Genomic DNA, 57,671 nt, shown 5'->3' with positions numbered 1-57,671 from the left:
ACTCTGCACGCTTTACTTTACGTACTTTGGCAGCTTGTTGCTCGATAGTCATGTTTTTATGTAGAACACCTATTCCTCCTTCTTGAGCGATAGCAATTGCCATAGCACTTTCAGTAACGGTATCCATAGCAGCTGATACTATAGGAACGTTAAGCGTTATATTTCTTGAAAATTTTGATTGGATACTCACTTCGCGAGGAAGCACATTCGAGTAGTTAGGAACTAATAATACATCATCGTAAGTTAAACCTTCACCGATAATCTTTGAGTTGTGTGCTATCATGTTGCAATTTGTAGTTGAATTGCGTGCAAATATAGCAAATTATTTTGATTTATTTTTGAAAAATAGATAGGAATAAAAATTAACCCCTGCTGTAAACTATTTCTTAAATTCTTTAATAGGATAAATATTAATTTTAAAGCAGCTGTATGATAACTTAAAACTACTGCCCTAGCCCAGAGAGCAGTGGAAAGCCACGCAAAATAAAACAACTCTTTTTATCAGTTTTAAAAAGCGACCAAAGGAAGCTCTTTTAAAACTTTATAAAAATGTTGCTTTTATGAAGTGCTTGAAACGAATCGCTGGATTAGCTCCTGAAAAAAAAACTTAATTAAAAAGGTTCATTATTATCTTCAAAAATAAAATTCAGCCCGAACTGAAAGGAAAGACTGTTGGCTTTTGAAATATCCCGATATTCGAGAAGATTATCAGCTAAAACATACATATTAAACTTCCCGATATTAGTAGATAATCCCAAACCAATATTGGTGAAGGAATAAGAATCTACCGTATAAGTCGCTTTCAGCTGTAAATTGTCAAGGACATTTCTTCTATAATAGCCAGTCAAAGCCATGATGGGTGCTCTTGGCGCAGTCATCACAAACAATTGCGCTCCTACTGCATTTTTATAAGCCGCATCGTTATTTATGCAGTTGCAGTCAGCACCACGGGAATCATTGAATGAATACTGATAGGAAGCATTGAATTTAGCGGGTCTCCAAGTAGTGTACTTAGTATATATCGTGTCTAATGGAATGGCATCTTTAAATTCTTGATAGATACTTCTAGGGTCATCAACGCCATTAAAGCTAGGATTTACCCCTTCGTATTTATAAAGTCCTTTATAGGTAAAACGCTCTACTTCTTTAGAATGCTTTATAAAGCCAACATCCAAAACACTGGCTGTAATTTGAATATTTTTTTTAGGATAATAGGTAAAACCCAAATCAAAACCTAGCCCTAAGTTCCCTCCCAACAAGGTCTTTTTCTGTATATCACTAACAGTATCTACATCACTATCCTCATCAATATAGGCCGAAATCCCTGAGGTATTAAGCTGTGAATTAGAATAGATTACTTGTTCATAGGCCGTGGATGTTCCAAGATTTGTATAAATATATCCCGAATTGTTAGTTGAAGTCGCATTAAAAATACTGCTGTAAATCTTTCCTCTCGCGCCAACAATAAGGTTCTCCCTAATGTTTTTATTATAACCAATGTGCAACACCGAAAGCATTTCTGTTTTTAGGTTTAAATCTGCAAAATTGAATACTTTACCTATGTGATCTTTGTTACCATCGAGAGCGAGTATTGCTAAGTCCTTAGGCATATAAGAAAGGAAATCAAATTCCTGATACATTCCAAAAGAAACATACGCATGGTCTTGCCAATCTCCTACCTTAAAACCTCCTGTGAACAATTCAATTTGTTCGTTTATGGACACTTTATCTTTTCTAGAAGTAGAAGCTAGCACATTGCGCATTTTTAAATTAAAATCGACGCCGTCATTTGCAAAAAGGTCATAGGTAGAAAAACCCGTTGATCCCACATTTAATGAAATTCCCGAAAGTAAAGGAACGCCAAAATAATAGTTATATTTAAAATCAGCTCCAGGATTAGTTGACAAAGACTGAGGAACTGAGGTGAAATTATATAAAATTTGTTTGTTTTGAGACAAGCCACTAATCGATATTAATAGCAGCAAAATTAAGTACGCTTTTCTCATTCTATCACTAAATAAACGGTTGCATGTGATTTCAATTTCAAGCTTCCTAAGCTATTCTCACTTAATGCTGGGCCAGCAGCCATGACAAGTACGAATTCCAATCGTCTGGAGGCTTTTAGCAATTCAAGTTTAGCATTTTCGAAAATCTCAGTTTTATCTATAATAACGGCAGTACCATTAGAAGCCGGTACATCCATACGAATCGTATATATAACAGCATCATTCTGATCAATCAGATTTAGATCAAAAGAGTATGATCTGTTTATGGTGTTGGTAATTTCAAAGGAGAAATCAGCTCTTTTTAAATTCTGACGCAAAAATGAATCCCGAAAAACATCAAAATCCTGCGCATCAAAGAGTAAGTTTTTCTCCACTCCATTTTCTACAAATTGGTGGGCTGCAATATCAAAATAAGTAAGATTACCTACAATTACAGGTTCTAATCGTAAGTCATTTGCCTGATTAAAATCTAAATCACTAGAGCAAGAAAATAAAAAAAACGGAAGTAGGATTGTTCCTAAAATCGTATACAAGTGGTATTTAATCATTCTCAAAATTAAAATATAAAAGTAAATCTATTTGTAATATTACTAACGCTTTCTATGTTTACTTATTATTAACTTTTACATATTTATGAAAATATAATACAATATTGTCTAGTGAAATTCCCCAAATAATTTAGAGGCTTCGTTATAAGCACTTTCGAAACTCAAGGGATTGAGGCTTGTATTTTCCTTGTTAGCTGTAAAGTAGGACAACAATTTCTCTGTAGGCATATTACCTGTCAAGTCATCTTTAGCCATTGGACATCCACCAAATCCCTGAATAGCGCCATCATAACGACGACAGCCAGCTTTGTAGGCAGCATCAATTTTCTCGAACCATTTATCTGGTGTTGTGTGCAAATGGGCTCCAAACTCAATTTTGGGATACTGTGGAATTAGATTCGAAAATAAATAACTAATCACATCGGGCGTTGAGCTTCCTACGGTATCAGAGAGTGACAAAATTTTCACTCCCATTTTAGATAATCTCTCAGTCCAATCACCCACGATCTCAACGTTCCATGGATCTCCGTAAGGATTTCCAAAACCCATTGACAAATAGGCAACCACTTCTTTATTGCTTTTATCTGCCACTTCAAGAATCTCCTGCAAGCTAACTAAGGATTCCGCTATGGTTTTATGGGTATTCCGCATCTGAAAATTTTCTGAAATCGAAAAAGGGAAGCCTAAATATTGAATTTCAGCATGCTTAGAAGCCATTTCAGCTCCTCTTGTATTGGCAATAATCGCTAATAATTTACTAGTTGTTTGTGACAAGTCCAGTTGTTCCAAAACAGCTGCCGTGTCCTGCATTTGCGGAATTGCTTTAGGCGAAACAAAACTCCCAAAGTCAATTGAATCAAAACCTACTCTCAATAAAGATTGAATGTAAGCCACCTTTCTTTCGGTAGGAATGAATGGTTTTATGCCTTGCATGGCATCACGAGGACATTCGATAATTTTTATTGGTTCCATAGATTTCAAAGATAATAAAACTTGCAAAGTGGCAAAGAGTAGCTGCTATAAAGTTTGTTAAAAAAAACGGTGCTTTTTTACAACAAATTAGGTTTTATAGTCGTAAACATAAATATTACATAATTTGGCAGTAGATTATTATAGGTATTCACAAGTTTCATTTGTATATAAAAAAGAGTTCCCACAAAAAAACGGCAGCTAGAATTTCATTTCTTACTACCGTTTTTAAGTATGTGACGTTTCTCAATGAATAATGAAAAACTTAGTTATTTCAATCGCTCTAAAATCTTTTTATTAATGGCTTTCACCAAAGCAGGACCTTCGTAGATAAACCCAGTATACAATTGCACTAAACTAGCTCCAGCATCTAATTTTTCGATAGCATCCTCAGCAGAATGGATTCCTCCCACTCCAATGATTGGAAATGCTTTATTGCTTTTTTCAGATAAAAACCGAATTACTTCAGTAGAACGTTTTGTCAAAGGTTTCCCTGACAAACCACCCATTTCAGTTTTATTTTCGGATTGTAAGCCTTCTCTTGAAATAGTTGTATTTGTGGCAATCACTCCCGCAATTTTGGTTTCTTTCACAATATCAATAATATCTAATAATTGATCATCAGTCAAATCAGGTGCAATTTTTAAAAGTATTGGCTTTTGTTTTGGTTTAGCCAAATTTTTATTTTGCAGTGTTTGCAATAATTGCGTTAATGGCTCTTTGTCTTGCAGTGCACGAAGATTAGGTGTATTTGGTGAGCTTACATTCACCACAAAGTAATCAACATAATCATACAAAGCGTCAAAACAGATTTCGTAATCTGAAGTCGCTTCTTCATTTGGCGTAAGTTTATTTTTACCAATATTTCCACCTATAAGCACCCCATCGTTTGTTTTTAATCTTCCTACTGCTTCAAGAACACCACCATTATTAAACCCCATTCGATTTATAATTGCCGAATCTTCTTTTAAACGGAAAAGGCGTTTTTTCGGATTACCCTCCTGCCCTTTTGGCGTTAAAGTTCCGATTTCTATAAATCCAAAACCAAAATTTGACAGTTCCTTATATAACTTAGCGTCCTTATCGAAACCAGCGGCAAGACCTACAGGGTTTTTAAATTTCAAACCGAACACCTCAGTTTCTAAACGTTTGTCCTCTATCAAATAAAGTGAACGATAAATAGCTGAAAATCCAGGTAATTTAGAAGTAAAACGAATTAAAGAAAACGTAAAATGATGTATTTTTTCCGGATCAAAAAAGAAAAATAACGGACGAATAAGTAGTTTGTACATATAGAATTTGTTGTGTCCTGCAAAAATAGAATTATCTAGCCGATAATTAAATGTTTAACCGCTAATTTTACATAGCCTTGTGCAATACAGACCCAATAATTATCAAATAATGAGAACTATTACTAAAAAAAATACTTCTAGACATTAGATTTATCTATAAATTAGCAGCCTAAGAACGAATGAATATTAATCAAAGTCCACTTATCCTTTATTTCAGTATTGATTGAAAAAACCAACTATTAAAAGAAAACATTCCATGAAAAACATATTATTCCTCTTATTACTAATTTGCCTAAGCGCTACAGCGCAAAGTAATTTGCCTACTACAATTTATTTAGTCCGACATGCAGAAAAAGTTACTGATGATCCAACCAATAAGGATCCGATGCTTACTGAAAATGGCGAAAACAGAGCAATTGCTTTGGCAAAATCCTTTAATAAAATCGCAATAAACAACATTTACAGTACTAATTATAAGCGTACTATTGCTACAGCAACGCCATTAGCCAAAAAGCACAAAAAGGAAATAAAAATCTATGATTTGAAGCAATTAAAAACAGAAGCCGAGACCATTTTGAAAGACAACAAAGGTGAAAATGCCTTAATTGTAGGACATTCAAATACGGTCTTAGAAATGATTGAAGCTCTGGGTGGGAAACGGCCAATTCCTGTTGTTTCTGACCAAGAATATGACTATTTATTTCAACTTTTCATCGCAGCTGATGGATCGTCTGAGGTCAAAGTGATGCATTACGGAGCAATCAACTCCAATTCAGAGGGAATACAAATGATGCGAGCAAAATAATGATTTACATTCTTTTTTAGAAAGGAAAACAATTATCATAAATCTCAAAACCGAATCCATTATTACGATGGATTCGGTTTTTTTTGTTACAACTATAAAATGTGGCAGGCATAAGAATCTAAAAAATCAACCTTCAAGACCAACTTCACCTCAATTCTGTTTTAATTTTTCTATTCTACTTCCTTAGCTATCCTTCTAGTCCTTTTTTTAATAGAAATAAAAAAAGACAAATCCCGTACTTAAATAACCAGCCTTACAATATATAAACGTTTTATTAACAGCTAATTACAAAAATGATAACTAACTTTAATCAAACGAAAATTATTTCACTTAAAATAAATCTAAAATGGAAAAGCAAATTCAATCAAAAACGAAGGAAAAACAGAACGAGCAAGAACTGCGTCTTACATGGACATTTGATGCCGCTCGAGAACATGTTTGGAAAGCTTGGACAGACTCTGAAAGCTTCATAAAATGGTGGGGACCCAAACATTTTAGCTGCCCATTTTGCAGTATAGATTTTAAGGTTGGTGGTAAATATTTAAATTGTATGCTTTCGCGTGACGGAAGAGATTTTTGGAGCAGTGGCACGTATATAGAAATTATTCCCATGATGCGGATCGTATACACCGATTCCTTTTCGGATGAAAAAGGAAATATACTTCCTGCAACACATTACGGTATAGAAGGATTGCCATTAGAATTACTAGTAACAGTCACATTTGAAGAGTCTGAAGGCGGAACAAAAATGTCACTTTCACATGTAGGTATTCCGGCAGGCGAAATGCAAGATAGAATAAAAATGGGATGGAACGAATCCTTTGACAAACTCGAAAAAATGCTAATTACCACTAGGCTCGAAGTAAATCCAAAAATGAAAGTCATAGCGACGCCAGGTATGCAGGAGCTATTCATCATAAGAGAATTTGATGCTCCACAGGAAGTCGTTTTTAATGCGCACATAGATCCTGAACTTTACATCCAATGGCTTGGACCACGAGATCTCAAAACAACTTTGAAAACATTTGAGCCTAGAAGCGGTGGTAAATGGCGGTATGTCTCTAAAGACAATCTCGGAAATAAATATTCTTTTCACGGCTACTTTCATGAAGTTGCAAATCCAGCACTAATTATTTCTACTTTTGAATATGACCGGTTTCCTGAAAGTGGTCACGTATTTCTAAAAAGAATCACATTTGGCGCCTTGCCCAACAAAAGAACCAAACTAACTTACCAAGTTATATCCTTCACAGTATTTGATCGCGATTTTATGTTGCAATCTGGTATGGAAAAGGATTTTGAGGAAAGTTACGAGCGCCTAGATGAGCTATTGTCCAGAAAATAAATGGAGAAAATATGCTAAGACTGAGTACAACCAACCTTCAATAGTTAAGATTAGACTACATTATATGTTACTCGTTAAAACGAGGTCTTTTTTCAAATAAACAGTATCTTTGCTCTTCATTATAAAAAAAATTTATGCAACATATAATCGACCGTTTCATCAGCTATGTAACTATTGATACGGAATCTGACGCAAACTCTGAGACTACACCAAGTACAGCAAAACAATGGGATCTTGCCAATAAATTAGTTGAGGAACTAAAAGCCATCGGGATGCAAGACGTAACGATAGATGACAAATCATACATCATGGCTACTTTACCTAGTAATGTGGATCATGAAGTGCCCACAATAGGTTTTGTTTCTCATTTTGACACCACTCCTGACTTTACGGGAGCAAATGTAAAACCACAAATCATCCCTAATTACGACGGGAAAGACATTATACTGAACGCAGAGCAAAACATCATATTATCACCAAGCTATTTCAAAGATTTATTGCTATACAAAGGGCAAACTTTGATTACGACTGATGGTACAACCTTACTTGGCGCAGATGACAAGGCAGGAATTACCGAAATTATGACCGCAATGGAATTCTTGATTAACAATCCTGAAATCAAACACGGAAAAATTAGAGTGGGTTTTACACCTGATGAAGAAATTGGTCGCGGAGCACACCACTTTGACGTAGATAAATTTGGTGCTGATTGGGCTTACACCATGGACGGAAGCCAGGTAGGTGAACTAGAATATGAGAATTTTAATGCGGCTGGAGCCAAAATTACTTTCAAAGGTAAAAGTGTACATCCTGGATATGCCAAAGGTAAAATGATCAATTCTATTTTGATTGCCAATAATTTTATCAATGCTTTACCTAAAGATGAAACACCGCAAGAAACTAGAGGTTACGAAGGTTTCTTTCATGTAAACCATCTAAGCGGAAGTATTGAAGAAACAGTTGTAGAGTTAATTATCAGAGACCACAACAAGAAAAAATTTGAAAAGCGCAAGGAACTAATTGAGAAAATCACCAAGAAAATCAATAAGAAATTTGCGAAACAATTTGGAGAAGATATCGTAATTACTGAAATTAAAGACCAGTATTACAATATGAAGGAAAAAGTAGTTCCAGTAAAACATATTGTAGATATTGCTGAAAAAGCGATGAAAGAGGTTGACGTAAAGCCATTAATAAAACCAATCCGTGGCGGAACAGATGGTTGCCAATTATCATATAAAGGATTACCCTGCCCGAATATTTTTGCCGGTGGACATAATTTTCATGGAAAATATGAATATGTTCCTGTAGAAAGCATGCAAAAAGCAGTTGAAGTAATTGTGAAAATTGCTGAGCTGACTTCAATGCCTAATTTTGGACTAGAAGCACCAAAAACTAAAAAGAAGAAATAATTGGAATCATCCAAACCAAAAAAACATATTTGGCACAAAAATAATAACTGGACAGAAGAGTTAAATCTCTTAAAAGAAATTATTGCCCAGACTGAGCTTGTAGAAACTACAAAATGGGGTGGCCCAGTTTATGTTTTAGATGGAAAAAATGTTTTGGGTATTGGAGGATTTAAAAGTTATTTCGGAATCTGGTTCTTTAACGGTATTTTCCTTGAAGACAAAAAAAATGTATTAATTAATGCTCAAGAAGGAGTTACCAAATCCTTGCGGCAATGGCGCTTTTCTTCAAAAGAAGAAGTCAGTGAAAGTGAAATACTAGCATACATTCATGAAGCCATCGCCAATGAAAAAACTGGAAAAGTAATTAAGCCCGCTAAAAAAGAAGCTCTTGTTTCAGTACTACTGCAACAGGAATTAGACAACGATCCTGCTTTGGCGAAAGCCTTTCAGCAGTTCTCAGCGTCGAAGCAAAGAGAATTTCAGGAATACATTGAAGAAGCTAAAAGGGAACCAACTAAACTTTCTCGAATGGAAAAAATAAAGCCAATGATTATGCAAAATATTGGTTTGAATGATAAATACAAATGATAAAAGTCCCATGAAAATGGGACTTTTTACGTTTCAGAACGTTTCTGAATTCATTTTTCTTACACTTTACAGCTTCAGATCTATAGGCAAAAACTTAACATTGTCGTGTTTCTTTATTCACTATATTTACTATTAACCTTATTATCAGTTCCTTTACCTTAGAACAAAAAAGGCAATACTATTATAACTAAACCGACTACTCAATCATGGATGAAAAAAAAGAAGAGTTAAAAACTCCAGTAACTCCAGCAGCTTCGGCTACCAATAAAAAGGTAGCGCCTGCTAGAACTAGAAAGCCAGCCGTTAAAAAACCAACAACTGATACTGCACCGAAACCCGTCAAAGAAGCAGCTGTAGAGAAAAAACCAATTGAAATTCAGAAAGACTCTATTTCGCAAGACAAAAATGACGAAAAGAAAAAGAAAAAAAGTCAGCTGAAGAAATTGAAGGATAAAGAGAAAGGGAAATTAAAAAAAATGATTGTTAAAGAAATAGCCAAACAAAAAGCGAAAGCTAAAAAGGCAAAAGCTAAGAAAGCAAAAAAAGATAAAGCGAAGAAAGCAAAATTAAAATCGAAGCTTAAAGCTAAAAAAGCCAAGGCTAAATCAAAAAAGGCTAAGAAAAAATCAAAAAGCAAAAAGTGATTTCTTTTTACTTTTTACCAAAAAAAAAGTCCCATTCAGAACTATTTTCCGAATGGGACTTTTTTATATGCTTAAAAAAAATATTATTTTTTTGCTACAGCAGCACTCATTTCCATAGAAATTGCAGAACGCTCCATTTTTAATTTTCCAGCCATTGTTTCGATAACAACAGTAGTATCAGCAAGCTCAGAAACTTTTCCATGAAGACCACTTTTAGTTACGATCTTATCACCCACTTTTAAAGCAGTTTCAAATTCTTTTTCACTTTTTGCTTTTTTCTGTTGTGGTCTAATCATAAAGAAATAGATTACTACAAACATTAATAGGAAAGGGGCAAATTGAGTTAATTGTTCCATAATTTTTTATTCTTTTTTTATTTATTACTATTACATTAATCCGCGACCGGTCTTAATCATTTTTTTATTGGCTTCCAGCTCTTTAACTAAATTATCTAAAATACCGTTGATAAAAATACTACTTTTTGGAGTAGAATACTCTTTGGCAAGTTCTAAATATTCGTTTAAAGTTACTTTAACAGGAATTGACGGGAATTTCAAAAGCTCACAAATAGCCATTTTTAAAATAATGGTATCTACCTCAGCAATTCGATCGCTATCCCAATTTGGAGTTTTATCAACAAATTCCTTTGCTAATTCAGGTTCGTTCAAAACTGTTTTTCTAAACAATTCTTTAACGAAAGCCTTGTCTTCGCTATCCTTGTACACTTTAGGAACAGTGAAATCATCATCCATGATAGGTTTCATTGCCTTCAACTGCTTAATGATATGCGTATTTACCAATGGAATATCATCAATCCAAGTAAGTTTATCGTCTTCTAAAAATTCGTACAGCTTTTCGTTTGGCACGATTACTTCTACAAACAAATCGGCAATAAGCTTTCTGTCTTCTTCAAAAGAACTTACTGGATTACTCATGTAATCAGTATACAACGTACTCGCTTTTATAGCATTCAATAACAACGAAATATAATCATCATTCAAGGTCCAAGCATCCATTTTACGAGTCTCCATAGCAATGCTTAGAGAATTGTTTTCAGCTAGAATTTGAAAAATACTGTTTTTAATAAACTTTTCGTTGGGTTTGCGTTCTTCAGGAGTTGCAAGATGCTTAAGACTTGATTTATGAAGAAAGACTGTTTCTTTTTTACAAATTTCCATCAGAGAGGAAATCATTGTAAGGTATAAATCTTGAATATTGTCGATACTATAAAAAAGAAATTTTTCTTCTTTCTCTAAGTTATCAGAACCGTTTTGATGCATCGCATAAATGGATTGCATGACTTTAACGCGTATGTGTCTTCTATTTACCACCTTGTAAGAACTTTTGTTAAATTATTTTGCAAAAATAAGAATTTCATCCTTGAAAATAAAATATATAATTGCTTATTTTGAAAGTATTCAATGATCCCCATTCAGTGGTCGCAATAAAACAACTACTGAATGGGGATTCATGAATTCTGAATACTATTTTTTACTGTTCTCGATTCTTCTTTGATCGATTCTGTTTTGAGCAATAGTAAGCGCTGCTTGATGCGTCGTTATTCCTTTTGCAACTGCATAATCGATGATTTCTAAAGTCGTATTATAAATATTTTCTGTTTTACTCATTATCTCCTCTTTTCCATAATGTGCTAATTCAGCATAAACATTGATAATACCACCAGCGTTAATCAAGAAATCAGGCGCATAAAGAATACCACGTTCCTGTAAAATAGCACCGTGAATATCTTCGTTTGCCAATTGGTTATTAGCTGCACCCGCAATCACTTTTGCTTTTATTTTATGAACCGTATTGTCATTAAGAGTCGCTCCCATTGCACAAGGCGCATAAATATCTACATCAGCAGTATATAAATCTTCACCCGTGAATATTTGAGCATTATATTTAGAACCTACTTCATACAATTTTTCTTCATTGATATCAGCAATGGTAACAATAGCTCCTTCTTTAGTTAAATAATCTACTAAAGTTTCCCCAACGTGACCAATCCCTTGAACCAAGACTTTTTTACCCGTAAGCACGTCAGAGCCAAATTGATGTTTTGCTGCTGCCTTCATCCCCATATATACTCCATAAGCAGTAACAGGTGATGGATTTCCAGCTCCACCTCTTGATTCAGAAATCCCCGTAACGTATGGCGTTACATCTCTCACGATATCCATATCACTAGTTTCCATTCCTACATCTTCAGCAGTAATGTATCTTCCGCTTAAAGAATGTACAAATTCACCAAACTTGCGCATCAATTCAGGTGTTTTTTGAGTTTTGGCATCGCCCCAAATTACGGCTTTCCCACCACCAATATTTAATCCCGTAATCGCTGCTTTATAGGTCATTCCGCGTGAAAGACGCAATACATCATTTAACGCATCCCATTCAGTTGCATAATTAAACATCCTTGTTCCTCCCAAAGCAGGTCCCATAACCGAATTATGAATACCAATAATTGCTTTTAAACCCGTATCTTTGTCGTTGCAAAAAACAATCTGTTCATGATCATCAAATGATAATTGTCCAAATACGGGATCCATTTTTTGAAGTTCCTTTGCTGTTGTGAAAGCTGCATTCATATCGTTAATTTTTATAATGGTGAAATTATGAATTTGTCAAAAAGACAAATCAAAATTACATAAAAAATACAGATATGTCAATATTTTTAATGAAAATCAGCAATTTGACAGCATTTGTACCAAAAATAAAATTTACAATTATTAAAAATTGATTAAAAGTCAATAAAAAAACCCATTTCAATACAGAATATCTTAAAAAAATGAAAGAATTACTTTATTTAAACAAATATTTCGTTAAATATAAATACCGCTTTTTACTCGGAATACTATTTACCATAATTGCTCAAATCTTTATGCTGTTCACCCCAAAACTGATCAGCAAATCTTTCAAGGTTATTGAATCTTTTTCAAAAGACAAAACCATTGCCACCTCAGTAATTCGTCAAGAGCTGACTTCAAATATCTTACTAATAATTGCCACCACAATTATTGCTGGATTTCTTACCTTTTTGATGAGACAAACCCTAATTGTAATGTCGCGACACATTGAATTTGATTTAAAAAACGAGGTGTTTAGACAGTATGAAAACTTATCCCAAAATTTCTATAAAAAGAACCGTACAGGTGATTTGATGAACCGTATAAGTGAAGATGTTTCGAAGGTGAGAATGTACGTAGGACCAGCGGTTATGTACACCATAAATACCATTATTCGTTTTACAATTGTTATTATGTACATGTATAATGTTTCTCCCAGATTAACTTTATACACGATTCTTCCCTTGCCTTTGTTGTCTTATGGAATTTTTAAATTGAGTTCAGAAATCAATAAGAGGAGCACTATTTTCCAACAATACCTATCAAAAGTATCTAGTTTTACACAAGAAATATTTTCTGGAATCCGTGTAATTAAGGCCTACTCACTAGAAGACCAACATCAAAACAACATGGTGAATCTGGCAAACGAAAGCAAACAAAAAAGTTTAAACTTAGCCAAAGTACAATCATTGTTTGGGCCGCTTATGTTGGCTCTTATCGGTATTAGTAACCTTGTAGTGATTTATTTTGGAGGTTTAATGTATATTGACGGAACGATTAAAAGTATTGGTACAATCGCCGAATTTATTTTATATGTCAACATGCTTACCTGGCCAGTAGCATCATTAGGTTGGGTTTCCTCTATGGTTCAAGAGGCAGAAGCATCACAAAAAAGATTGAATGAATTCCTTAAAATTGAGCCAGAAATAACAAATAAGAACCCAGAGAAATCCATCATAAACGGCTCGATTTCATTCGAAAACGTAAGCTACACATATGAAGACACCAATATAAAAGCAATAAAAAATATTTCATTTACAGTCAAAAAAGGAGAAACCTTAGCCATACTTGGTAAAACGGGTTCTGGAAAATCAACTGTTCTGTCTTTAATTTCACGAATGTATGATGTTACTGAAGGTAAAGTCACAATTGACAATAAAGAGATTAGCTCTTTAAACCTTTTTGATCTTAGAAACAGCATTGGAATTGTGCCACAAGATGCATTTCTATTTTCTGATTCGATTAAGAATAATATCAAGTTTGGTAAGGAAGACGCAAGCATGGACGAAGTAATTGCAGCGGCAAAAAATTCAGTTGTACATGACAACATTATTGGATTTAACAAGCAATACGACACCGTTCTGGGCGAAAGAGGAATAACATTATCAGGAGGACAAAAGCAACGGGTTTCCATAGCTAGAGCTATTATTAAAAACCCACCTATTTTACTCTTTGATGACTGTTTATCAGCAGTTGACACTGAAACTGAAGAAGCTATATTAAATAACCTAAATGAAATTTGCAAAGACAAAACAACCATTATTGTTAGTCATAGAGTATCATCAGCTAAGAATGCAGATAAGATCATGATTCTTGAAGACGGAAAAATCATCCAACAAGGATCTCATAACCAGTTGATAAATGAAGAAGGCTATTATGCTTCCTTGTATTTAAAACAACTTTCCGAAAAAGAATTGCTGTAATTGTTGTTTAATACATATATTTTTAGGATTTTTGGTTACGATTTAATAACCATAAATTGACTGAAAAGATTATGAGAGAAAATGACATGTTAGAAAAAGAGGAGATTTTTTCTAAAGTTTTGCGTGCAGGAAGAAGAACATACTTCTTTGATGTAAGAGCTACAAAAGCGGATGATTATTATATTACGATTACTGAAAGTAAAAAATTCACCGAAGAGGATGGATCATTTCACTTCAAAAAGCATAAAATATATTTATATAAAGAAGATTTTGCAGCTTTCTCAGAAATTCTTAACGAAATGACTTCCTACGTCTTGAACCACAAAGGCGAAGAAGTAATATCCGAAAGACATCAGAAAGATTTTAAAAAAGAATATACTACTGAAAAAGTATTGGCTGAAGAAACAGTTCCCGAAACATCAAGTTTTATCGATATTGATTTTGATGACATTTAATATTTATTTTTAAATTAAATGTTTTGCACCACAAGCAAAAAGTCCAAAAATCATATGGTTTTTGGGCTTTTTGTTTATTAAATAATTACGAATTAAATTACATTATTCATGAAGGAAATTGCATTGAAATATACAGAAAAATATGCGGAGCTGATAATTCCATGGCTTATGACAAGTGGACTTAAAATCGTATTTCTCATCATAGGAGCTTTAATCCTTAATAAAGTAATCACTACTTTCATCGAAAAAGCAGTTCGTATCGCCGTTAGACCAGACGGAATTTCCTCTAAAGAAGCTGAAGAAAAAAGAGAAAACACCTTGATCCAAATATTTACCACTACGGCAAACATTTCATTGCTGACTATTACCGGTTTAATGGTGCTTCAAGAATTTGGTGTAGAAATCGCTCCAATCTTGGCTGCTGCAGGAATTGTAGGATTGGCATTTGGTTTTGGAGGACAGTACCTGATTCGAGATATTATTTCAGGTCTTTTTATCATTCTTGAAAACCAATACCGTATAGGCGATGTAGTGAGCTTTGATAATGCAAGTGGAACTGTTCAAGAAATCAGTTTAAGAAAAACAATGTTAAGAGATCTTGACGGAACTGTTCACCATATTCCTCATGGGGAGATAAAAAAAGTATCCAATTTCTCAAAAGATTTTTCACGAATCAATCTTGATGTAGGTGTAGGATACAGTTCTAATTTAGAACATGTGATAGCGGTTATAAACAGAACTGGAACTGAGCTAGCTCACGATCCTATTTGGAAAGACTCCATTATCCTTGTTCCTCAGTTTTTAAGAGTGAATGATTTTGCCGATTCTGCCATAATGTTAAAAATATTAGGTGAAACTTTACCAAGCAAACAATGGGAGATTACCGGAGAACTTCGCAAAAGGCTAAAAGTAGCTTTCGACAAAGAAGGAATTGAAATTCCATTTCCACAGATGGTTGTGCACCAAACTAAAGAACCGGAGAAAGAGACCGATAAAAAGGAAGATGTAGAACTAGATTAGTTTTTCATAGCTTAATCCGTTCAAATTTAAAAGGTCTGAAAATCAATTGGTTTTCAGACCTTTTTATTTACATTTATAGGAACATTAACAAACAATCTCAAATTTTGAAAAACATCAGCCGGACCGTCTGGATTTTATCATTAATCAGTTTGTTTACTGATACCGCAAGCGAAATGCTGTATCCTATAATGCCTATATATTTAAAATCTATCGGTTTTTCAATCATTCTTATCGGAGTTCTTGAAGGTGTTGCCGAAGCGACTGCCGGACTCAGTAAAGGGTATTTTGGAAAACGCTCTGATGTAACCGGCAAAAGAGTTCCTTTTGTACAAATGGGCTATGCCTTAAGCGCTATTTCAAAACCCATGATGGCCGCCTTTATTTACCCCCTATGGATTTTCTTTGCTCGCACAATTGACCGTTTCGGAAAAGGTATCAGAACAGGCGCTAGAGATGCAATACTGTCTAATGAAGCTACTCCTGCAACCAAAGGAAAAGTTTTTGGGTTTCATCGTTCTATGGATACTTTAGGAGCAGTACTAGGCCCTTTATTGGCTTTACAATACCTCTACTTCTACCCCGAAGATTATAAAACCCTATTCTATCTTGCTTTTATTCCAGGCTTATTGGCAGTAGGCGCCTCCTTTTTTTTGAAAGAGAAAAAGAGAAAAAATAGTATCGAACTGAAACCAACTCCTTTTTTTTCCTTTCTAAATTACTGGAAAACTAGTCCAGCCCTATATCGAAAAGTGGTAACTGGACTTTTAGCTTTCACCTTATTCAATAGCTCCGATGTTTTCCTTTTGCTTCAAGCCAAACAATCAGGCTTAAGTGATACTGCAGTAATTGGTATTTATATTTTCTACAATCTTGTTTACTCACTGTTTGCGCTTCCCTTAGGAATATTGGCAGATCGAATTGGATTAAAGAAAATGTTGATTTACGGAATTGGAGTTTTTGCCATTGTCTATTTCGGAATGGGCTTCAATCACAATACTTATATTTTCATTGGACTGTTTGCCCTATATGGAATTTACGCTGCAGCAACAGAAGGCGTTTCAAAAGCATGGATTAGCAACATTACAAACAAAGAAGATACTGCAACAGCCATAGGTACTTTTTCAGCTTTCCAAAGTCTCTGCACCATGTTAGCAAGTTCTTTCGCAGGACTCATTTGGTATAATTTCGGATCTAACACCACTTTTATCGTAACTGGAACGGCAAGTATTCTAATATTGCTTTATTTTATTTTCATGACCTCAGAAAAGAAATAAAAGAACATTAAATCTAATAATCAAATTTATAAAACACTGCAAAACAACTCTTTTAATAAAACTAAAAATCTTATATTTGAGTATCATAATTCATCCTGATTTCAATGTCAAAAAAAATAAATATTCCAGACAGCATTATTGGCCTGACCGATATTGAAGTACAAGTCTCAAGAGAACAGTTTGGTAACAACGAACAAATACACAAGCAAAAATACAGATGGTGGTTAGCCCTTTTTGATCTCTTCAAAGAACCAATGCTTATATTATTGATAGCGGTTTCCATCATTTATTTTATTTTGGGCCAAAACAATGAAGCCTACTTTATGCTTGCTGCTATAATCGCCGTTTCTGGAATTTCTTTTTACCAAGACAACCGCAGCCGAATTGCATTGGAAGCTTTAGAAAAACTGAATGAACCATTAAGTACCGTTCTTAGAAGCGGATTAGAACAAAGCATTCCTACCAAAGAGATTGTTATCAATGATCTTGTCATTGCCAAGGAAGGCAATACTATTAATGCTGATGGAGAAATAGTTCACAGTAATGATTTCTCAGTAAATGAATCAGCGCTTACAGGAGAAGCCTATGCTGTTTTTAAATCAGAAAAAACAGATAACAAGACCATTTACAGCGGCACCTTGGTTGCATCAGGACTAGCTGTTTACAGAGTAAATAAAATTGGAACTAAAACTGAAATAGGAAAACTAGGAAGCTCTTTACTTAACATCAAAGAAGAACCGACACCGTTACAAGTACAAATTGAAAAATTTGTAAAGGGTATGGCTATTATTGGTATTATTATTTTCTTATTGGTTTGGGGCGTCTATTTCTGGAAAACTCATGATTTACTCAACAGTTTATTGAAAGGATTGACATTAGCCATGTCCATTCTTCCAGAAGAAATCCCTGTAGCCTTTACCACCTTTATGGCATTGGGATCGTGGAGATTAATGAAAGAAGGCGTAATTGTCAAAAAAATCAGAACAGTAGAAACCTTAGGAAGTGCGACGATTATCTGCACCGACAAAACGGGAACCATAACCCAAAACAAAATGAGCTTACAATCCGTCTATGCTTTCAATAGTGATAAACTATATGAAAAGGAAGATTGGAAAAATGAAAACGCAGAAAAAGTAATTGAAACGGCCATGTGGGCAAGCGAGCCCGTTCCTTTTGACCCAATGGAAAAAAGTTTGCACCGTGAATACGCAAAAACAACAACTGCTGACAGCAGACGCGATTTTTCAATGGTACATGAATATCCTCTTGACGGGAAACCTCCCATGATGACCCATTTATTTCAAAATAAAGAAGGAAAGCGAATCATTGCAGCCAAAGGTGCTCCTGAAACCATTATAAAAGTAGCTAACCTCAACACTGAAGAGAAAGCCAGAATACATAAAACTATAGACACTTTGGCATCCAAAGGCTACCGTATCTTGGGCGTTGGCTATTCTGAGTTCAAAGGAACAGATTATCCAAAAAACCAACAAGATCTCCCGTTCATTTTTGTAGGGTTGGTGGTGTTTTATGACCCACCAAAAGCCAATATTCAACAAGTTATCCAGCAATTTTATGATGCCGGAATTCAGGTAAAAGTAATAACAGGAGACAATAGCGTTACCACAAAAGCGATTGCAGAAATGGCTGGTATCAAAAACCCTGATTCTGTGATGGAGGGCGAAGAAATTATGCAACTCGATAATGGCGAAATGCTAAAAGCCATTCACGACTCTACGCTTCTGACCCGTATGTTCCCTGAGGCCAAATTAGCCGTGGTGAATGCACTCAAAAAAGACAATCAAGTAGTAGCCATGATTGGTGACGGTGTAAATGATGGGCCTGCGTTAAAAGCTTCTCACATTGGAATTGCCATGGGAAAGAAAGGAACTGAAATCGCAAAAACTGCTGCCGACTTAATTTTGGTCGATGATGATTTATCAAAAATGGTTGTCGCCGTTGCTGCAGGACGTCGTATCTATACTAATCTCAAAAAAGCAGTACAATATATTGTTTCCATACACATTCCTATTATCCTTACGGTTTCATTACCGCTGTTTTTAGGATGGATTTATCCGGATATTTTCACCCCAGTTCACGTTATTTTTTTAGAATTAGTCATGGGCCCCATGTGTTCCATTGTGTATGAAAATGAACCTGAAGAAAAAAATAGTATGTTACAAAAGCCTCGACAGTTAGGTAGCACTTTTTTATCATTGAAAGAAATGGGGATAAGCATCATACAAGGAATTGTGATTACGATAGGAATATTATTTGTGTATCAGTTAACGGCGCAAAGTGGTGGAGGCGAAAATTTAACGCGAACGATGGTTTTTACCACTTTAGTATTTTCAAACATAATTTTGTCATTAGTCAATCGCTCGTTTTATTATTCCGTTTTTACTTCATTGAAGAACAAGAATAACATGATGGTATTCGCTAATTCAGCAACACTCCTAATGCTAGTACTGATTATTTACGTTACTCCTATTGCCGAATTTTTCTCGGTTTTACCTCTACAAATCCACCAAATTGGGATTTGCATTTTGGTAAGCGCTGTTTCTGTGGGTTGGATCGAAATCTGGAAATGGCACAAACGCAATACAACAACATCTACAAAATAAATATACAATGAAAAAACCTATAGTATCCGTAGAATGGCTTCATGAGCATCTTGATGATTCCGATTTAATTATACTCGACGCAAGCCAACAAGTAAACCAAGCAAAAGTAGAATCACAATATCAGGATATCCAAATTGTAGGTGCCCGCTATTTTGATATTAAAAATGAATTCAGCGATACCGATAGCCCTTTACCCAACACACTTCCCACTGCAGAAGCATTTTCAAAAGCAGCTAGAAATCTAGGAATCAACAAAGACAGTAAAATTGTCGTTTATGACAGTTTAGGAGTTTATTCGAGTCCAAGAGCTTGGTGGTTGTTTAAAATCATGGGACATTCAAATGTTTGGGTGTTAGATGGCGGCCTGCCTGAATGGGTTAGCCAAGGTTATGAAGTTGAAAAAACACAAAAACACGACTATGCCTTAGGGAATTTTGTATCGAATTTCAAACCAGAGATGTTTAAAACCAAAGAGCAGATTTTAGAAAATATAGCAACTAAAGATGCCGTATTGATTGATGCACGATCTCAAGATCGTTTTCTGGGTGAGACACCGGAACCTAGGGAAGGATTGCGAAGCGGACATATTCCAGGATCCATTAACATTCCATACACCAGACTTTTGAATGACGGCAAATTTTTACCCAAAGAAGAATTGGAAAAAATATTACCGCAAGACAACAAGCCCTTATTGTTTAGTTGTGGCTCTGGAGTGACGGCTTGCATTGATTTGATTGCATACGAACTAATTGAAAATAAGAACCCAAAAGCAATTTATGACGGTTCCTGGACAGAATGGGGACAGATTGACAGTTTACCAATTGAGTGATTTTTAGTTCAGTCAATCATTTAAACTTATGATTACCTTATTAAGCAAATCTAGAAACTAACGCAAAATCATTCGGCCATCATGAAACCATATAGCCTTTGTCATTCAATTGATATTATCTTACACTAAAAATTGATCCAAAACATTAAAATATTATAAATTTGAATGTTACAAAAATCAACTACAATTTCAACCATGAATCAAGAACAAAAACTAGACAATCCTGTTTGGTATTCCTTGGCAGAAAGCCATAAAGAACTAGGCCTAATTTACAACAAAACCCACTTTTACGATCCAGAATACTGTGCCTTTGGTGCTTTTGATGAAAAACCTAACAATGCTGAGGACTTAATAGCTTACGCCAAATTAGTTCCTTCCTTTTTCATATTTGGTAAAAAACCAAACATCCCCAACTCCTTGCAGTTAAAAGAGGAATTGATATGCCTTCAGATGATTGTCAGAGATAGGATTATTATTCCTTATAAAGATGAAATTGTCAAATTAGAAGAAAGACATAGAGAAGTACTTTTGGGGTTAGTCAAAATTGTCTATCCCGAATACTTCAAATCAAAAACGGCTGATTTAGGTAATTATTATGGCATATTTAAGGACAACCAACTTGTAGCTATTACTGGTGAACGCATGCAAACGGAGGGATTTACTGAAGTGAGTGCTGTTATCACGCATCCGCAACACACTGGTCAGGGATATGCGAAACAGTTAGTTGCACATACAGCAAATGCAATTTTGGCACAAAACAAAAGCCCTTTCTTACATGTAGCCAAAGCTAATATTGGAGCTGTCAAATTATACGAAAAACTAGGCTTTGAAACCAGAAGAGAAATTAGTATTTGGAATATAGCCCAACAATCCAATCCTAAAATATGATTCTGAAAATCATAGATTTAGCTTAGCTTTTTTGCTTGATTATAATAAGTTGGCTTCGTTGCTATTTATTATCTGTCCGTTTTTCTTAATGTGCTAATTCATATTCGTGACACATTGCTGCACATTTACGACAGGCTTCAGCACATTTTTTACAAGCTTCCATATTTGGATGTTTTTCACATTCGCTGGCACATCTTTCGCACATCACCATACATACTTTCAGAAATATATCTGCATTATCAGAATCTCTATCCAGTACTTGTGCCGTTAGTCGACATAAATCAGCACAGTCTTGATCGTTCATCATGCAGCCAGACATATCCATTTCTTTTTCTAGTTGGCAGGCATCATAACAGTGATTACATTGTGCAGCGCAAAATTGCAGTACGTCAATCATTTCTTTCTTTTCCATTGTAATAGTTATTAAGTTGGTACTTCATTACATAAAAACATAAAAAATATTGTTTTTTACGTACTAATAAATGTACTATTAATATTTTAAATAACTAAAAAACAGATAGTTAAATATTTCAAAACAAACTATAATAAAATTACAATCACCTATTTAAGAATTAATTTTTAACCAATTCTCAGTCCATTTTCGATTTTAAAATCGGGAGCTAATAAAACCACATCTCCATCATCACCCACTGCTCCCAAGACAAGGCATTCACTCATGAATTTGCCAATTTGCTTTTTCGGAAAATTAATTACGGCAACAATTTGGCGATTTAATAAATCTTCTTTCGTGTATCGTTTTGTAATTTGTGCAGAGGTTTTTAGAATACCAATTGTTGCACCAAAATCAATGGTCAGTTGAAAAGCTGGTTTTCTGGCTTCAGGAAAATCGTTTACTTCTGCTACAGTACCAACTCTCATTTCTACTTTTTCGAATTCTTGCCAACTTAAGTTATTTTCCATATTAATTCAATCATTAGTTACTAAGGTCATTTAAAACCTAAATTTAGCTTTTTCGAATAAAAAACAAACCTTTTTTCATAACTTTAGACTTTAACCTTAAAAATAAAACAATGTCACGAACCGCCTCAAATATGCTTGCCTTAGGAACAAAAGCTCCCGAATTTCACTTAAAGGACATGACATCAGCAACCCAATCCTTTTCTTTTGCTGATTTAAAAGGAGAAAAAGGGACTTTGGTTATGTTTATTTGTAATCATTGTCCTTTTGTACATCACGTTATTGAGGAGCTGGTTATGATTGCCAATGACTATAGGGTGCAAGGACTTGGCGTGATTGCTATATCGAGCAATGATGTGCTGAACTTCCCACAGGACTCGCCAGCATTGATGACAGAATTCGCATTTGAAAACAACTTTGAATTCCCTTATTTGTACGATGAAACCCAAGAAGTAGCCAAAGCCTATCATGCCGCATGTACTCCTGATTTCTTTTTATTTGACAACCAAGACAAATTAGTCTATAGAGGACAATTAGACGACAGCCGTCCCGGAAACGGAATACCGTTAAGCGGAAGTGATTTGCGAGGTGCGATTGACGGTGTGCTATACAATAGAACGATCAATCCTGATCAAAAACCGAGTTTAGGTTGTAGTATTAAGTGGAAAGAATAGAGAGGTCAGAAAAGAGCAGAGAATATAGATAAGAGGATAGAAAATAGAGAAAAGAATAAAGCGGTAAGAATTTAGAATACTGAAAATAGACATTAGATAATATAGCCTTGCTACAACTTGCAGCACAATCGACACTTTAAAACAAAAATCCCATTCGCTGAGGCGAATGGGATTTTCTACATATTCTTGTAATCACTGACCACTAAAAAATTGGTCACTGAATACTTATATTATTTAACGTCCATTAATTCTACGTCAAAAATCAAAGTAGCGTTTGGTGGAATTGCTCCTCCAGCACCACGTGATCCGTAACCTAAGTCAGAAGGAATCACAAAACGAGCTTTGTCTCCTACTTTTAATAAAGCAATACCTTCATCCCATCCTTCGATTACTTGACCTTGACCTAATTTGAATTCGATTGGTTTTTTTCTTGGGTAAGAAGAATCAAATACTTTTCCGTTTTCTAATGAACCTTCATAGTGAACAGAAACTGTTTTTCCAGCTTGCGCTTGTTTTCCTTCACCTCTTTGGATGAATTGGTAACGCAATCCGCTTTCTGTTTTTTCAAAACCAGCAGCTAATTTTTCCATTGCTGCTTCAGCATCTGCTTTTAAAGCTGCGTCACGCTTGTTACGTGCCCCTTTAAAAGTAATAAAAGCTTCAATAGCATTCCAGTTTTTAGCTTCATCTCCTACTCTTACAATTTCTAAAGTTTCCAATTTGTCACCTTGAGCAACAGCGTCAACAATATCTTGTCCTTCTACAACATGACCAAAAACAGTATGTTTACCATCTAACCATGAAGTTGGAACGTGTGTAATATAAAATTGAGAACCGTTTGATCCTGGTCCTGAGTTAGCCATAGCTAAAATTCCAGGCTTGTCATGTTTCAAACTTGGGTGAAATTCATCATCAAATTTATACCCTGGATCTCCAGTTCCAGTTCCTTGTGGGCATCCACCTTGAATCATGAAATCAGGAATTACTCTATGAAAAGATAATCCATCGTAAAACTTTGTTCCTTGTGGTTTCACTTTATTTTCCATATTTCCTTCTGCAAGTGCTACAAAATTCCCTACGGTTCCTGGTGTTAATTCGTGCTCTAGTTTAACTAAAATAGCACCTTTAGAGGTGTTAAATTTAGCGTATATTCCATTTTCCATCTTTATTTATTTTTATTGAACTGCAAATTTACAAATTAATTTTTTATCCATTCCTACTTTCTATCGCTTTCCGTTTTGATTTATACGTAAACGCATAAACCGAGAATGCTAATACTGATAATAATAAACAACCTAAACTTACAGCATGCCAACCGCCAAATTGCCATAAGAATAGCCCAAAAGCAGATCCAGCTGCCGTACCAAGAAAACTAAAAGACATAAATACAGTATTCATTCTATTTCTTGCTTCAGGAAGTATTGAATACACACGAGTTTGGTTTGAAATATGCACCCCTTGCAAACCAATATCTATAAAAATGATACCGAAAATAATTCCGATGACACTTGACCCTGAGAAGTAAAAAACCACAAAACTCAAAGCGATTAACATACAGCCATAACCTACCGCCACCCTAGAACTTCCTTTATCACCTAATTTACCTACAAGTGGGGCTGCTAATGCTCCCGAAGCTCCTACAATACCAAAAAGTCCTATGGTTGCACTATTAAAATTAAATGGTTCAGCCGAAAGCAATAAAACCATAGTAGTCCAGAATGCGCCAAACTGAGCAAAGCTAAATACATTAATTAAGGTCGCTTCCCGCAATAAGGGTTGTTCGTTGATTAAAGTAAAAAGCGAACCAATGAGCTGCCCGTACGAACCTCTAAACACAGGTTTATTATAAGGGAATTGCTTTTTTATTATAAAAAACAACAGCAGACATAATCCCGAGGCAATCCAAAACATGGCGCGCCATCCTAATACCTCACCTATAAAACCACTTAAAGTTCTTGATAATAGAATTCCAACTAGCAGTCCACTCATAATCGTACCTACTACTTTACCGCGTTCCTCTGGCGCACTTAAAGATGCCGCCAAAGGCAAAATAAGTTGTGGAACAATTGATGTGATTCCTATTAAAAGTGATGCTATTTCAAGTACAAAATAACTTTGTGCTGTGGCCGCAATGATTAAAGCAATTACAGATGCAAATGTGGTGTAAAGAATTTGAGTTTTACGCTCTATTTTATCTCCTAAGGGAACCATAAAAAACAAACCAATCGCATAACCCGCTTGAGTAAGATAAGTTATTGTTCCAGCATCGGCGTGAGGGATTTTAAATTCGTCAGCGATTAAAACTATTAAAGGTTGACAGTAATATAAATTAGCTACCATAAGACCCGTAGCAGCTGCCATAAACAAGACATTCTTTTTTGATAAATTCATCGGGCAAAAATACGTTGTGTTTTTAGAGTATTGTTTGTTAAAAAAAGTTGGATTTTAAAGCAAACAAGAAATATAGCAATTAAAAATACCCTCAAAAGATTATCACTTTTGAGGGCATATTAAACTATTTAATTCTATTTATTTTTTAATCGAATCAAGTGCAGCTAATATGTCAGCAGCTTCAGCTCTATTTCTATATTCAGCATCTAAAAACGTATACACAATTGTACCGTCTTGATCAATTACATATGTAGCTGCTAGTGGCAACTCATCAGACTCATCACCGTTGAAACCGTGCAAGTCAAATCCTTTTTGGTACGAATCAGCAACGGCATCAGTCAATTTAAAAACGATTCCGTATTCCTTAGCTACTTTATTTCCAACATCACTCAAAACTTCAAATTGCAATTGGTGTTTTTCAGTAGTAGACATTGATTTGTCTGGTAATTCAGGTGTTAAAGCCAATAAATTAGCTCCTCTTAATTGAATGTTTGGCAGTTGCTCTTGCAAATAATGCAAAGTCATATTGCAATAAGGACACCATCCGCCACGGTACCAAGTCAAAACTACGGGTCCTTTTTTAAGGTAATCACTTAATTGCACTTCTGTTCCAATAGCATTTGTCAGAGAAAAATTAGGAGCTATATCATCATTCTTTTTCGCGTTAGCAACAACGTTTTGACGTGTTACATCAGCGATTCCATCTGCATATATTTCCTTAATTTGCTCAGGCGCTTTCGCTTCCCAAGTATGTTTTGCATTATCTAAAGTCGCTTGTAAGCCAATATTATCATTTTCTGTACTCATAATTTATTGTTTTAATTCTAGGACAAATTTACTTCTATCCTATTTCTTTTAATTGTCAATTGTTCTAATTCTGTTGGCAATATTTCCCGTGAGACACTTTAAGACAATCTATTTTACTATTTACCTAGGAAATCCGTTAGCGGTTGAATGAACTTGTCAAAACTTTCAATATGGGGCATGTGTCCAATATTAGGGATTTCGACTAGTTTTGAATTGGGTATTCTCTTTTGTGTTTCTTTTCCTAAATCACCATACAATCCCATCGTTTTTCTAACTTCTTCCGTAACCAATGGTTTTCCCAAAGCAGTTCTGTCTCTAGTTCCAATAATTAATAGCGTAGGTGCTTTTATATTTTGGAACTCATAAACTACAGGTTGTGTAAATATCATATCATAAGTCAAAGCTGCGTTCCAAGCTATTTTCTTGAAATCAGAATTTAAAGTCCATCCTGCCAAAAGATTTACCCACTCATCATACTCTGGTTTCCATTTTCCGTCGTAATAACTCTCGAGTTGGTATTTTTTAATCTTTTCGTAGCTCTGCTTTAATTCGTTTTGATACCACCAGTCCACATTTTGATAGGGAACTTTCAATTTCCAGTCTTCTAAACCTATTGGGTTTTCAAGAATTAATTTTTCTGTAACTTCAGGATACATTAAGGCAAAACGAGTCGCTATCATTCCACCCATTGAGTGACCTAAAACTGCTGTTTTATTGATACCTAAGCTATCTAAAATTTGCTTTGTATTTTGTGCCAGTTGTTGAAATGTATATTGAAAGTTATCTGGTTTTGATGATTTACCAAAACTTATTTGGTCTGGAACGATTACGCGGTACCCTTTTTTTGTTAAGGCTTCAATTGTTGTTTTCCAATAGGCACCGTTGAAATTTTTCCCGTGAAGTAGAACGATATTCTTTCCGTTATAATTGTCAGGTTTCACATCCATGTACTCCATTTGCAGCTCTTGTTGCTGGATTTTTAATGTGATAAATTGTACGGGATATGGATATTCATAATTGCTTAAGTTAATATCCAGCCACTTTAGTTGCTCTTGTTGCGCAAAAGAGGCTACTGTTATAAAAAATAGTAGAACTAAATATTTGAATTTCATGCTTAACGATTTTTAAGATTTTATTTACGAAATGTAAATTTAGGCAGAAAGATTTCTATTGAAAAACTATTAGGAAAACTTTACAATTTGGCAACAAAATCAGATCTATGTCGTTAAGCCTAGCCCAGGTTGAAACGGCATCCTTTTCTTGCTTTCTTTAAGCAAGGAAAGATAAAGTGTAAAGCTGGAAAATGCTCCAAAAGCAACTTATGTGAGAACTGAATTTTTGAATCTTAAAATCTTTGTACCTTTGGCGCTTTCAAACTAAGATTTAAAATTATGCGCATTGATATTGTTACCGTTTTACCCGAATTACTAAGAAGTCCGTTTGAAGCCTCAATTATGAAACGCGCCATTGACAAAGGATTGGTGGAAGTTCATTTTCATAATTTACGTGATTACACCACGAACAAACAAAAAAGTGTTGACGATTATCAATACGGCGGTGGAGCTGGAATGGTGATGACAGTGCAACCTATTGATGCCTGTATTACACATTTGAAAAGCGAAAGAACGTACGACGAAATCATTTATATGTCGCCAGACGGAGAGACATTGAACCAGAAAATGGCCAATACCATGTCGATGTATGAGAATATCATCATTTTATGTGGTCATTATAAAGGAGTAGATCAGCGCGTTCGCGATCATTTTATTACTAAGGAAATATCTATTGGTGACTATGTATTGTCTGGTGGCGAACTGGGAGCATTGGTATTATCAGATGCTTTAATCCGATTGATTCCAGGAGTTTTGAGTGACGAAACATCAGCATTGACAGACAGTTTTCAGGATGGATTATTGTCAGGGCCAATATACACGCGCCCTGCGGATTACAAAGGATGGAAAGTCCCTGATGTTTTGACCAGCGGAAACTTTGCCAAAATTGACAAATGGCGTGAAGACTCAGCTTATGAACACACTAAGAATCGTCGTCCAGATTTACTAGAAGAAGAATAAAATTAGTTTGAAGTTTCAGGTTTAAAGTTGAAAATACTGAACGTTTGAACTTTAAACAAAATAAACTTTAAACTTTAAACATTTTTTTCTACTTTTGCACCCACTTTAGACCAACCTCTGGCGAGATCCGTGAATGTTGATTTGATAAAAAACCATAATTAAAATTATCATGGCAGATTTAATGAAATTCGTTCAAGACGAATTAGTAACAAGAAAAGAATTCCCTTTATTTGGAGCTGGTGATACTATCACAGTTTACTACGAAATTAAAGAGGGTGAAAAAACTAGAACACAGTTTTTTAAAGGAGTTGTTATCCAAAGAAGAGGTTCTGGTAACACAGAAACTTTTACTATTCGTAAAATGTCAGGTTCTGTAGGAGTTGAGCGTATCTTCCCTGTAAACTTGCCAGCTTTACAAAAAGTTGAAATCAACAAAAAAGGTGCAGTTCGTAGAGCTAGAATTTTCTACTTCAGAGAACTTACTGGTAAAAAAGCAAAAATCAAAGACAAAAGAAGATAGTCAAATATCTCTTTATCATAAAAGTCTCGACATTGTCGGGACTTTTTTTTTGCTTTTTTCTAAAAAAATTCAAGATTTCTGAATTTGAAGTCATTCTGTTAACAAAACAACAAATTCATGGTTAACAAGTTAACAATCCTATAATTCAACCAATTCTATACGGCACAGAATCAAACTATGGTCTGATTTTATTATATTTGCATGGCTTAATTTTAAGCATTACATACATTTCAGATCCTTTTTTTAGGAATACGATTATAAAACCATAAAAATGACACAAAAATCCAAGATTGTTTACACATTGACTGATGAGGCGCCTTTGTTAGCAACTTATTCTTTTTTACCAATTGTTAAAGCATTTACTGCAACTGCAGGCATAGAAATTGAAACCGAAGACATTTCGCTAGCCGCAAGAATACTAGCAAATTTTCCTGAGTTTTTAAAGGAAGACCAAAAAGTGAAAGATTCTTTATCTGAACTTGGAAAACTAGCAAATTCGCCAGAAGCAAATATCATTAAGTTACCCAATATTTCTGCATCAGTTCCTCAATTAAAGGAAGCGATTGCTGAATTACAAGCACACGGATATGCTATCCCTAATTTTCCAGAAGAAGCAAAAGACGCTGCTGAAAAGGAAATTAAAGCAAAATACTCTAAAGTTCTTGGTTCTGCCGTAAACCCTGTTTTACGTGAAGGAAACTCAGACCGTAGAGCTCCAAAAGCAGTTAAAAACTTTGCAAAAGCACATCCACACTCTATGGGTGCTTGGTCTGCTGAATCAAAAACAGAAGTCGCTACAATGGAAAATGGTGATTTTTACGGAAGTGAAAAATCGGTTACTGTTCCAGAGGCAACAGATGTGAAAATTGAATTCGTAGCCGAAGATGGAACTACAACAGTTTTAAAAGAAAGTACTCCATTAAAATCAGGTGAAATAATTGACTCTTCAGTTATGAACCTAAATGCTTTAAAAAGCTTTGTAGTTAAAGCAATTGCAGAGGCTAAAAAACAAAACATTTTGCTTTCTGTACACTTGAAAGCAACGATGATGAAAATATCAGATCCAATTATTTTTGGTGCTATCGTTGAGGTATATTTTGCTGAGGTATTCAAAAAATATGCTACTTTATTCAAAGAATTAAATGTTGACACAAGAAATGGTCTTGGTGATGTATATGCAAAAATTGCAGGTCGTCCAGAACAAGCAGAAGTAGAAGCAGCCATTAATCAAGCAATTGAAAATGGACCAGCTTTAGCAATGGTTAATTCTGACAAAGGAATTACTAATCTTCACGTACCATCTGATGTAATTGTTGATGCATCTATGCCAGCAATGATTCGTACTTCAGGACAGATGTATAATAAAGAAGGGAAACAACAAGATACTCTAGCACTTATTCCTGACAGATCTTATGCAGGCATCTATACAGCTACAATTGATTTCTGTAAAAAGAATGGTGCTTTTGACCCAACAACAATGGGAAGTGTTCCAAACGTAGGTTTGATGGCACAAAAAGCAGAAGAATATGGTTCTCATGACAAAACATTCCAAATGACTGGAAATGGTGTTGTACGTGTGGTTGATACTAAAGGAACTGTATTAATGGAACAAGCTGTTGAAGACAAAGACATCTTCAGAATGTGTCAGGCCAAAGACGCACCTATTCAGGACTGGGTAAAACTAGCTGTAAATAGAGCTCGTTTATCTAGTACACCTGCCGTTTTCTGGTTAGATGAAAACAGAGCACACGACAGACAATTGATCGAAAAAGTAAAAACATATTTAAAAGATTACGATACAACTGGACTTGACATTCGTATTCTAAACCCAATCGAAGCTACCAATTTTACATTAGAAAGAATCAAACAAGGATTAGACACTATTTCTGTAACTGGAAATGTATTGCGTGATTACCTAACTGATTTGTTTCCAATTCTTGAAGTTGGAACTTCTGCAAAAATGTTATCAATCGTTCCATTAATGAATGGTGGTGGATTGTTTGAAACAGGTGCAGGTGGATCAGCTCCAAAACACGTAGAGCAATTTACAAAAGAAGGATACTTACGTTGGGATTCACTTGGTGAGTTCTTAGCACTAGGAGCTTCTTTAGAGCATTTAGGACAATCTTTAAACAACTCAAAAGCACTTGTTTTATCTGAAACTTTAGACGAAGCTAATGACGCTTTCTTGAAAAACGATAAATCACCTGCTCGTAGAATAGGTCAAATTGATAACCGTGGTTCACATTTCTATCTTGCTATGTATTGGGCAGAGGCATTAGCGGCTCAAACTAAAGACAGCGAATTAAAAGCTATCTTTACTCCTATAGCAAAGCAATTAGAAGAAAATGAAGCAAAAATTAATGAGGAATTAATAGGTGCACAAGGAAAACCACAAGAGATTGGCGGTTATTACCAGCCAAATCCAGAATTAACAAGTAAAGCAATGCGTCCTAGTGGAACATTAAATACTATATTAGCTAAAATTGCTTAATTCAATTTTACTACTTACTAAACTAATAAAGGCAACTGGAAACAGTTGTCTTTTTTTATTTATACTTTTTAACCATTGTTTAATAGCAATTTACTTATTTTTTACCAAATTTGTAATTCAAACTTTAAGAAATGCTTTCAAAAAAATATTGCTTCCTCTTTACCTTTCTTTTAATTACTATTTCTTCTTTTTCACAAGATAAATTTACTTTAAGCGGAATAATTACCGATGGTAGAAACAACGAGACCCTCATTGGAGTAAATGTATATATCCCTGAAGCAAAAGCAGCCGCACTTACTAACGAGTATGGTTTTTATTCCATTACACTTCCTGAAGGAGATTATACCATACAAATTAGCTACATTGGCTTTCAAACCATTAGTAAACAAGTAACATTATCAGAAAACACTAAAACCAACTTTAGCTTATCTGACAGTAGTGAAGTACTACAGGAAGTTATTATTACTGGCCAAAATTCGTCCAGCAATATTCGCTCTCCTGAGATGAGCATCAACAAACTATCTATCAGCTCGATCAAGAGAATGCCTGTCGTTCTAGGAGAAGTAGATATAATAAAATCACTTTTATTACTTCCTGGAGTTACTAATGCTGGCGAAGGAGCCTCTGGGTTTAACGTTCGTGGTGGAGGTGCAGACCAAAATTTAATCTTACTAGACGAAGCGACCATATTTAGTTCCTCACATGTATTTGGTTTCTTTTCGGTTTTTAACCCTGATGCCATAAAAGATCTAAAATTATACAAAGGAGGAATTCCAGCACGTTTTGGAGGAAGAGCTTCTTCTGTTTTGGACATTTACCAAAAAGACGGTAGCAGTAAAGGTTTTCATGTAAGTGGTGGAATAGGACTAATCTCCAGTAGAATTTTGGCCGAAGGACCAATTGTAAAAGATAAAGGTTCATTCCTTATTGGAGGAAGAAGTTCCTATGCCCATTTGTTTTTAAAGCTATCCGAAGATCAAAAAGACAACTCCGCTTATTTTTATGATTTGAATACAAAACTGAGTTATAAATTGAATCCAAATAACAATCTTTATCTATCGGGATATTTTGGAAGAGATGTTTTTAGCCTAAACAAAAGCTTTACCAATATTTATGGTAATTCAACTTTAAACTTGCGCTGGAACCATCTATTTTCAGACAAGTTATTTTCAAATTTATCGCTTATTTATAGTGACTATTATTATGGTCTAGACCTTGATTTTGTTGGTTTCAAATGGGATTCTGGAATTCGAAATTACAACATCAAATACGACTTCAAAAATTATATTTCTGATACCTTCAAATTGAATTATGGTGCAAACGCCATTTATTATGAGTTTAATCCGGGAACCATCCGACCTTCTGATGAAAATTCTGGAATTAATTTTGATCAATTAGATAAGAAATATGCCTTTGAACCTTCATTATACATTAGTGCTGAACAAGACATTTCTAAAAAGATCTCGTTATCCTATGGGTTGCGTTACAGTCTATTTTATAGATTAGGACAATCTACCGTAAATAATTATGCTGATAACAACCCAATCACTTTCAATACTGATTTACAGATTTACGAAAAAGCGACTCCAATAAGTACTACTTTCTACGAAAAAAACAAAACGATTAAAAGCTACAACAATCTAGAACCTCGTTTTTCTATTGCCTACAAAATTAATGACGATCAATCTGTAAAGGCGAGTTACAACAGAATGGTTCAGTATTTACAACTGATTTCAAACACCTCATCTCCTACTCCACTTGATGTATGGACACCAAGTGATACTTATATCAAACCACAAATTGCAGACCAAGTTGCTCTAGGATATTTTAAAAATTTTGAGAACCAAATGTATTCTATTGAAGTAGAAACTTATTATAAAGAAGTACAAAACAGATTGGACTACATTGATGGCGCTGATTTGATTGCAAATAAAGCAATAGAACAAATAATTCTTAACGGGCAATTAAGATCTTATGGATTAGAACTCATGTTTCGAAAAAATGAAGGGAAATTAAACGGATGGATATCGTATACTCTTTCAAAGTCTGAGCAACAAACACCCGGAAGAACAGCATTAGAATCAGGTATTAATAATGGACAGTGGTATAATTCTGTTTATGATAAATTGCATAATATTGCCATTACGAGTTCTTATAATTTAAACGAAAAATGGTCTTTTGGATCGAATTTCTCCCTACAAACCGGGCAGCCCGTAACCTATCCAAAAGGGCAATACGAATACTTGGGAGTTACTGTTCCTAGTTATGGACTGAGAAATGAGAATCGCCTACCCACTTATCACCATCTAGACATCGCAGCAACATTAACACCGCGTAAAAACATAAACAGAAACTGGAAAGGCGAATGGGTTTTTAGCATTTACAATTTGTATAATCGTAAAAACGCAGCGTCTATAAACTTCAGAGAAAATGCAGACACCGGTAATAACGAGGCAGTAAAAACATCTATTTTCGGTATCGTTCCAGCGGTCAGTTATAACTTCAAATTCTAAGCAGATGAAAAAAATAAATATACTTTTAGTACTAATAGTCGCTATTTTCTTGAACAGTTGTGAGGATGTAGTTAACATCGATCTACAAACTGACGCTCCAAAACTTGTTATAGAAGCGTCTATCAATTGGTATAAAGGTACCATTGGAAATGAACAACAAATAAAATTAACGACAACCACTAATTACTACAGCACTGAAATTCCAAAAGTTTCAGGAGCCATCGTTTATATAAAAAACAGTTCAAATACTACTTTCAGTTTTAAAGAAATTTCAAATACAGGAGTATACATATGCTCCAACTTCAAAGCTGTAATTAATGAAACCTATACTTTGACAGTTATAAACAAAGGCAATACCTATACTGCAACTGAGAGCTTAAAATCAGTCGCTCCAATTACTGAAATCATTCAAAATAACGAAGGAGGTTTTACAGGTAAGGATATAGAAATCAAAACCTATTATACAGATCCTGCAAATGAAACTAATTATTATTTATACAATTATCATTACTCGAATCAAGTGAAACAAAATTATTATGCAGATGAAGATACTTTTTTTCAAGGAAATAAATTTTTCAGCATTTCTCAAAGTGACGATTTAAAAACTGGAGACGAAATTACAGTAACTCATTTTGGGATTTCTAAACCATACTATAACTACATGAATGTGTTGATTAGCATTGCAGGAAGCTCAGGCGGTGGACCATTTCAGGCACCACCTGCAACTGTAAGAGGAAACATCATTAATTCTACAAATCCTGATAATTACCCTTTGGGCTATTTCTCAATAAGTGAAGCCGACTCCAAAAAATATATAATTAAATAAATTGTTATTGTTTTAATCCCCAACTATTTCCCGGAATTTATAGAAGTCGTAAAATCAAAAATTGTATTGAAAACTATTTTCTATCTTTGCAAAAAATATAATCGAATTAACGATTCTATATCATAACCCCACTTCTCAAAATGTCCTCACACCATATTGTTCGCGATGACCAAGAACCCGCATTAATAATTGCAAATGGCGCTTCATGCAATCCCGAATTGTTGGGACAATTGCTAGAATGGTCACCTTTAGTAATAGTGTTAGACTCCGCTATGGAAAGAGTTATGCAGCTGGATATTAAAGTAGACGTTCTTTTAGGTGATTTTGACCGTGATTTTGATGCCAATTACTACAAAGAAAAACAATATCCCATTGAAATAGTTCATACCCCAGACCAGAGTAAAACTGATTTGGAAAAAGCATTTGATTATCTCCACCAAAGGAATATTCCCGCTGTAAATGTAGTTTGGGCTACCGGAAAACGTACTGATCACACGATTACAAATCTAACGAACATTGTACGATATAGAGAAAAATTAAAGATTGTCATATTAGACGACCATTCAAAGGTGTTTTTATTACCTAAAAAATTTGAGAAATGGTATACAGCAGACACCCCTATATCATTAATACCAATAGGTCATGTAACTGGAATCCAGTCTGAAAATTTATTTTATCCTTTGCAAAATGATACTTTAACTATAGGATATCGCACCGGTAGTAGTAATCATGTAGTCAATGACGGTATCGTCATAATAGAACACGATCAGGGAGACTTACTAATGATGGAATGTTCGGATTAGTAATTAATCTCAATAAACCAACAATAAATGATCAAAGCGGTTAATTTTTATATAACTTGCTAAAGACTCTCACATATATGAAATCACAATTATTGCCCTGAAACACACAAAATGACTCCTAAAACAATAACAGAGAAAACCAATTTACATCCAAGAAATCAACATAGATTCAGATACGACTTTAACCTTTTAATTGAAAACAGTCCTGAATTAAAACCTTTTGTTTCGATTAACGAGCACAATATTGAAACTGTTGATTTTAGTAACCCTGAAGCAGTAAAAGCTTTAAATAACGCCTTACTTAAAACGTATTACGATATTCAAAATTGGGATATTCCTGCAAATTATTTATGTCCTCCCATTCCTGGGCGCGCTGACTACATTCATTACATTGCTGATTTATTGGCAACATCTAATAATGGCGTAATTCCTAGAGGAGAAACGGTACAAGGCTTGGATATTGGTGTTGGTGCAAATTGTATTTATCCAATAATAGGAAATGCAACTTATGGATGGAGTTTTGTAGGAACTGATATCGATGAAAAAGCGATTGAAAATTGTGGCAAAATAATTGAAGCCAATCCTAAATTGATTGACAGCATCAGTTTGCAGCAACAAACTGAATCACGCTTTATTTTTAAAAATATAATTACACCCGAAGACAAATTTGCTTTCACTATTTGCAATCCCCCTTTTCATAGCTCACAAGAAGAAGCTACAAAAAGTACTTTGCGAAAAATAAATAATTTAGAAAACACAAAGACTACAAAACCAGTATTGAACTTTGGTGGCCAAAATGCCGAATTATGGTGTGAAGGTGGAGAACTTGGTTTTATTACACAAATGATTTACGAAAGTGCTAAGTATCCGATGCAGTGTTTATGGTTCACTACATTAGTATCAAAACAATCACATCTTTCGAGCATTTATAAAACATTAAACAAAGTAAATGTTGTTGAAGTAAAAACAATTGATATGGCTCAGGGCCAAAAAATCAGTCGTATTATTGCATGGACATTCTTGAGTGAATCACAGCAGAAAGAATGGAAATTTGAATAGATAGAACAAATAGGTTTTCCAGAAGAACCGTCATTCTACACTTCACAAGAAGTCTAATTTGAAAAATTTATAGTACGTAAAGTCCATACTATGATTTTTTCAAATTAGACTTTTTTTTATACAAAAAATAAGAGGATTGCTACTACCACGTCGAATGTAAGAAAAAATACAGTTCATAGCTAAATTTTCAGACTTATCAGTAAAATATAAAAAAAGCCTATAATTACATAATCAACATATAATCAGGTAATGACTGACAAATTCCCAAGAATGGCTCAAAATAACACATCAAATTATCAATTTGTTATTTTTTAACAAATAAATAACATATCGCTTATAAATTTGTAAATTAGCCGAAACAAACTAAACAACCAAAAATGAAAAAGCTAATTTTTATTCTAACCTTAATTTTCTCTGCGGGATTAACTGCACAGCAAATTAAAGTTTCGGGTGTCGTTACAGATGACACAAAAGGAACTCTACCAGCAGCTTCTGTTCTGGTAAAAGACACCAGCAATGGTACAACCACTGATGCTGATGGTAAATATTCGATCATGGCAAAGATTGGAGATATATTACAATTCTCCTATGTTGGTCTAGAAACTAAGAACGTTAAAGTTACAGGAAGTGCTGTTAACGTTTCTTTATCAGAAAGCGGTGTAGCTCTTCAGGATGTTGTTATCCTTGGATCTCGTAGCGCTGCAAGAACAGTAACTGAATCAGCTGTGCCTATTGATGTAATCAGCTGTGCCTATTGATGTAATCAGCATGAAAGACATTGCTTCACAAGGAGCGCAAGCCAACTTAAACCAGATCTTAAACATGGTAGCCCCATCGTTTACTTCTAATACTGCTACAGTAGCGGATGGAACGGATCATATTGACCCTGCTCAATTAAGAGGTTTAGGTCCAGACCAAGTTTTAGTATTGGTAAACGGAAAAAGAAGACACACTTCTTCATTAGTAAACATTAATGGTTCTCCAGGAAGAGGATCTGTAGGAACAGATTTAAATGCTATTCCCGCTTTTGCTATCGATAGAATTGAGGTATTAAGAGATGGTGCTTCTGCACAATACGGTTCAGATGCGATTGCAGGTGTTATTAACATCAATGTGAAAAAAGCAACGAACAAACTAGATATCAATCTTTATGGAGGAAGTAATTTCTCTAAAGGAGCTAATGATCACAGAGGTGGTAATGATGGAAACAATGCTCAAATTGACTTGAACTACGGTACAGGTCTTGGTAAAGAAAAAAGTTTCATCAATGCTACAGCAAGTTTTCAATTAAGAGGCCAAACAAGTAGAGCAAAAGATGTAACTGGAGGATTGTTCAGCGGATTTAATGCAATTGAACAAAGAGCTGCAGAAGCAGGTACAAATATCAATACATTATGGGGAAATATTAATAACACACCAAATTCTGCTCAAATCCTGACTGCAATTAAAACGTATGCTCCGCAAGTAGGATATTTTACTGCCGCACAACAAACTTCTATTCTTGCAGCAAACACAATTGGTACTATGCAATCAGCATTAAATTTCGATGCTACTGAAGGTGAATTAGCGTATAGAAACCTTCAAAGAAGAGATTTCAACATGAAAGTGGGACAATCTTCTTTAGAAAGTGCTCAGTTTTTCTTGAATGGAGCTTATCCTATCACTGAAAACCTTGAGGTATATGCTTTTGGAGGAACAAGTCATAGAACTGGTGAAGCGGCAGGTTTTTACAGAAAACCAAATCAATCTAGAGCATATACTGCTTTATACCCTAATGGTTTCTTACCTGAAATTCATTCTACTATTAATGACATCTCTGCAGCTGCAGGTCTTAGGGGTATGGTATTCCAAACTTGGAATTTTGACTTGAGTAATACTTATGGTAAAAACACTTTCGACTATAATATTGAAAACACATTAAATGCTACATTAAGAGAAAACTCTCCTACAGAATTTGATGCAGGTGGTTTAGGTTTTTCTCAAAACACAACCAACTTGGATGTATCTAGAAAATTTGACAAATTAAACGTTGCTTTTGGTTCTGAATACAGACATGAAAATTATAAAATTAACGCGGGCGTACCAGATTCTTACAATCAATATGACATCAATGGAAACGTGGCTTCTGGACTTCCTTCAGAAAGCAATTTGTTACCAACTGATTTCTACGGCGCCACAAGACCGGGTGGAGCTCAAGTATTTCCAGGTTTCAGACCGGAAAATGCAATTGATAACGGACGTAACAGTTTTGCTTTATACACTGATTTAGAATATGACGTTACTGAAAAATGGTTGTTGAACGGAGCACTTCGTTATGAAAACTATTCTGATTTTGGAAACACCACAAATTACAAATTGGCATCCCGTTATAAATTAACAGATAACATTAATATACGTGGTGCTGTATCTACAGGATTTAGAGCGCCTTCATTACACCAAATTTACTTTAATTCAACTTCGACTTTATTCACAAACGGTATCCCGTCTGAAGTTGGTACATTTAGTAATGATTCACAAGTAGCAAAATTATTAGGTATTCCACAATTGAAACAAGAAGAGTCTCAAAGTGCAAGTATCGGTTTTACTGCTAAAATTCCTGCAGCAAGACTTACTTTTACAGCTGATGCTTATATCGTGAGAATTGACGACAGAGTGGTACTTACAGATCAATTTGTACCTAACACTCCTGAGTTAGTAACACTTTTTAATCAAGCTGGAGCGAATAAAGCCTCTTTCTTTGCTAATGCAATTGACACAGAATCAAAAGGACTTGATATCGTTATTAGCCATAAAGCAAACGTAGGAAATGGATTGACTTTGAAAACTGATTTATCTGGAACACTTTCTACTACAAAAAGAGTAGGTTCAATACATGCTTCTAAAATATTAGAAGATGCAGGTCAAATAAACAGTTACTATTCTGAATCAAGTAGAGTTTATCTTCAAGAATCAATCCCAAGAGTTAAAGCAAATTTAACAAACTCGATTACAGTTAATAAATTCGACTTCTTCTTAAGAAACGTATACTTCGGTGAAGTTACTGACCCTAATACAGGTGACGCTAATGGAGATGGAGCTATTGACACTGCTGTAATAAATGGACAAACAATTGCTGTTGAGCACCCAGTTTGGGGAGCTAAAGTAATTACTGACTTTTCTGTTGGATATAAATTCACTGAAAACGTTAAAATGGTAGTTGGTGCAAATAATATTTTTGATGTTTATCCAGACGAAAATCTAGAATCATTAAAAAGTTCAAACCAATTTACATACTCAAGAAATGTATCTCAATTTGGACAAAACGGAAGATTCGTTTTTGCTAGATTAAGTTTAAGTTTCTAATAAAACCTATTTTATTTATCAAAACCATCATGTTCGCATGATGGTTTTTTTTTGGTTTTAACTTTCATACAGAATAGTTTTAATCTTCGTAACTTTGTAATTCTAAAAACTTTGCCCCATAATACAAATGAATTTCGAAGTAGTTTCAGATTACCTACCCAAAGGCGACCAGCCACAAGCCATTGAAAAATTAACTCAAGGAATAATTGATGGTGATAAATTCCAAACATTATTAGGAGTTACCGGTTCAGGTAAAACCTTTACTGTGGCTAATGTTATTCAAGAAGTACAAAGACCGACCTTAGTTTTAGCGCACAATAAAACCTTAGCGGCTCAATTGTATTCAGAATTCAAACAATTTTTTCCAAATAATGCGGTCGAATATTTCGTTTCTTATTACGATTATTACCAGCCAGAAGCATTTATGCCCGTTACAGGTGTCTTTATCGAAAAAGATCTATCCATCAATGAGGAGTTAGAAAAGATGCGTTTGAGCACCACCTCTTCCCTACTCTCTGGTCGTAGAGACATATTGGTTGTTGCATCAGTTTCCTGTTTATACGGTATCGGAAATCCAGTCGAGTTTCAGAAAAATGTAATTGAGATTGAAAGAGATCAAACCATTTCACGAACCAAGTTATTACACAGCTTAGTTCAGAGTTTATATTCAAGAACAGAAGCTGACTTTACTCCCGGAAATTTCAGAATAAAAGGAGATACCGTAGAGGTTTATCCAAGTTATGCGGATGATGCTTTTCGAATCCATTTCTTCGGTGATGAAATTGAAGAAATAGAATCTTTTGATGTAAAAACAGCTGCAGTAATCGAGAAATTCGAAAAACTAACCATCTATCCCGCAAATATGTTTGTGACTTCGCCAGATGTATTGCAAGGTGCAATCTGGGAAATCCAACAAGATTTAGTAAAACAAGTCGATTATTTCAAAGAAATTGGAAAACATCTTGAAGCAAAAAGACTCGAAGAACGAACTAATTTCGATTTAGAAATGATTCGCGAATTAGGATATTGCTCCGGAATTGAAAATTACTCCCGTTATCTCGATGGAAGACTAGCTGGAACGAGACCGTTTTGCCTGTTGGATTATTTTCCAAAAGATTATCTAATGGTCGTTGACGAAAGTCACGTAACACTGTCACAAGTTCATGCTATGTATGGTGGTGACCGAAGTAGAAAGGAAAACTTAGTAGAATATGGTTTCCGACTTCCTGCTGCGATGGATAACCGTCCATTGAAATTTGAGGAATTTGAAGCAATGCAAAACCAAGTGATATACGTTTCAGCAACTCCTGCCGATTATGAATTGCAAAAAACAGAAGGTGTCGTCGTAGAGCAAGTGATTCGTCCTACCGGATTATTAGATCCAGTAATTGAAATCCGACCTAGTTTAAACCAAATTGACGATCTAATCGAGGAAATTCATGTTCGATGCGAACTAGATGAACGCGTTTTGATAACAACCTTAACCAAAAGAATGGCCGAGGAATTGGCAAAATACCTGACAAAAGTAAATATTCGTTGTCGTTATATCCATTCTGATGTAGACACATTAGAACGGATTGAAATCATGCAAGATTTACGAAAAGGTTTATTTGATGCTCTAATTGGCGTCAACTTACTTCGTGAAGGACTTGATTTACCTGAGGTCTCACTTGTTGCCATATTGGATGCCGATAAAGAAGGATTTTTGCGTAGTCATCGTTCCTTGACACAAACCATTGGACGTGCAGCGAGAAATCTAAATGGAAAAGCCATATTATATGCAGATAAAATTACTGCCAGTATGCAAAAGACTATTGACGAAACCAATTATCGTAGAAGCAAGCAAATTAATTTTAATGTAGCTAACAATCAGGTGCCTCAAGCGCTGAACAAAAAAATCGAAAGCGCTTTTACAAAAAATCCTCTAGTAGACTACGAACTTGGATTAACATTAAATGCTGCTGCAGAATCAGAAACGGAATATTTATCAAAAGCCGAAATCGAAAAACGCATTCGAGAAAAACGAAAATCGATGGAAAAAGCGGCAAAAGATTTAGATTTTATGCAAGCAGCAAAATTGCGAGATGACATTAAAAAATTACAAACACAATTAGGCTAATTACGTTCTTCTTTAAAAATACGCATTAAAACATCCCCTGAAATAACTGTATTTGGGGATTTCTCCATCTTTTTTAAAACTCGTTTGCTAGCTTCTGGATTCAAGCCCATCCTGATTGCGATTTCTTTTATAGCAACAGATTCTTTTATATGTAAAACTCCATCGCTATGCATCAAGAGTGCCAATCTATAAAACTGCTGGATGCGCTGAAACTCCGTCTTTATAGGTAATATGGGCAATTCCTGATGAAATAAATCATTGAAACCACCTTTTTCAATATTCAGTTCATTGGCAATCAGAAACAAAAATTCATATTCTCTTTTTTGCAAATGACCGTCAACCGTAGAAAACGCGATCATTTCTAAAAGTAAGCTCTTTTTTTCTTCGTATGTATTCATCAAATTATTAATTTTAGCTAAAATATCATTTTTATAATGAAAACCCTAAATCTTAATAATGATTAAACAATTTACTCTGGTTATACTATTTTTTTTTATTACAGGAAAAAACATAGCGCAACAAAGCACCGCCTCAAAACAAGTTTCTACTTTTACAATAGAAGCGCCACAATTAGAAACCTCAAAAAAGATATGGGTATACCTACCAAAGGGCTATTCCTCTTCCAATAAAAAGTATTCAGTTATTTACATGCATGATGCGCAAAATCTATTTGACTCAAAAACATCTTATGCAGGAGAATGGAATGTTGATGAAAAACTAGACAGTATCAATGCTCAAGTAATTGTAATAGGCATCGAACATGGAAATGAAAAACGAATGGACGAGCTTACTCCTTATAAAAATGAAAAATATGGCGGAGGGAATGCAGATGCCTATCTTGAATTTATCGTTAAAACCTTAAAGCCGAAAATTGACAGCACATACAGAACCAAAACTAAATCAAGAAATACAATAATCATGGGAAGTTCTCTCGGCGGTTTGGTTTCCTATTATGCAGTACTTACATATCCCAAAATATTTGGCAAGGCTGCTGTTTTCTCACCATCGTTCTGGTTTTCGAATAAAATATACGACTTAGCCAAAGAAAATAAGAAGATGAAAACTAAGATTTACTTCCTGTGTGGCGACAAGGAAAGCGAAGATATGGTCTCTGACCTAAACAAAATGGAAACAATTGTCAACCAAAAAAGATGCAGCTGTCTTCATTTAACAAAAAAAGTTATTGTAAAAAATGGCGAACACAACGAAAAATTATGGCGAGATGGTTTTTCAGATGCTGTAAAATGGCTCGGCTATTAATATAACCACTGACTTCATTCAAAAAAGAAATATTTAACTCAAATTTTATACACACGCTTACTTATGGAACTGATATTAAGAGCATACGACCTAAAGTTAAAACACACATTTACCATTTCACGAGAGTCGATAGACAATCAACCTTCTTTGATTGTAGAATTAAAAAGTGACGGTTTTTCAGGTTTCGGAGAAGCAACATCAAATCCATATTATAAAACAACCGTTCCAGTAATGATGGCCGATTTGAATAAAATTCGCTCCATAATCGAATCTACCACAGACGAAACTCCAGAAATGTTTTGGGCAAAAACACATCCATATCTAAAAGAGGATATGTTTGCATTATGTGCTTTGGACATGGCCTATAATGATTTGTACGCTCGTAAAAAAGGAAAAAAATTATATGAGTTATGGGATTATACGATCGATAAAAACCCACTCACAGATTACACTATCGGAATTGCTTCTATAGAGAAAATGGTAGCTAAAATGAAGGAATTGCCTTGGCCGATTTACAAAATCAAGTTGGGAACCAAAGAAGATATTAAAATTGTAACCGAACTTCGAAAACATACTGATGCCATTTTTAGAATTGACGCAAACTGTGGCTGGGGAGTGGAAGAAACTATTAATAATGCAGTTGCGTTAAAAAAATTGGGAGTAGAATTCCTAGAACAACCCATGAAGGCAGATAATTGGGAAGGACACAAAGAAGTATTCAAACATTCCGTTTTACCTGTTATAGCTGATGAAAGTTGCATTTTAGAAGAAGATGTTGCCAAATGTCACAATCATTTTCATGGTGTCAATGTAAAACTGGTGAAATGTGGCGGATTAACACCTGGAAGAAGAATGATTCAACAAGCAAAATCACTTGGCTTAAAAACGATGGTTGGCTGTATGACTGAATCATCAGTAGGAATCTCAGCTATTGCACATTTACTTCCTCAATTGGATTATGTAGATATGGATGGTGCTTTATTGCTGGCAGAAGACATTGCAACTGGTGTAACAATTAAAGATGGAGTAATATCCTATTCTGAATTAAATGGTACTGGAGTTACTTTAAACGCACTATAAATGAGGGTTAATAAGTTTCCAGATCGAATAATTAAAATAGACAACGACGATTATTTATATTTTGGTGGGACTGCCTATTTAGGTTTGCCCACCAATATTGAGTTTCAAAACATTCTTGTAAAGAATATTTTGCATTGGGGAAGTTCTTATGGCAGTTCCAGAAGCGCTAACATTAAACTGACCGCCTACGAACATGGGGAACATTTTCTGGCCAAATTTATCAAAGCTGATGCTGCACTTACGACTTCATCTGGAATGTTAGCGGGAAAATTAATCATTGACACTTTAAATGCTCAAACGGACTGCTTTTTTCATTTTCCTGATACTCATACTGCTATTAAAACACCCGATAGTATTCCTTTTTTTATTGGAACAGAACTAAACCCACGCATACTGGACGATGTACAAGAAAAAATAACAATTCTAACAGACTCGTTTCCTTCCTTTCAAATAAAAGAGATTGACCTTTCGGTTTTAAACTTGATTCCAAATAATAAAGAAATCACATTAGTTGTTGACGAATCCCATTCACTTGGGATCTTAGGTACAAATGGCTGCGGTATTTATTCTTCTATTGATTATCCAAATATCAAAAGAAAAATCATGCTATCGTCTTTAGGGAAAGCCTTTGGTTTAACTGGAGGTGTAATCGCCAGCGATTCTGAATTTATCAAACAAATCGCTAACAATACTGTTTTTATCTCAAGCGCTGGTATGAATCCGGCTTTTGCCCAAACAATAGCTGATGCCGAAGAAATTTACATTCGACAAAATCAAAAGTTAAAAGACAATTTAAATTATCTCAACGAACATTTATTGCCATCGAAGGCCTTTAGTTTTAATCATGAGTATCCCATGATTTATCCTGAAGATGCAAATAGTGCTGAAATTTTCGCTTCTAATAAAATAATAATTACAAATTTCAAATACACCTCGGCTGCTAAAGATTTAAACCGAATTGTAATTACTGCCAATCATAAAAAAGAAGATTTAGACAAAATAATTAGCATTCTAAACCAGAGCTAATTCAAAAATCAAAATTGACGCATAAATACTTTAAAAACGTACCTTTGTAAAAAATATAGAATATGATGACAAATAACGATATCTTCAAAAAACTCCGCGTTGCTTTAATGCTACGTGATGACCAAATAGTTGAAATTTTAGAATTGGTAGACTTTAGAATTACTAAATCTGAATTAGGCGCTTTTTTCCGTGACGAAAAACATGAAAACTACATGGAATGTGGTGATCAAGTATTACGTAATTTTTTAAACGCTTTGGTGATCCATTTGCGTGGAACAAAAGAAAACCCTAAAAACCCAAATGATGTTTTAGCAAAACACAAAGCGCAAATTCCAGCAAAAGAAGGAGCGAAAGAAAGACCAGAATTTAAAGCTAAACCAAGAGACGAAGAAAAGTCAAGAGGGGATCAAAGTCCTTCAAAATCAAAATCGGCTACTAAAAAACCTTCTAAAAAGCAATATCCAAAAGGAAACGCAAAAGTTCAGGTAGTAGAGAAAGTAAAATACAATTTTGGTAAGGATAAAAAGTAATCATTACATGAAGACAGCTTTAATTATAGGTAGTACTGGTTTAATTGGTTCCCATTTATTGGAACTCTTATTGAACAGTGCCGACTATGAAAAAGTAGTCACATTCGCAAGAAGTCCTACAGAAGTAAAACATCCGAAATTAACACAACATATTGTAGATTTCAACAAACCGGAAACTTATAAAGATCTTGTTACTGGTGATGATTTCTTTTGTACCATTGGTACAACAATCAAAACAGCGGGAAGTAAAGAGGCATTTAGAAAAGTTGATTTTGTATATCCGAGCCAGTTTGCAACTTTTGCTATGCAAAATAAAGTCAAACAATTTCTTGTTATTTCATCCTTAGGAGCTGATGTAAATTCAGGGAATTTTTACCTGAAAACAAAAGGCGAAATTCAAACTTTTCTTAAAGCTTGCGATTTCGAAAACGTTTCAGTATTACAACCTTCACTTCTATTGGGAAACCGTAACGAATTTAGATTAGGAGAAAAAGCGGGTGCTTTTTTCATGAAAGCCTTCTCTTTTCTACTTATAGGAAAATTGAAAAAATACAAACCTATTGAAAGTACTACCGTTGCAAAGGCACTTTTAAAAATTGCCCAAAAAAATACTCCAGGATTTCACATATATGAATCCGACGTTATTCAAAAAATAGGAGATCGTTAAAAAACAACAACTGAGTAAAACTCAATTTTATTATTTTTAGACCTCATTATAAAGCATAAAAAAATCCTGTTCGCCTCAGCAAACAGGATTTTTAAATATATAACTATTTTGTAATTAAGAAAGTGCTGCCGTTACTTGATCAGCTGCTTCTTGAAATTCAACAGCAGATAAAATTGGCATTCCTGAATTATCAATTAATTCTTTTGCAATAGCTGCATTTGTACCTTGTAAACGAACAATGATTGGCACATTAATAGCATCACCCATGTTTTTGTAAGCATCAACAACTCCTTGTGCCACACGGTCACAACGAACGATACCTCCAAAAATATTAATCAAAATTGCTTTTACGTTTGGATCTTTTAAGATAATACGGAAAGCAGTTTCAACACGTTTTGCATCAGCAGTTCCTCCTACGTCAAGAAAGTTTGCAGGCTCAAAACCAGCATACTTAATTAAATCCATAGTTGCCATTGCTAATCCAGCTCCGTTAACCATACATCCTACAGTACCATCAAGGTCAACGTAGTTTAATCCTACTTCTTTTGCTTCTACTTCGATTGGATTCTCCTCACGGATATCACGCATATCAGCATACGCTTTTTGTCTGTATAAAGCATTATCATCGATATTTACTTTAGCATCTACAGCCATGATTTTATTATCAGATGTTTTTAAAACCGGGTTGATTTCAAACATTGATGCATCAGATCCAATATATGCATTGTATAGAGAATCGATAAATTTTACCATTTCTTTGAAAGCATTTCCAGAAAGACCTAGATTAAAGGCAATTCTTCTTGCTTGAAAACCTTGTAATCCAACAGCAGGATCAATTTCCTCTGTAAAGATTAAATGAGGTGTGTGTTCTGCTACTTCTTCAATATCCATTCCACCTTCAGTAGAATACATAATCATATTACGTCCTGTAGCTCTATTCAACAATACAGATACATAAAACTCAGAAGTTTCAGTTTCTCCAGGATAATAAACGTCTTCAGCAACTAATACTTTGTGTACTTTTTTACCTTCAGCAGAAGTTTGAGGAGTAACTAATTGCATTCCGATAATTTGTCCTGCAATTTCTTCAACTTGTTCTAGGTTTTTTGCTAATTTAACTCCACCACCTTTTCCACGTCCACCTGCATGAACTTGCGCTTTAATTACGTACCAACTCGTTCCCGTTTCAGTAGTTAATTGTTTTGCAGCAGCAACAGCTTCAACTGCATTATTAGCAACGATTCCACGTTGAATGCGAACTCCGTAGCTAGCTAAAATCTCTTTTCCTTGATATTCGTGTATGTTCATAATATAGAATTTGTCTGGATCCTGAATTTATTTCAGAATATAAGTGGCACAAAAATAGCAAAATTCATCTAAAAAGAGAAATCTTTTTCCCATTTAAAAAAGGAAACCTAATTTTCTTCAAAATTTTGAATATTTCAGCACAATTATTGTCTTAATAAAGCATTTGAAAATTAGGAGTCTCTTAATACTATATCGTTTGAAATTTTCGACGCAGAAGTAGCATTTCCCCTCTATTTTTTGTTAATTTCTGCATTTTTAACCAAAAGTGATTATTAATTTGATAATTCAGCCATGGTTAAAAATTATTATTATTATTTATTCAACGTTTTTATACTATTACTGCAAAAATATGTCATAATTCCCGTTTTTAATACATTAAAACTACCGAATACTTTATTTTTGTAAAAAACTATTAAGCATGAAAGTTAAAGAACAAGGCCTTTACCTTCCCGAATTTGAGCACGACAACTGTGGAGCGGGATTTATTTGTAATTTAAATGGAATTAAGTCTAACGACATCATTCATAAAGCACTAGATATCCTAATTAAATTAGAGCATCGTGGCGCAGTTAGTGCAGATGGAAGAACTGGAGATGGAGCTGGAATTCTTTTTGATATCCCACATGATTTCTTTAAAAAAGTATGTGACTTTGAAATCCCAGAAACAAGAGAGTATGCTGTTGGAATGGTCTTTTTACCAAAAAAGAAAAACCAAGTCAAATTTTGCATGGATACTTTTGAAAGTGCAGTGCGCGATCAAAAATTGAATGTCTTAGGCTGGAGAGACGTACCAGTCGACATTGCTTATCTTGGAAAAATTGCAGCCGAAAAAGAACCTACGGTAAAACAAATTTTTATTAGCAAAAACGGATTGGATTTAACTGAGCAACAGTTCAACGCCAAACTTTTTGCAGCCAGAAAAATAGCAGAACATCAAATACGAAATTCTAAAATTTCGGAAAGTCATATGTTCTATTTTTCTAGTTTGTCTACCACTACTATAATATATAAAGGACTACTAATGCCGGAAGACATTAGCGGTTACTATACTGATTTATCAGATACTGATTTAGTGACTCGGCTTGCTCTAGTTCACCAGCGTTTTTCTACAAATACCTTCCCTTCTTGGGAATTGGCACAACCATTTCGCTATATGTGTCATAATGGAGAAATAAACACGCTTCGTGGAAATGTCAGCAGAATGCGCGCCCGTGAAGAATTAATGCAAAGTGACATTTTTGGAGATGACATCAAAAAAATGTTTCCTATTATATTAGAAGGAAAATCTGATTCTGCTTCTATGGATATGGTTATCGAATTATTATTGATGACTGGTCGTTCGTTACCAGAAGCAATGATGATGGTCGTTCCTGAAGCTTGGGAAAAACACCAAACCATGTCTGATGACAAAAAAGCATTTTACGAATACAATGCTTGTATCATGGAACCATGGGATGGACCTGCTTCTATTCCGTTTACTGATGGTAATGTTATTGGTGCTTTATTGGATAGAAATGGACTACGTCCTTCTCGATATACACTTACTAAAGGCGGTTTCGTAATTATGGCTTCTGAAATTGGTGTTCTTGACATCAAACCGGAAGATGTAGTACAACATGGTCGATTAGAGCCGGGAAAAATGTTCCTTGTAGACATGAACGAAGGTCGTATCATTGAAGATGATGAGATTAAAAATGCAATCGTAACCAAACGTCCTTATAGAAAATGGTTAAACGAGAACCTACTGCAATTGGCAAAGGTACCGTATACGAATAATGAAACGCCTACAGAAAATATTGATTTCGAAACAAGATTGCGTTTGTTCGGATATACTATTGAGGATTTAAAGACGATTATAAACCCAATGAGTGCTAAAGGAACCGAAGTCATTAGCTCTATGGGTAATGACACTCCGCTAGCAGTATTATCAGATCAACCACAACTTTTATATAACTATTTCAAGCAGTTATTTGCTCAGGTTACTAATCCTCCTTTGGATGGTATTCGTGAAGAAATAATTACCGATATCAGTTTAGCAATTGGTGGCGATTACAATATTTTCGATATTGAATCAAAACATTGTAAAAAACTTAAAATCCAGAATCCTGTTATTTCAAAAGAGGATTTAGATAAAATAAAAAACATTGATCATCCTGATTTTAAATCAGCATCAATATCTACTTTATATAAAATAGAAAAAGGAGCTAATGGTTTAGAACGCGCATTAGAAAAATGTGTACAAGCTACCTACAAAGCCGTTCAGGAAGGATATAACATTATCATTCTATCTGACAGAGGTGTAAGCGAAGAAATGGCTCCAATACCAATGTTATTAGCATGTTCCTATATTCATCATTCATTGAATATATTACAGGTTCGTTCAAAATTCGGAATTATTATCGAATCAGCTGAACCACGAGAACCACATCATTTTGCTTTATTATTTGGTTACGGCGCTAGTGCTATTAACCCTTATTTGGTAAATGAAATTATCCGTGACGAGGTAAACAAAGGTTTTATTACTGATATAAAAGCAGATTACGCAATTGCAAACTATAATAAAGCTATTGCAAAAGGGATTCTGAAAATCATGAACAAAATTGGAATTTCTACTTTACATTCTTATAGAGCTGCCCAAATTTTTGAAATATTAGGTTTAAACAAAACTTTCAGCACAAAATATTTCCCATATACTCCTTCAAGAATAGAAGGTATTGGAATCATTGAAGTGGAAAAAGAAATTAAAAAAAGATACCAAAAAGCTTTTCCAAATTCTAAAATCGCCAGCCTTTTACCTTTGGAAATTGGTGGTATTTACAGATGGAGAAGAACAGGTGAAAAACATATGTTTAATCCAACTACAATTGCAAAATTGCAACAAGCAGTACGATTAAACAGCCCTGAGAGTTACAAGGAATATTCTACAATGGTTAATGACCAAAGTAAAAACCTAATGACAATTAGAGGTTTATTCGAATTCAACAACCTAGATCCAATCTCAATTGACGAAGTCGAGCCTTGGACTGAAATCGTGAAAAAATTCAAAACTGGTGCCATGTCTTATGGTTCTATCAGTCAGGAAGCTCATGAAAACTTGGCAATTGCCATGAATAGAATTGGCGGAAAAAGTAATTCTGGTGAAGGAGGAGAAGATCCTTCACGTTTCATAAAAGACTTAAACGGTGATTCTAAAAATAGTGCCATCAAACAAGTTGCCTCTGGAAGATTTGGAGTATCTATCAATTATTTGACTAGTGCCAAAGAAATCCAAATTAAAATGGCTCAAGGTGCAAAACCGGGAGAAGGTGGACAATTACCTGGTGCAAAAGTAGTACCATGGATTGCAAAAGTGAGAAACTCTACACCTTATGTAGGTTTGATTTCTCCTCCTCCACATCATGATATTTATTCTATTGAGGATTTATCTCAACTGATTTTTGATTTAAAAAATGCCAATCGTGAAGCTCGTGTGAACGTAAAATTAGTTTCTGAAGTAGGTGTTGGAACAATTGCTGCCGGAGTTGCTAAAGCAAAAGCGGATGTAATTTTGATTTCAGGATACGACGGAGGAACTGGAGCTGCTCCATTAACTTCTTTACAACATACAGGTATTCCATGGGAACTTGGACTTGCAGAAGCACAACAAACTTTAATCTTAAATGATTTGAGAAGTCGTGTAGTATTAGAATGTGACGGACAACTAAAAACAGGTCGTGATGTCGCTATTGCTGCCTTACTTGGAGCTGAGGAATTTGGTTTTGCAACAGCACCATTAGTAGCATCAGGTTGTATCATGATGAGAGCTTGTCACTTGAATACTTGCCCAGTGGGAATTGCAACTCAGGATCCTGAACTAAGAAAGAACTTTAAAGGAACACCAGAGCATGTTATTAACTTCATGTATTTTATTGCTGAAGAGTTAAGAGAAATCATGGCACAATTAGGGTTTAGAACCTTAAAAGAAATGGTAGGACAGTCACAAAAACTGAATGTCAACAAAGCCATCAAGCATTACAAAACAAGCGGTTTAGATTTATCTAACATCCTTTATAAACCAGAGGAAGCTAAATCAGTACCAAATCATAATACAACAACTCAAGATCATGCACTAGATAATGTACTTGATTTTGAAATTATAAAAGCAGCGATTCCTTCTATTTATAGAAAAGAAAAAACAAGAGTTACATTTGACATTAAAAACACAGACCGTTCTGTGGGTGCCATTTTGAGTAATGAAATTTCAAAAATATACGGTGCACAAGGATTACCTGAGGATACCATATTAGTAGATTTCACAGGTTCAGCTGGACAAAGTTTTGGTGCATTTGCAACAAACGGATTGTCATTTAAAATTCACGGAAACTGTAATGACTATTTAGGAAAAGGGCTTTCAGGAGGAAAATTAATTATTAAAGTTCCGCCTACTGCTACCTTCAAACCGGAAGAAAACATCATCATAGGAAATGTGGCACTTTACGGAGCCATAACGGGTGAGGCCTACATAAACGGAATGGCTGGTGAACGTTTCGGAGTAAGAAATTCTGGAGCAATCGCGGTTGTCGAAGGAATTGGAGATCACGGATGTGAGTACATGACCGGAGGAACAGTCGTAGTGCTGGGTAAAACAGGTAGAAATTTCGCCGCCGGAATGAGTGGGGGTGTTGCCTATGTTTTCGATGAGAAAAAACAATTCGAAAATGGATTATGCAATATGGAAATGGTAGCATTGGAAACATTGGAAAACGAAGATTTAGTAAAACTGAAACGTTTAATTAAAAATCACTCTATGTATACCAACAGCCCATTAGCCAAAAGAATTTTGGAAGACTGGGAAAACCAAACCAACCATTTTGTCAAAGTAATGCCTACTGATTACAAAATAGCATTACAAAGAATGGCAGATGAAAAGAAAATTGAAGAATTAATAGCATAGTCATGGGAAAAATAGGTGGATTTAAAGAATACAATAGAACGGACGAAAGCAACACAATAGTTACGGAACGTGTATCAAACTATAACGAGTTTACGATTCCGTTGTCTAAAGAAAAAATAAAAGAACAAGGTTCAAGATGTATGGATTGTGGAATCCCATTTTGTCATAGTTCCTGTCCATTAGGAAATTTAATTCCTGATTTTAACGACATGGTACATCAAGAAGAATGGCAAAGTGCATTGGAAATATTGCAATCAACAAATAACTTTCCAGAATTCACAGGTCGCTTATGCCCTGCTCCATGTGAGAAATCATGTGTTTTAGGAATCATAGAAGAGCCTGTTGCTATTGAAAATATTGAAAAAAATATTGTCGAAAGAGGTTTTGCAGAAGGATGGATAAAACCACAAACACCAGCAGTACGAACAGGAAAAACAGTAGCCGTTATTGGTTCTGGACCTGCTGGACTTGCAGCTGCACAACAATTAAACAGAGCAGGACATACTGTAACTGTTTTTGAGAGAGACAATGCAATTGGAGGTTTACTACGTTACGGAATTCCAAATTTCAAATTAGAAAAAGGAATTATCGACAGACGTGTGAAAATTCTAGAAGCAGAAGGAATCACTTTTAAAACCAATGTAAATGTTGGTGTTAATTATAGTGTGGACCAATTGAATGAATTTGATTCAATCGTTTTGTGTGGTGGTGCTACTGAAAGAAGAAGCTTACCTACAAAAGGGATTGAAACAAAAGGAGTTGTTCAAGCTATGGACTTCTTGACACAGCAAACTAAGGTGATTTACGGAGAAGAAATTCCTGACCAAATCAAAGCTACTGGTAAAGATGTTATCGTTATAGGTGGTGGAGATACGGGTTCTGACTGTGTAGGAACTTCAAACAGACATGGTGCAAAATCAGTTACTAATTTCGAAATCATGCCTAAACCTCCAGTAGGAAGAAGCGAAACTACGCCTTGGCCATTTTGGCCTTTGCAATTGAAAACATCTTCTTCACACGAAGAAGGCTGTGACAGAAATTGGTTGATAAACACTAAAGAATTTATCGCAAATGAAAACGGCGAATTGGTTGGACTTAAAACTGTTGAAGTATCTTGGAAAATAACTCCAGGACAAAGACCAGAACTAATAGAAAAAGAAGGTTCAGAGAAAACTTGGCCATGTGATTTAGCATTACTAGCCTTAGGTTTTACTGGTCCTGAAAAGACTTTAAGCAGTCAACTAGGCTTAGAACTAGACATGCGAAGCAACTACAAAGCAACAAATTATAAAACGAATGTACCTAACATATTTACAGCTGGAGATATGCGCAGAGGGCAGTCGCTAATTGTTTGGGCAATCTCTGAAGGTCGTGAGGCCGCTAGGGAAGTTGATTTATATTTGATGGGGTCTACAAACTTGCCTACAAAAGGAAGCGGTGATTTGCCAAGCTTATAGTAAACATAAAATACGATCAATAAAGCTGTCAAAAAGTAATTTCTGGCAGCTTTTTTTGTTTATGGGGTGTCCCAGCATACACTATCGTTCCTGCTGCGTCGGGCTATCCGCTACAAGTCCTCGTCACTTTCGCTATCGCTCTAGTGTCTGCGGGCTTTTCACTACTATCCCTCACCCATTTTTTTGTAAAACAGTTATTTTTGTTCAATTTAAAACATTTTGTTATAAATTGTTACAATTTCAATATTCGCTTGCCGTATTCATAAAAGAATAATAAATTTGCTAAAAATCCATAACAATGCAACCAAAAGACTTACTTCAGTTAACAGAACAATTTGGCAGTCCAATATATGTTTACGATGCCGAAAAAATAAAATCGCAATACAATAGATTAACAAAAGCTTTTTCTAAGGTAGATAACTTGCGTATCAATTACGCAATGAAAGCATTGTCTAATGTAGCCATCCTTCAACTACTAAGAGAAATGGGATCCGGTTTAGATACCGTTTCTATTCAAGAAGTACTTTTAGGTCTTCATGCGGGATACGCACCAGAAAAAATATTCTATACCCCAAACGGAGTATCTCTTGAAGAAATCGAAGAGGTAAACGCAATGGGAGTTCAAATAAACATTGACAACCTTTCTATATTAGAGCAATTTGGTGCAAAACATCCAAATGTTCCTGTATGTATCCGTATCAACCCGCATGTTATGGCAGGTGGTAACACAAATATATCAGTAGGTCACATAGACAGTAAATTTGGTATCTCAATTCACCAGCTACCGCATTTAGTTCGTATTGTTGAAAATACTAAAATGAACATTGTAGGTATTCACATGCATACAGGTTCTGACATCCTTGATATCGAAGTGTTTTTATATGCTGCTGAAATATTGTTTGATGCTGCAAAAAACTTTAAAAACCTAGAATTTTTAGATTTCGGAAGTGGATTTAAAGTTCCTTACAAAAAAGATGATATCGAAACAGATATTGAAGAGTTAGGAAAAAAACTTTCTAAAAGATTCAACGCTTTTTGCAAAGAATACGGAAAAGAGTTAACTCTAATCTTCGAACCAGGAAAATTTTTAGTTAGTGAAGCAGGATCTTTTTTAGTAAAAGTAAATGTAATCAAACAAACAACTTCAACAGTTTTCGCAGGTGTCGATAGTGGTTTCAATCACTTAATCCGCCCAATGTTATATGGTTCACAACACCAAATTGATAATATCTCAAATCCAAAAGGGAAAGAAAGATTCTATTCAGTTGTAGGATATATTTGTGAAACAGACACCTTTGCTAATAACAGAAGAATTCCTGAAATAAAAGAAGGTGATATTTTAAGTTTTAGAAATGCAGGTGCTTATTGCTATTCAATGGCTTCGAACTATAACTCTAGATACAGACCAGCTGAAGTTTTATGGATGAATGGTCAAGGATATTTAATCCGTGCACATGAAACTTTTGAAGATTTATTAAAAAATCAAATTCCATTACCAATAGAAGCTACTGTTTAAAAAAATAGAGAGCCATAAAAAAAAGCTGTGTTTACAAAAACACAGCTTTTTTTATGACTTCAAACTAAATTAGTCCTTCAAAACTTCCTCAAGTACATTAGCTTCAGTTCCATTTGGAAATGCAACTTTTATCTTCTGCGCAATTGTTGGTGCTATTTGAGTAATTTCTTTTTTATTATACGACTCCCCTTTTTTAATATGCCATCCGTAAAAAATAGCAGGAACGTGAGTATCATAGGAATAAATAGTTCCATGCGAAGTACCAGTACCCTGATATTCAATATACCCAGGTTTGTCTAAAATTACTATGTCCCCATTTTGAGTAACATCATACCCTTTAGCTATAAAATTTAAAAAATAATCACTCCCTGTTGATTTCAAAATTTCTTCCTCAGTATAAACTCTTTTTACATAATCTTGCGTCATTAAATACCCTTTAAAAGCCTCTTTAACTACATTCAAATCTAGATTCTTAGCTTTTATAGTTTCTTTATTAAAAAATAAATTGAAACTAGAGTAATTCAAAACTAAATCAGCTCCAAAAGTTTTGATAGAGAAATCCTTTAAATTATTTCTAATGTCTTTAGGACTTATACTGTTCACATTATATTTACGATCTTTTAAATAATTAACATTTTCTGCACCTGCATGATCTGCAGTCAAAAACAATAAGTAATTGTCCTTACCAACCGTTTTATCTAAATAATTCAAAAACTCAGCTATTGTTTGATCCAGTCTCAAATATGTATCTTGTAATTCCATCGATCTAGGTCCTAATAAATGACCTACATAATCTGTAGAAGAAAAACTAACAGTCAAGAAATCTGTGATATTGTCTTTCCCTAATTCCTCTTTCTCGATTGCTTTCATCGCAAATTCAGCCAATAAATTATTTCCAAATGGAGTAGAGCGAATTACTCCCGCATCATTCTTAGCATACATATCCTTTAAATCATAAGGGAATACTGGAGCTGCACTATTATACAATTTACCTTCGTACGGATTATTATCCTCTAGACTTTCATCATAGGTACTCTTTGGTTTCAATAAATCCCATCCTTTATTGATATACGGCATATAGTGTTTCTCTTCATTGAATTTTTCAACCCAACTTGGAAGTTTTTCACCATAAAAAGTACTAGAAATAAAAGAACCAGTCTTACTATACCAAAATGCCCAATTTGCAAAATGACCTGCCGGTAAAATAGCCCCACGATCTTTAAGGCTCATTCCAATCACCTTACCTTTGAAATTAGTACCCATTCTCAATTCATCAGTAATCGTAGTAGTTAAGAGATTTCTAGGAGACATTTCACCTTCTTCTTTTGTTCCATCTCCAACAGTACTTACACTTGCGTCATCAGTACAATACATTTCCGTACCTAACTTTCTACTAAACCACTCATTACTTACAATTCCGTGAGTTGCTGGAGTCGTTCCCGTATAAATAGAAGCGTGTCCTGGAGCAGTATATGTGGGCATATAATTAAAATGCATATTTTGAAAAGTGTACCCATTCCCCATTAATCTTTTGAAACCATCATTAGAAAAATCATTAGAAAACCGATACAAATATTCCATTTTCATTTGATCAACAACGATACCAACAACCAATTTAGGTCGCTCTTGTGCTTGTAAATTTGACATGCCAATAACTGCCAAAAACAAAATCAGTTTTTTCATCTTTAAATATATTTTTGGACACAAAAATACACATTAAACCATAAACTCATTTAAATCATACCTAAGAATGACTAAGAACTAAATTGATTTAACATTTAATTAAACATTTCATGAAGCCAATAATAAAATATAACGATTACCAGCACATGATCTAACGTTAAAAGTCGAAATCATAAAACGTATTCTCAACACAAATAAGTTAAGGATCAAGTCTAAATGTTGTGGGGAAATATATAAATAACGACTTTTGCATTTATAAAATATATCTCAATGCAAGATTCCTACAGCGAACTGATCAAGTTATTATTGCCAGAAATTATTGTTGAATATTTCGAACTTACTTCCTATAAAAAGGGAGATGAAATCCTCCACCTTTACTTAAAAGAGGTTAATTCGATTCCTAAAGAATATCTGCAATCTAG

The 57,671-nt window shown here is 34.7% G+C and carries 46 protein-coding genes and 1 pseudogene (1 of these 47 running past the window's edge); 30 read left to right on the top strand and 17 right to left on the bottom strand.

Going from position 1 to position 57,671, the window contains the following annotated elements:
- From guaB to BLV91_RS13160, 5 genes are all read right to left on the bottom strand, one after another.
- On the bottom strand, positions 1–283 hold the 5' end (the start) of the coding sequence (gene guaB, locus BLV91_RS13185) for an IMP dehydrogenase (protein WP_091434103.1). Its footprint begins 1,190 nt before the window's first position; the window shows 283 of its 1,473 coding nt (coding positions 1–283); its start codon is at positions 281–283; the stop codon falls past the left edge of the window.
- A gap of 328 nt (positions 284–611) precedes the next feature.
- Positions 612–2,006: a DUF5723 family protein gene (locus BLV91_RS13175; protein WP_091434099.1), complete on the bottom strand. Its 1,395-nt coding sequence runs from the start codon at positions 2,004–2,006 to the stop codon at positions 612–614.
- A complete protein-coding gene (locus BLV91_RS13170; RefSeq protein ID WP_091434097.1) occupies positions 2,003–2,554 on the bottom strand; it encodes a hypothetical protein in 552 nt (183 codons plus the stop codon). Before BLV91_RS13170 ends, BLV91_RS13175 begins: the two co-directional genes overlap by 4 nt.
- A gap of 108 nt (positions 2,555–2,662) precedes the next feature.
- Entirely contained in the window at positions 2,663–3,526 is an 864-nt protein-coding gene (locus tag BLV91_RS13165; protein ID WP_091434095.1) for a hydroxymethylglutaryl-CoA lyase, read from the bottom strand.
- 266 nt (positions 3,527–3,792) lie between these two features.
- Positions 3,793–4,815 (bottom strand): quinone-dependent dihydroorotate dehydrogenase, encoded by a 1,023-nt coding sequence (locus tag BLV91_RS13160; RefSeq protein WP_091434093.1) that lies wholly within the window; start codon positions 4,813–4,815, stop codon positions 3,793–3,795.
- A gap of 256 nt (positions 4,816–5,071) precedes the next feature.
- Here BLV91_RS13160 and BLV91_RS13155 point away from each other — a divergent pair, with 256 nt between their 5' ends.
- The 5 genes from BLV91_RS13155 (at position 5,072) to BLV91_RS17035 (ending at position 9,609) form a co-directional block, all read left to right on the top strand.
- Complete coding sequence (locus tag BLV91_RS13155; protein ID WP_091434091.1) at positions 5,072–5,620, top strand: histidine phosphatase family protein; 549 nt, start codon at positions 5,072–5,074, stop codon at positions 5,618–5,620.
- A 346-nt stretch (positions 5,621–5,966) separates the two neighbouring features.
- On the top strand, positions 5,967–6,965 hold the full coding sequence (locus BLV91_RS17140) for an SRPBCC domain-containing protein (protein ID WP_217636971.1): 999 nt from the start codon (positions 5,967–5,969) through the stop codon (positions 6,963–6,965).
- A 134-nt stretch (positions 6,966–7,099) separates the two neighbouring features.
- Positions 7,100–8,377, top strand: a complete 1,278-nt coding sequence (gene pepT / locus BLV91_RS13145; RefSeq protein ID WP_091434088.1) for a peptidase T — start codon at positions 7,100–7,102, stop codon at positions 8,375–8,377.
- Positions 8,378–8,965 carry a YdeI/OmpD-associated family protein gene (locus BLV91_RS13140; RefSeq protein ID WP_091434087.1) on the top strand — a complete coding sequence of 196 codons (588 nt, stop codon included), beginning with the start codon at positions 8,378–8,380 and terminating at the stop codon, positions 8,963–8,965. It abuts the gene before it with no gap.
- Between the two features lie 206 nt (positions 8,966–9,171).
- Positions 9,172–9,609 (top strand): hypothetical protein, encoded by a 438-nt coding sequence (locus BLV91_RS17035; RefSeq protein ID WP_175514008.1) that lies wholly within the window; start codon positions 9,172–9,174, stop codon positions 9,607–9,609.
- Between the two features lie 83 nt (positions 9,610–9,692).
- On the opposite strand, the gene yajC is transcribed toward BLV91_RS17035, so the two are convergent.
- The 3 genes from yajC to BLV91_RS13120 all read right to left on the bottom strand — a co-directional run bounded on the left by yajC (position 9,693) and on the right by BLV91_RS13120 (position 12,200).
- A complete protein-coding gene (gene yajC / locus BLV91_RS13130) occupies positions 9,693–9,965 on the bottom strand; it encodes a preprotein translocase subunit YajC (RefSeq protein ID WP_091434085.1) in 273 nt (90 codons plus the stop codon).
- 30 nt (positions 9,966–9,995) lie between these two features.
- Positions 9,996–10,907 (bottom strand): transcription antitermination factor NusB, encoded by a 912-nt coding sequence (gene nusB, locus BLV91_RS13125; protein ID WP_091434206.1) that lies wholly within the window; start codon positions 10,905–10,907, stop codon positions 9,996–9,998.
- 186 nt (positions 10,908–11,093) lie between these two features.
- A complete protein-coding gene (locus BLV91_RS13120; RefSeq protein ID WP_091434083.1) occupies positions 11,094–12,200 on the bottom strand; it encodes a Glu/Leu/Phe/Val family dehydrogenase in 1,107 nt (368 codons plus the stop codon).
- A 200-nt stretch (positions 12,201–12,400) separates the two neighbouring features.
- Between BLV91_RS13120 and BLV91_RS13115 the strand changes: the two genes are divergently transcribed.
- The 7 genes from BLV91_RS13115 (at position 12,401) to BLV91_RS13085 (ending at position 21,251) form a co-directional block, all read left to right on the top strand.
- Positions 12,401–14,161: an ABC transporter ATP-binding protein gene (locus tag BLV91_RS13115; RefSeq protein ID WP_091434081.1), complete on the top strand. Its 1,761-nt coding sequence runs from the start codon at positions 12,401–12,403 to the stop codon at positions 14,159–14,161.
- 71 nt (positions 14,162–14,232) lie between these two features.
- Positions 14,233–14,616: a PUR family DNA/RNA-binding protein gene (locus BLV91_RS13110; protein ID WP_091434079.1), complete on the top strand. Its 384-nt coding sequence runs from the start codon at positions 14,233–14,235 to the stop codon at positions 14,614–14,616.
- Positions 14,617–14,724: 108 nt separating this feature from the next.
- The gene (locus tag BLV91_RS13105; protein WP_091434078.1) at positions 14,725–15,636 is read left to right on the top strand and encodes a mechanosensitive ion channel family protein; all 912 of its coding nucleotides are present in this window, start codon (positions 14,725–14,727) and stop codon (positions 15,634–15,636) included.
- A gap of 104 nt (positions 15,637–15,740) precedes the next feature.
- Positions 15,741–16,910: an MFS transporter gene (locus BLV91_RS13100; protein ID WP_091434076.1), complete on the top strand. Its 1,170-nt coding sequence runs from the start codon at positions 15,741–15,743 to the stop codon at positions 16,908–16,910.
- A 104-nt stretch (positions 16,911–17,014) separates the two neighbouring features.
- Entirely contained in the window at positions 17,015–19,534 is a 2,520-nt protein-coding gene (locus tag BLV91_RS13095) for a cation-translocating P-type ATPase (RefSeq protein ID WP_091434074.1), read from the top strand.
- 7 nt (positions 19,535–19,541) lie between these two features.
- Positions 19,542–20,363, top strand: coding sequence for a sulfurtransferase (locus BLV91_RS13090; protein WP_091434073.1), 822 nt, complete (start codon positions 19,542–19,544; stop codon positions 20,361–20,363).
- A 165-nt stretch (positions 20,364–20,528) separates the two neighbouring features.
- Positions 20,529–21,251: a GNAT family N-acetyltransferase gene (locus BLV91_RS13085; RefSeq protein WP_245709707.1), complete on the top strand. Its 723-nt coding sequence runs from the start codon at positions 20,529–20,531 to the stop codon at positions 21,249–21,251.
- A gap of 85 nt (positions 21,252–21,336) precedes the next feature.
- Here the strand turns inward: BLV91_RS13085 and BLV91_RS13080 are convergent, their stop codons facing one another.
- Positions 21,337–21,663, bottom strand: coding sequence for a four-helix bundle copper-binding protein (locus BLV91_RS13080; RefSeq protein ID WP_091434069.1), 327 nt, complete (start codon positions 21,661–21,663; stop codon positions 21,337–21,339).
- A 167-nt stretch (positions 21,664–21,830) separates the two neighbouring features.
- A complete protein-coding gene (locus tag BLV91_RS13075) occupies positions 21,831–22,172 on the bottom strand; it encodes a tRNA-binding protein (RefSeq protein ID WP_091434067.1) in 342 nt (113 codons plus the stop codon).
- A gap of 110 nt (positions 22,173–22,282) precedes the next feature.
- On the opposite strand from BLV91_RS13075, the gene BLV91_RS13070 reads away from it, so the two are divergent.
- Entirely contained in the window at positions 22,283–22,843 is a 561-nt protein-coding gene (locus BLV91_RS13070; protein ID WP_091434065.1) for a thioredoxin family protein, read from the top strand.
- Positions 22,844–23,073: 230 nt separating this feature from the next.
- On the opposite strand, the gene BLV91_RS13065 is transcribed toward BLV91_RS13070, so the two are convergent.
- From BLV91_RS13065 to BLV91_RS13050, 4 genes are all read right to left on the bottom strand, one after another.
- Positions 23,074–24,006 (bottom strand): peptidylprolyl isomerase, encoded by a 933-nt coding sequence (locus BLV91_RS13065; RefSeq protein WP_091434063.1) that lies wholly within the window; start codon positions 24,004–24,006, stop codon positions 23,074–23,076.
- Positions 24,007–24,049: 43 nt separating this feature from the next.
- On the bottom strand, positions 24,050–25,234 hold the full coding sequence (locus BLV91_RS13060; RefSeq protein WP_091434061.1) for an MFS transporter: 1,185 nt from the start codon (positions 25,232–25,234) through the stop codon (positions 24,050–24,052).
- Between the two features lie 138 nt (positions 25,235–25,372).
- Complete coding sequence (locus BLV91_RS13055) at positions 25,373–26,041, bottom strand: peroxiredoxin-like family protein (protein WP_091434059.1); 669 nt, start codon at positions 26,039–26,041, stop codon at positions 25,373–25,375.
- Positions 26,042–26,157: 116 nt separating this feature from the next.
- Entirely contained in the window at positions 26,158–27,153 is a 996-nt protein-coding gene (locus tag BLV91_RS13050) for an alpha/beta fold hydrolase (RefSeq protein WP_091434057.1), read from the bottom strand.
- Between the two features lie 279 nt (positions 27,154–27,432).
- Between BLV91_RS13050 and trmD the strand changes: the two genes are divergently transcribed.
- From trmD to uvrB, 9 genes and pseudogenes are all read left to right on the top strand, one after another.
- Positions 27,433–28,113: a tRNA (guanosine(37)-N1)-methyltransferase TrmD gene (trmD, locus tag BLV91_RS13045; RefSeq protein ID WP_091434055.1), complete on the top strand. Its 681-nt coding sequence runs from the start codon at positions 27,433–27,435 to the stop codon at positions 28,111–28,113.
- Between the two features lie 169 nt (positions 28,114–28,282).
- The gene (rplS, locus tag BLV91_RS13040) at positions 28,283–28,633 is read left to right on the top strand and encodes a 50S ribosomal protein L19 (RefSeq protein WP_091434054.1); all 351 of its coding nucleotides are present in this window, start codon (positions 28,283–28,285) and stop codon (positions 28,631–28,633) included.
- Between the two features lie 271 nt (positions 28,634–28,904).
- Positions 28,905–31,127 carry an NADP-dependent isocitrate dehydrogenase gene (locus tag BLV91_RS13035; protein ID WP_091434052.1) on the top strand — a complete coding sequence of 741 codons (2,223 nt, stop codon included), beginning with the start codon at positions 28,905–28,907 and terminating at the stop codon, positions 31,125–31,127.
- Positions 31,128–31,258: 131 nt separating this feature from the next.
- Positions 31,259–33,640: a TonB-dependent receptor gene (locus tag BLV91_RS13030; RefSeq protein ID WP_091434050.1), complete on the top strand. Its 2,382-nt coding sequence runs from the start codon at positions 31,259–31,261 to the stop codon at positions 33,638–33,640.
- Between the two features lie 4 nt (positions 33,641–33,644).
- On the top strand, positions 33,645–34,466 hold the full coding sequence (locus BLV91_RS13025; RefSeq protein ID WP_091434048.1) for a DUF4249 domain-containing protein: 822 nt from the start codon (positions 33,645–33,647) through the stop codon (positions 34,464–34,466).
- A 140-nt stretch (positions 34,467–34,606) separates the two neighbouring features.
- On the top strand, positions 34,607–35,269 hold the full coding sequence (locus tag BLV91_RS13020) for a thiamine diphosphokinase (protein ID WP_091434047.1): 663 nt from the start codon (positions 34,607–34,609) through the stop codon (positions 35,267–35,269).
- Between the two features lie 111 nt (positions 35,270–35,380).
- Positions 35,381–36,328 (top strand): 23S rRNA (adenine(1618)-N(6))-methyltransferase RlmF, encoded by a 948-nt coding sequence (gene rlmF, locus BLV91_RS13015; RefSeq protein ID WP_091434045.1) that lies wholly within the window; start codon positions 35,381–35,383, stop codon positions 36,326–36,328.
- A 377-nt stretch (positions 36,329–36,705) separates the two neighbouring features.
- Positions 36,706–39,670: pseudogene (locus BLV91_RS13010) on the top strand (TonB-dependent receptor).
- A 127-nt stretch (positions 39,671–39,797) separates the two neighbouring features.
- On the top strand, positions 39,798–41,789 hold the full coding sequence (uvrB, locus tag BLV91_RS13005) for an excinuclease ABC subunit UvrB (RefSeq protein ID WP_091434043.1): 1,992 nt from the start codon (positions 39,798–39,800) through the stop codon (positions 41,787–41,789).
- Here uvrB and BLV91_RS13000 read toward each other — a convergent pair.
- Positions 41,786–42,187: an excinuclease ABC subunit B gene (locus tag BLV91_RS13000; RefSeq protein ID WP_091434041.1), complete on the bottom strand. Its 402-nt coding sequence runs from the start codon at positions 42,185–42,187 to the stop codon at positions 41,786–41,788. The genes uvrB and BLV91_RS13000 overlap by 4 nt on opposite strands.
- 58 nt (positions 42,188–42,245) lie before the next feature.
- Between BLV91_RS13000 and BLV91_RS12995 the strand changes: the two genes are divergently transcribed.
- The 5 genes from BLV91_RS12995 to BLV91_RS12975 all read left to right on the top strand — a co-directional run bounded on the left by BLV91_RS12995 (position 42,246) and on the right by BLV91_RS12975 (position 46,352).
- Positions 42,246–43,049: an alpha/beta hydrolase gene (locus tag BLV91_RS12995; protein ID WP_091434039.1), complete on the top strand. Its 804-nt coding sequence runs from the start codon at positions 42,246–42,248 to the stop codon at positions 43,047–43,049.
- A 63-nt stretch (positions 43,050–43,112) separates the two neighbouring features.
- Entirely contained in the window at positions 43,113–44,129 is a 1,017-nt protein-coding gene (locus BLV91_RS12990; protein WP_091434038.1) for a dipeptide epimerase, read from the top strand.
- Complete coding sequence (locus BLV91_RS12985; protein ID WP_091434036.1) at positions 44,130–45,155, top strand: aminotransferase class I/II-fold pyridoxal phosphate-dependent enzyme; 1,026 nt, start codon at positions 44,130–44,132, stop codon at positions 45,153–45,155.
- A 65-nt stretch (positions 45,156–45,220) separates the two neighbouring features.
- Positions 45,221–45,685: a DUF1456 family protein gene (locus tag BLV91_RS12980; RefSeq protein WP_040473818.1), complete on the top strand. Its 465-nt coding sequence runs from the start codon at positions 45,221–45,223 to the stop codon at positions 45,683–45,685.
- Positions 45,686–45,692: 7 nt separating this feature from the next.
- Positions 45,693–46,352: an NAD(P)H-binding protein gene (locus tag BLV91_RS12975; RefSeq protein ID WP_091434034.1), complete on the top strand. Its 660-nt coding sequence runs from the start codon at positions 45,693–45,695 to the stop codon at positions 46,350–46,352.
- 114 nt (positions 46,353–46,466) lie between these two features.
- Here BLV91_RS12975 and sucC read toward each other — a convergent pair whose 3' ends face one another.
- On the bottom strand, positions 46,467–47,660 hold the full coding sequence (gene sucC, locus BLV91_RS12970) for an ADP-forming succinate--CoA ligase subunit beta (RefSeq protein WP_091434031.1): 1,194 nt from the start codon (positions 47,658–47,660) through the stop codon (positions 46,467–46,469).
- A gap of 418 nt (positions 47,661–48,078) precedes the next feature.
- On the opposite strand from sucC, the gene gltB reads away from it, so the two are divergent.
- The 3 genes from gltB (at position 48,079) to lysA (ending at position 55,566) form a co-directional block, all read left to right on the top strand.
- A complete protein-coding gene (gltB, locus tag BLV91_RS12965) occupies positions 48,079–52,593 on the top strand; it encodes a glutamate synthase large subunit (RefSeq protein WP_091434029.1) in 4,515 nt (1,504 codons plus the stop codon).
- A 2-nt stretch (positions 52,594–52,595) separates the two neighbouring features.
- Positions 52,596–54,050: a glutamate synthase subunit beta gene (locus BLV91_RS12960; RefSeq protein ID WP_091434027.1), complete on the top strand. Its 1,455-nt coding sequence runs from the start codon at positions 52,596–52,598 to the stop codon at positions 54,048–54,050.
- A gap of 298 nt (positions 54,051–54,348) precedes the next feature.
- A complete protein-coding gene (gene lysA, locus BLV91_RS12955) occupies positions 54,349–55,566 on the top strand; it encodes a diaminopimelate decarboxylase (protein ID WP_091434025.1) in 1,218 nt (405 codons plus the stop codon).
- A 69-nt stretch (positions 55,567–55,635) separates the two neighbouring features.
- Here lysA and pafA read toward each other — a convergent pair whose 3' ends face one another.
- Positions 55,636–57,249 carry an alkaline phosphatase PafA gene (pafA, locus tag BLV91_RS12950; protein WP_091434023.1) on the bottom strand — a complete coding sequence of 538 codons (1,614 nt, stop codon included), beginning with the start codon at positions 57,247–57,249 and terminating at the stop codon, positions 55,636–55,638.
- Positions 57,250–57,671: the final 422 nt, after the last annotated feature.

This window comes from Flavobacterium degerlachei, from assembly GCF_900106645.1.
Lineage (GTDB): Bacteria > Bacteroidota > Bacteroidia > Flavobacteriales > Flavobacteriaceae > Flavobacterium > Flavobacterium degerlachei.
This window is presented reverse-complemented; position numbering and strand designations above follow the sequence as displayed.

Excerpts from the sequence above, each read along its gene's own strand:
- BLV91_RS13175 (WP_091434099.1), bottom strand. The coding sequence starts at position 2,006 with ATGAGAAAAGCGTACTTAATTTTGCTGCTATTAATATCGATTAGTGGC.
- BLV91_RS13170 (WP_091434097.1), bottom strand. The coding sequence starts at position 2,554 with ATGATTAAATACCACTTGTATACGATTTTAGGAACAATCCTACTTCCG.
- BLV91_RS13165 (WP_091434095.1), bottom strand. The coding sequence starts at position 3,526 with ATGGAACCAATAAAAATTATCGAATGTCCTCGTGATGCCATGCAAGGC.
- BLV91_RS13160 (WP_091434093.1), bottom strand. The coding sequence starts at position 4,815 with ATGTACAAACTACTTATTCGTCCGTTATTTTTCTTTTTTGATCCGGAA.
- BLV91_RS13155 (WP_091434091.1), top strand. The coding sequence starts at position 5,072 with ATGAAAAACATATTATTCCTCTTATTACTAATTTGCCTAAGCGCTACA.
- BLV91_RS17140 (WP_217636971.1), top strand. The coding sequence starts at position 5,967 with ATGGAAAAGCAAATTCAATCAAAAACGAAGGAAAAACAGAACGAGCAA.
- pepT (WP_091434088.1), top strand. The coding sequence starts at position 7,100 with ATGCAACATATAATCGACCGTTTCATCAGCTATGTAACTATTGATACG.
- BLV91_RS17035 (WP_175514008.1), top strand. The coding sequence starts at position 9,172 with ATGGATGAAAAAAAAGAAGAGTTAAAAACTCCAGTAACTCCAGCAGCT.
- yajC (WP_091434085.1), bottom strand. The coding sequence starts at position 9,965 with ATGGAACAATTAACTCAATTTGCCCCTTTCCTATTAATGTTTGTAGTA.
- nusB (WP_091434206.1), bottom strand. The coding sequence starts at position 10,907 with ATGCAATCCATTTATGCGATGCATCAAAACGGTTCTGATAACTTAGAG.
- BLV91_RS13120 (WP_091434083.1), bottom strand. The coding sequence starts at position 12,200 with ATGAATGCAGCTTTCACAACAGCAAAGGAACTTCAAAAAATGGATCCC.
- BLV91_RS13115 (WP_091434081.1), top strand. The coding sequence starts at position 12,401 with ATGAAAGAATTACTTTATTTAAACAAATATTTCGTTAAATATAAATAC.
- BLV91_RS13110 (WP_091434079.1), top strand. The coding sequence starts at position 14,233 with ATGAGAGAAAATGACATGTTAGAAAAAGAGGAGATTTTTTCTAAAGTT.
- BLV91_RS13105 (WP_091434078.1), top strand. The coding sequence starts at position 14,725 with ATGAAGGAAATTGCATTGAAATATACAGAAAAATATGCGGAGCTGATA.
- BLV91_RS13095 (WP_091434074.1), top strand. The coding sequence starts at position 17,015 with ATGTCAAAAAAAATAAATATTCCAGACAGCATTATTGGCCTGACCGAT.
- BLV91_RS13090 (WP_091434073.1), top strand. The coding sequence starts at position 19,542 with ATGAAAAAACCTATAGTATCCGTAGAATGGCTTCATGAGCATCTTGAT.
- BLV91_RS13085 (WP_245709707.1), top strand. The coding sequence starts at position 20,529 with ATGTTACAAAAATCAACTACAATTTCAACCATGAATCAAGAACAAAAA.
- BLV91_RS13080 (WP_091434069.1), bottom strand. The coding sequence starts at position 21,663 with ATGGAAAAGAAAGAAATGATTGACGTACTGCAATTTTGCGCTGCACAA.
- BLV91_RS13075 (WP_091434067.1), bottom strand. The coding sequence starts at position 22,172 with ATGGAAAATAACTTAAGTTGGCAAGAATTCGAAAAAGTAGAAATGAGA.
- BLV91_RS13070 (WP_091434065.1), top strand. The coding sequence starts at position 22,283 with ATGTCACGAACCGCCTCAAATATGCTTGCCTTAGGAACAAAAGCTCCC.
- BLV91_RS13065 (WP_091434063.1), bottom strand. The coding sequence starts at position 24,006 with ATGGAAAATGGAATATACGCTAAATTTAACACCTCTAAAGGTGCTATT.
- BLV91_RS13060 (WP_091434061.1), bottom strand. The coding sequence starts at position 25,234 with ATGAATTTATCAAAAAAGAATGTCTTGTTTATGGCAGCTGCTACGGGT.
- BLV91_RS13055 (WP_091434059.1), bottom strand. The coding sequence starts at position 26,041 with ATGAGTACAGAAAATGATAATATTGGCTTACAAGCGACTTTAGATAAT.
- BLV91_RS13050 (WP_091434057.1), bottom strand. The coding sequence starts at position 27,153 with ATGAAATTCAAATATTTAGTTCTACTATTTTTTATAACAGTAGCCTCT.
- trmD (WP_091434055.1), top strand. The coding sequence starts at position 27,433 with ATGCGCATTGATATTGTTACCGTTTTACCCGAATTACTAAGAAGTCCG.
- rplS (WP_091434054.1), top strand. The coding sequence starts at position 28,283 with ATGGCAGATTTAATGAAATTCGTTCAAGACGAATTAGTAACAAGAAAA.
- BLV91_RS13035 (WP_091434052.1), top strand. The coding sequence starts at position 28,905 with ATGACACAAAAATCCAAGATTGTTTACACATTGACTGATGAGGCGCCT.
- BLV91_RS13030 (WP_091434050.1), top strand. The coding sequence starts at position 31,259 with ATGCTTTCAAAAAAATATTGCTTCCTCTTTACCTTTCTTTTAATTACT.
- BLV91_RS13025 (WP_091434048.1), top strand. The coding sequence starts at position 33,645 with ATGAAAAAAATAAATATACTTTTAGTACTAATAGTCGCTATTTTCTTG.
- BLV91_RS13020 (WP_091434047.1), top strand. The coding sequence starts at position 34,607 with ATGTCCTCACACCATATTGTTCGCGATGACCAAGAACCCGCATTAATA.
- rlmF (WP_091434045.1), top strand. The coding sequence starts at position 35,381 with ATGACTCCTAAAACAATAACAGAGAAAACCAATTTACATCCAAGAAAT.
- uvrB (WP_091434043.1), top strand. The coding sequence starts at position 39,798 with ATGAATTTCGAAGTAGTTTCAGATTACCTACCCAAAGGCGACCAGCCA.
- BLV91_RS13000 (WP_091434041.1), bottom strand. The coding sequence starts at position 42,187 with ATGAATACATACGAAGAAAAAAAGAGCTTACTTTTAGAAATGATCGCG.
- BLV91_RS12995 (WP_091434039.1), top strand. The coding sequence starts at position 42,246 with ATGATTAAACAATTTACTCTGGTTATACTATTTTTTTTTATTACAGGA.
- BLV91_RS12990 (WP_091434038.1), top strand. The coding sequence starts at position 43,113 with ATGGAACTGATATTAAGAGCATACGACCTAAAGTTAAAACACACATTT.
- BLV91_RS12985 (WP_091434036.1), top strand. The coding sequence starts at position 44,130 with ATGAGGGTTAATAAGTTTCCAGATCGAATAATTAAAATAGACAACGAC.
- BLV91_RS12980 (WP_040473818.1), top strand. The coding sequence starts at position 45,221 with ATGACAAATAACGATATCTTCAAAAAACTCCGCGTTGCTTTAATGCTA.
- BLV91_RS12975 (WP_091434034.1), top strand. The coding sequence starts at position 45,693 with ATGAAGACAGCTTTAATTATAGGTAGTACTGGTTTAATTGGTTCCCAT.
- sucC (WP_091434031.1), bottom strand. The coding sequence starts at position 47,660 with ATGAACATACACGAATATCAAGGAAAAGAGATTTTAGCTAGCTACGGA.
- gltB (WP_091434029.1), top strand. The coding sequence starts at position 48,079 with ATGAAAGTTAAAGAACAAGGCCTTTACCTTCCCGAATTTGAGCACGAC.
- BLV91_RS12960 (WP_091434027.1), top strand. The coding sequence starts at position 52,596 with ATGGGAAAAATAGGTGGATTTAAAGAATACAATAGAACGGACGAAAGC.
- lysA (WP_091434025.1), top strand. The coding sequence starts at position 54,349 with ATGCAACCAAAAGACTTACTTCAGTTAACAGAACAATTTGGCAGTCCA.
- pafA (WP_091434023.1), bottom strand. The coding sequence starts at position 57,249 with ATGAAAAAACTGATTTTGTTTTTGGCAGTTATTGGCATGTCAAATTTA.